The 56,128-nt window shown below is 69.4% G+C and carries 51 protein-coding genes and 1 tRNA gene (2 of these 52 cut by a window edge); 16 read left to right on the forward strand and 36 right to left on the reverse strand.

Annotated elements, in window-relative coordinates; all coding sequences use genetic code 11:
- From ACFPMG_RS20880 to ACFPMG_RS20900, 5 genes are all read right to left on the reverse strand, one after another.
- A protein-coding gene (locus tag ACFPMG_RS20880) for a hypothetical protein (protein WP_376997125.1) crosses the window boundary here: on the reverse strand, positions 1-381 show its 5' portion. Its footprint begins 207 nt before the window's first position; the window shows 381 of its 588 coding nt (coding positions 1-381); the start codon lies at positions 379-381; its stop codon lies off the left edge, out of view.
- Between the two features lie 79 nt (positions 382-460).
- On the reverse strand, positions 461-1,435 hold the full coding sequence (locus ACFPMG_RS20885; RefSeq protein WP_376997126.1) for an Hsp33 family molecular chaperone: 975 nt from the start codon (positions 1,433-1,435) through the stop codon (positions 461-463).
- 86 nt (positions 1,436-1,521) lie between these two features.
- A complete protein-coding gene (argF, locus tag ACFPMG_RS20890) occupies positions 1,522-2,436 on the reverse strand; it encodes an ornithine carbamoyltransferase (protein ID WP_376997127.1) in 915 nt (304 codons plus the stop codon).
- A complete protein-coding gene (locus ACFPMG_RS20895) occupies positions 2,436-3,590 on the reverse strand; it encodes an aspartate aminotransferase family protein (protein ID WP_376997128.1) in 1,155 nt (384 codons plus the stop codon). Before ACFPMG_RS20895 ends, argF begins: the two co-directional genes overlap by 1 nt.
- 140 nt (positions 3,591-3,730) lie before the next feature.
- Positions 3,731-4,534 (reverse strand): ABC transporter permease, encoded by an 804-nt coding sequence (locus ACFPMG_RS20900; RefSeq protein WP_035678066.1) that lies wholly within the window; start codon positions 4,532-4,534, stop codon positions 3,731-3,733.
- Positions 4,535-4,614: 80 nt separating this feature from the next.
- Here ACFPMG_RS20900 and ACFPMG_RS20905 point away from each other — a divergent pair, with 80 nt between their 5' ends.
- Together ACFPMG_RS20905 and ACFPMG_RS20910 are read left to right on the forward strand one after the other, a co-directional pair.
- Positions 4,615-5,175, forward strand: coding sequence for a regulatory protein RecX (locus ACFPMG_RS20905; RefSeq protein ID WP_103040682.1), 561 nt, complete (start codon positions 4,615-4,617; stop codon positions 5,173-5,175).
- A gap of 74 nt (positions 5,176-5,249) precedes the next feature.
- On the forward strand, positions 5,250-6,023 hold the full coding sequence (locus ACFPMG_RS20910; RefSeq protein WP_376997129.1) for a hypothetical protein: 774 nt from the start codon (positions 5,250-5,252) through the stop codon (positions 6,021-6,023).
- Positions 6,024-6,219: 196 nt separating this feature from the next.
- Here the strand turns inward: ACFPMG_RS20910 and rpmB are convergent, their stop codons facing one another.
- From rpmB to ACFPMG_RS20935, 5 genes are all read right to left on the reverse strand, one after another.
- Entirely contained in the window at positions 6,220-6,522 is a 303-nt protein-coding gene (rpmB, locus tag ACFPMG_RS20915) for a 50S ribosomal protein L28 (protein WP_014198082.1), read from the reverse strand.
- A gap of 164 nt (positions 6,523-6,686) precedes the next feature.
- Complete coding sequence (locus ACFPMG_RS20920; RefSeq protein WP_376997130.1) at positions 6,687-7,550, reverse strand: phasin family protein; 864 nt, start codon at positions 7,548-7,550, stop codon at positions 6,687-6,689.
- A gap of 196 nt (positions 7,551-7,746) precedes the next feature.
- On the reverse strand, positions 7,747-8,745 hold the full coding sequence (meaB, locus tag ACFPMG_RS20925) for a methylmalonyl Co-A mutase-associated GTPase MeaB (RefSeq protein ID WP_376997131.1): 999 nt from the start codon (positions 8,743-8,745) through the stop codon (positions 7,747-7,749).
- Between the two features lie 81 nt (positions 8,746-8,826).
- Positions 8,827-9,414 (reverse strand): biliverdin-producing heme oxygenase, encoded by a 588-nt coding sequence (locus ACFPMG_RS20930; RefSeq protein WP_376997132.1) that lies wholly within the window; start codon positions 9,412-9,414, stop codon positions 8,827-8,829.
- A gap of 26 nt (positions 9,415-9,440) precedes the next feature.
- Positions 9,441-11,300, reverse strand: a complete 1,860-nt coding sequence (locus ACFPMG_RS20935) for an ABCB family ABC transporter ATP-binding protein/permease (protein ID WP_094306498.1) — start codon at positions 11,298-11,300, stop codon at positions 9,441-9,443.
- A 243-nt stretch (positions 11,301-11,543) separates the two neighbouring features.
- Between ACFPMG_RS20935 and ACFPMG_RS20940 the strand changes: the two genes are divergently transcribed.
- A complete protein-coding gene (locus tag ACFPMG_RS20940; RefSeq protein ID WP_376997133.1) occupies positions 11,544-13,619 on the forward strand; it encodes a methyl-accepting chemotaxis protein in 2,076 nt (691 codons plus the stop codon).
- 138 nt (positions 13,620-13,757) lie between these two features.
- Here ACFPMG_RS20940 and ACFPMG_RS20945 read toward each other — a convergent pair whose 3' ends face one another.
- The 3 genes from ACFPMG_RS20945 to ACFPMG_RS20955 form a co-directional block, all read right to left on the reverse strand.
- A complete protein-coding gene (locus tag ACFPMG_RS20945) occupies positions 13,758-14,219 on the reverse strand; it encodes an SH3 domain-containing protein (protein ID WP_376997134.1) in 462 nt (153 codons plus the stop codon).
- Positions 14,220-14,349: 130 nt separating this feature from the next.
- Entirely contained in the window at positions 14,350-14,688 is a 339-nt protein-coding gene (locus tag ACFPMG_RS20950) for an AzlD domain-containing protein (protein WP_376997135.1), read from the reverse strand.
- Positions 14,685-15,413 carry an AzlC family ABC transporter permease gene (locus ACFPMG_RS20955; protein ID WP_376997136.1) on the reverse strand — a complete coding sequence of 243 codons (729 nt, stop codon included), beginning with the start codon at positions 15,411-15,413 and terminating at the stop codon, positions 14,685-14,687. The genes ACFPMG_RS20950 and ACFPMG_RS20955 overlap by 4 nt, the downstream gene beginning before the upstream one ends.
- A gap of 225 nt (positions 15,414-15,638) precedes the next feature.
- Here ACFPMG_RS20955 and ACFPMG_RS20960 point away from each other — a divergent pair, with 225 nt between their 5' ends.
- Together ACFPMG_RS20960 and trhA are read left to right on the forward strand one after the other, a co-directional pair.
- Entirely contained in the window at positions 15,639-16,526 is an 888-nt protein-coding gene (locus tag ACFPMG_RS20960; protein ID WP_376997137.1) for a phytanoyl-CoA dioxygenase family protein, read from the forward strand.
- A 70-nt stretch (positions 16,527-16,596) separates the two neighbouring features.
- A complete protein-coding gene (trhA, locus tag ACFPMG_RS20965; protein ID WP_376997138.1) occupies positions 16,597-17,256 on the forward strand; it encodes a PAQR family membrane homeostasis protein TrhA in 660 nt (219 codons plus the stop codon).
- A gap of 53 nt (positions 17,257-17,309) precedes the next feature.
- On the opposite strand, the gene clpB is transcribed toward trhA, so the two are convergent.
- The gene (gene clpB, locus ACFPMG_RS20970; protein WP_376997139.1) at positions 17,310-19,940 is read right to left on the reverse strand and encodes an ATP-dependent chaperone ClpB; all 2,631 of its coding nucleotides are present in this window, start codon (positions 19,938-19,940) and stop codon (positions 17,310-17,312) included.
- Between the two features lie 238 nt (positions 19,941-20,178).
- Between clpB and ACFPMG_RS20975 the strand changes: the two genes are divergently transcribed.
- A complete protein-coding gene (locus ACFPMG_RS20975; RefSeq protein WP_376997140.1) occupies positions 20,179-20,721 on the forward strand; it encodes an NUDIX domain-containing protein in 543 nt (180 codons plus the stop codon).
- A 57-nt stretch (positions 20,722-20,778) separates the two neighbouring features.
- Complete coding sequence (locus ACFPMG_RS20980; protein ID WP_376997141.1) at positions 20,779-21,573, forward strand: MOSC domain-containing protein; 795 nt, start codon at positions 20,779-20,781, stop codon at positions 21,571-21,573.
- A gap of 96 nt (positions 21,574-21,669) precedes the next feature.
- On the opposite strand, the gene ACFPMG_RS20985 is transcribed toward ACFPMG_RS20980, so the two are convergent.
- Positions 21,670-22,110 (reverse strand): DUF4167 domain-containing protein, encoded by a 441-nt coding sequence (locus ACFPMG_RS20985; protein ID WP_376997142.1) that lies wholly within the window; start codon positions 22,108-22,110, stop codon positions 21,670-21,672.
- Between the two features lie 287 nt (positions 22,111-22,397).
- Entirely contained in the window at positions 22,398-23,252 is an 855-nt protein-coding gene (gene prmC / locus ACFPMG_RS20990) for a peptide chain release factor N(5)-glutamine methyltransferase (RefSeq protein WP_376997143.1), read from the reverse strand.
- 146 nt (positions 23,253-23,398) lie between these two features.
- Between prmC and ACFPMG_RS20995 the strand changes: the two genes are divergently transcribed.
- Positions 23,399-23,776, forward strand: coding sequence for an endonuclease domain-containing protein (locus ACFPMG_RS20995; protein WP_376997144.1), 378 nt, complete (start codon positions 23,399-23,401; stop codon positions 23,774-23,776).
- A gap of 10 nt (positions 23,777-23,786) precedes the next feature.
- Here the strand turns inward: ACFPMG_RS20995 and prfA are convergent, their stop codons facing one another.
- The 7 genes from prfA to ACFPMG_RS21030 all read right to left on the reverse strand — a co-directional run bounded on the left by prfA (position 23,787) and on the right by ACFPMG_RS21030 (position 33,717).
- On the reverse strand, positions 23,787-24,860 hold the full coding sequence (gene prfA / locus ACFPMG_RS21000; RefSeq protein WP_200480031.1) for a peptide chain release factor 1: 1,074 nt from the start codon (positions 24,858-24,860) through the stop codon (positions 23,787-23,789).
- Positions 24,835-26,160 carry a glutamyl-tRNA reductase gene (gene hemA / locus ACFPMG_RS21005; protein ID WP_376997145.1) on the reverse strand — a complete coding sequence of 442 codons (1,326 nt, stop codon included), beginning with the start codon at positions 26,158-26,160 and terminating at the stop codon, positions 24,835-24,837. Before hemA ends, prfA begins: the two co-directional genes overlap by 26 nt.
- Before the next feature lie 115 nt (positions 26,161-26,275).
- Positions 26,276-27,412 carry a flavodoxin-dependent (E)-4-hydroxy-3-methylbut-2-enyl-diphosphate synthase gene (gene ispG, locus ACFPMG_RS21010; RefSeq protein WP_137141598.1) on the reverse strand — a complete coding sequence of 379 codons (1,137 nt, stop codon included), beginning with the start codon at positions 27,410-27,412 and terminating at the stop codon, positions 26,276-26,278.
- Between the two features lie 117 nt (positions 27,413-27,529).
- On the reverse strand, positions 27,530-28,846 hold the full coding sequence (locus ACFPMG_RS21015; RefSeq protein WP_376997146.1) for a helix-turn-helix domain-containing protein: 1,317 nt from the start codon (positions 28,844-28,846) through the stop codon (positions 27,530-27,532).
- Positions 28,847-29,050: 204 nt separating this feature from the next.
- Entirely contained in the window at positions 29,051-31,351 is a 2,301-nt protein-coding gene (gene ptsP / locus ACFPMG_RS21020; protein WP_376997147.1) for a phosphoenolpyruvate--protein phosphotransferase, read from the reverse strand.
- Position 31,352: 1 nt separating this feature from the next.
- Positions 31,353-32,456 carry an NAD(P)H-dependent flavin oxidoreductase gene (locus tag ACFPMG_RS21025; protein WP_376997148.1) on the reverse strand — a complete coding sequence of 368 codons (1,104 nt, stop codon included), beginning with the start codon at positions 32,454-32,456 and terminating at the stop codon, positions 31,353-31,355.
- A gap of 25 nt (positions 32,457-32,481) precedes the next feature.
- Entirely contained in the window at positions 32,482-33,717 is a 1,236-nt protein-coding gene (locus ACFPMG_RS21030) for an aspartate kinase (RefSeq protein ID WP_040133868.1), read from the reverse strand.
- A gap of 156 nt (positions 33,718-33,873) precedes the next feature.
- On the opposite strand from ACFPMG_RS21030, the gene ubiG reads away from it, so the two are divergent.
- A complete protein-coding gene (gene ubiG, locus ACFPMG_RS21035; RefSeq protein WP_376997149.1) occupies positions 33,874-34,635 on the forward strand; it encodes a bifunctional 2-polyprenyl-6-hydroxyphenol methylase/3-demethylubiquinol 3-O-methyltransferase UbiG in 762 nt (253 codons plus the stop codon).
- Positions 34,636-34,689: 54 nt separating this feature from the next.
- Here ubiG and ACFPMG_RS21040 read toward each other — a convergent pair whose 3' ends face one another.
- The 10 genes from ACFPMG_RS21040 to ACFPMG_RS21085 all read right to left on the reverse strand — a co-directional run bounded on the left by ACFPMG_RS21040 (position 34,690) and on the right by ACFPMG_RS21085 (position 42,773).
- Positions 34,690-35,253, reverse strand: a complete 564-nt coding sequence (locus tag ACFPMG_RS21040; RefSeq protein ID WP_376997150.1) for a Uma2 family endonuclease — start codon at positions 35,251-35,253, stop codon at positions 34,690-34,692.
- A gap of 107 nt (positions 35,254-35,360) precedes the next feature.
- The gene (gene ptsN, locus ACFPMG_RS21045) at positions 35,361-35,819 is read right to left on the reverse strand and encodes a PTS IIA-like nitrogen regulatory protein PtsN (RefSeq protein WP_376997151.1); all 459 of its coding nucleotides are present in this window, start codon (positions 35,817-35,819) and stop codon (positions 35,361-35,363) included.
- Between the two features lie 34 nt (positions 35,820-35,853).
- Positions 35,854-36,450, reverse strand: coding sequence for a ribosome hibernation-promoting factor, HPF/YfiA family (gene hpf, locus ACFPMG_RS21050; RefSeq protein ID WP_376997152.1), 597 nt, complete (start codon positions 36,448-36,450; stop codon positions 35,854-35,856).
- 123 nt (positions 36,451-36,573) lie between these two features.
- A complete protein-coding gene (gene rpoN / locus ACFPMG_RS21055) occupies positions 36,574-38,148 on the reverse strand; it encodes an RNA polymerase factor sigma-54 (RefSeq protein WP_376997153.1) in 1,575 nt (524 codons plus the stop codon).
- 16 nt (positions 38,149-38,164) lie between these two features.
- Positions 38,165-38,989: an LPS export ABC transporter ATP-binding protein gene (gene lptB, locus ACFPMG_RS21060; protein WP_376997154.1), complete on the reverse strand. Its 825-nt coding sequence runs from the start codon at positions 38,987-38,989 to the stop codon at positions 38,165-38,167.
- An 18-nt stretch (positions 38,990-39,007) separates the two neighbouring features.
- Complete coding sequence (locus ACFPMG_RS21065) at positions 39,008-39,946, reverse strand: LptA/OstA family protein (RefSeq protein WP_376997155.1); 939 nt, start codon at positions 39,944-39,946, stop codon at positions 39,008-39,010.
- The gene (gene lptC / locus ACFPMG_RS21070; RefSeq protein WP_376997156.1) at positions 39,943-40,680 is read right to left on the reverse strand and encodes an LPS export ABC transporter periplasmic protein LptC; all 738 of its coding nucleotides are present in this window, start codon (positions 40,678-40,680) and stop codon (positions 39,943-39,945) included. The genes ACFPMG_RS21065 and lptC overlap by 4 nt, the downstream gene beginning before the upstream one ends.
- A 26-nt stretch (positions 40,681-40,706) precedes the next feature.
- Positions 40,707-41,723: a KpsF/GutQ family sugar-phosphate isomerase gene (locus tag ACFPMG_RS21075; RefSeq protein WP_376997157.1), complete on the reverse strand. Its 1,017-nt coding sequence runs from the start codon at positions 41,721-41,723 to the stop codon at positions 40,707-40,709.
- A 213-nt stretch (positions 41,724-41,936) separates the two neighbouring features.
- The gene (locus tag ACFPMG_RS21080; RefSeq protein ID WP_376997158.1) at positions 41,937-42,563 is read right to left on the reverse strand and encodes a ribonuclease D; all 627 of its coding nucleotides are present in this window, start codon (positions 42,561-42,563) and stop codon (positions 41,937-41,939) included.
- Between the two features lie 123 nt (positions 42,564-42,686).
- Positions 42,687-42,773, reverse strand: a tRNA-Leu gene (locus tag ACFPMG_RS21085).
- 227 nt (positions 42,774-43,000) lie between these two features.
- Here ACFPMG_RS21085 and ACFPMG_RS21090 point away from each other — a divergent pair.
- Together ACFPMG_RS21090 and ACFPMG_RS21095 are read left to right on the forward strand one after the other, a co-directional pair.
- The gene (locus tag ACFPMG_RS21090) at positions 43,001-43,990 is read left to right on the forward strand and encodes a complex I NDUFA9 subunit family protein (protein WP_376997159.1); all 990 of its coding nucleotides are present in this window, start codon (positions 43,001-43,003) and stop codon (positions 43,988-43,990) included.
- Between the two features lie 173 nt (positions 43,991-44,163).
- Complete coding sequence (locus ACFPMG_RS21095; protein WP_376997160.1) at positions 44,164-45,339, forward strand: MFS transporter; 1,176 nt, start codon at positions 44,164-44,166, stop codon at positions 45,337-45,339.
- 21 nt (positions 45,340-45,360) lie between these two features.
- Here the strand turns inward: ACFPMG_RS21095 and ACFPMG_RS21100 are convergent, their stop codons facing one another.
- Positions 45,361-46,161 (reverse strand): undecaprenyl-diphosphate phosphatase, encoded by an 801-nt coding sequence (locus ACFPMG_RS21100; protein WP_040133877.1) that lies wholly within the window; start codon positions 46,159-46,161, stop codon positions 45,361-45,363.
- A 392-nt stretch (positions 46,162-46,553) separates the two neighbouring features.
- Between ACFPMG_RS21100 and ACFPMG_RS21105 the strand changes: the two genes are divergently transcribed.
- The 5 genes from ACFPMG_RS21105 to ACFPMG_RS21125 all read left to right on the forward strand — a co-directional run bounded on the left by ACFPMG_RS21105 (position 46,554) and on the right by ACFPMG_RS21125 (position 54,404).
- Complete coding sequence (locus ACFPMG_RS21105) at positions 46,554-48,002, forward strand: NAD(P)-dependent oxidoreductase (RefSeq protein ID WP_376997161.1); 1,449 nt, start codon at positions 46,554-46,556, stop codon at positions 48,000-48,002.
- A gap of 107 nt (positions 48,003-48,109) precedes the next feature.
- Positions 48,110-52,657, forward strand: coding sequence for a glutamate synthase large subunit (gltB, locus tag ACFPMG_RS21110; RefSeq protein WP_376997162.1), 4,548 nt, complete (start codon positions 48,110-48,112; stop codon positions 52,655-52,657).
- A gap of 203 nt (positions 52,658-52,860) precedes the next feature.
- A complete protein-coding gene (locus ACFPMG_RS21115; RefSeq protein ID WP_376997163.1) occupies positions 52,861-53,316 on the forward strand; it encodes a GNAT family N-acetyltransferase in 456 nt (151 codons plus the stop codon).
- Between the two features lie 101 nt (positions 53,317-53,417).
- A complete protein-coding gene (locus tag ACFPMG_RS21120) occupies positions 53,418-54,086 on the forward strand; it encodes a glutathione S-transferase family protein (RefSeq protein WP_376997164.1) in 669 nt (222 codons plus the stop codon).
- 147 nt (positions 54,087-54,233) lie between these two features.
- Complete coding sequence (locus tag ACFPMG_RS21125; protein WP_167525482.1) at positions 54,234-54,404, forward strand: hypothetical protein; 171 nt, start codon at positions 54,234-54,236, stop codon at positions 54,402-54,404.
- A gap of 57 nt (positions 54,405-54,461) precedes the next feature.
- Here the strand turns inward: ACFPMG_RS21125 and chrA are convergent, their stop codons facing one another.
- Together chrA and ACFPMG_RS21135 are read right to left on the reverse strand one after the other, a co-directional pair.
- On the reverse strand, positions 54,462-55,853 hold the full coding sequence (gene chrA, locus ACFPMG_RS21130; RefSeq protein ID WP_376997165.1) for a chromate efflux transporter: 1,392 nt from the start codon (positions 55,851-55,853) through the stop codon (positions 54,462-54,464).
- A gap of 92 nt (positions 55,854-55,945) precedes the next feature.
- A protein-coding gene (locus ACFPMG_RS21135; RefSeq protein WP_376997166.1) for a sensor histidine kinase crosses the window boundary here: on the reverse strand, positions 55,946-56,128 show its end. The gene runs 1,179 nt beyond the window's last position; the window shows 183 of its 1,362 coding nt (coding positions 1,180-1,362); its start codon lies off the right edge, out of view; it ends in the stop codon at positions 55,946-55,948.

The following is a 56,128-nucleotide window of genomic DNA, read 5'->3' on the forward strand; positions in this document are numbered from 1 at the left end:
GACTTCTATCCGCCCGTCGTAGCGCTGGGCCTGATCGTTGGTGAAGTAGCCCTTCACCCCGCCGGTCTTGGGAAGCTGGACCTCGACGATGCTGGCGTCGCGGATGGTGACGCGGACGCGGCCCGGCCCGCCCGCGGCCTGGAGCCGCTCGTTGGCCCAGCGGCGCACCGCCTCGGCGGGCGGCAGGGGGATGCGCTGGTCGACGGCGGTGCCGGCCGGCCGGTGGGCGTCCACCACGTCGACGCCGCCCGCGTTCAGGACGATCGGGCCGAAGTTGGAATAGTCGATGGGCCGGACCGCCGGACGCGGCGGCGTGCTCTGGCAGGCCGTCAGGGCCACGGTGGCGAGAGCGGCGGCGAGAACGAAACGGCGGGTGGGCATGATCGCTCCGGTGAGACGGAAAAACGGCGCGGCACTATAGCCGCGCCGCCTCATGAGCGCATCCGGAACCTGGAGCCCCCTACTCCGCCGTCCCGTAGACCCGGTCGAGGTCCGCGTCGTCGAAGTGGTAGGCGGTGGAGCAGAACTGGCAGACCACCTCGACCCGCCCGTCGTCGATCTTCAGGCTCTGCACCTCGTCGCGCGGCAGGCGGGACAGCATGTCCGACACCCGCTCGCGCGAGCAGCGGCAGCCGAAGCGCAGGGCCTTGGGCTGCCACACCCGCACGCCGTCCTCGTGGAACAGGCGGAACAGCAGGTCGCGGAGCGGCAGATCCGGGTCGAGAAGCTCGTCGCCGGTGGTGCTGGACAGCAGGACCATGGCGCGGCGCCACGCGTCCTCGTCGCCGGAGCCGAGCACCTTCTCGGTGGCGTCCTGCGGCAGGCGCTGGATCATGATGCCGCCGGCCCGCCAAGCGCCCTTGCTGCCGTCCGGCAGGGTTTCCTGGTCCACCGACACGGTCAGGCCGGTGTCGATCTGCTCCGACTGGCGGAAATAGTGCTGCACGCAGTCGGCCAGCGTCTTGCCGTACAGCTCGACGATGCCCTGGTAGCGCTCGGTGTTCGGCCCCTGGTCCACGGTGAAGGCGATGTGGCCCTTGCCGAGCAGGGCCGGCGCCGGGGCGATCGCCACGTCGTCGGCGGCCTTGGCCAGCGCTTCCTCGTCGAACTGGGCGTAGGCGCGGATGTCGCCGACCGAGGTGATGTCCGCCACCATCAGCCGGACCGGACCGTCGCCCTTGGTCTGGAGCGTGAAGATGCCGTCGTACTTCAGCATGCTGGACAGCAGCATGGCGAGCGTCATCGTCTCGGCCAGGAAGCGGGCGACCGGCTCCGGGTAGGCGTGGCGGGTCAGGATTTCGTCCAGCGCGGGGCCCAGCTTCACCATGCGGCCGCGCAGGCGCGACGCCTCGATCTGGAAAGGCAGAACGAGATCGTCGGTGATCGGTTGGACGGAAGGATCGTCCATGATGTCCTCGAAGTTACGATAGGCCATGGCCCGGCGCCGCCATCCCGCTCATCGCGGGGGGCGGCGCCGGGCCATGACTCCAATTCCAAGGGCTCTCAGCCCCACAAGTGCTCTTAGATAGTGGCGCCAAGGCACCATGCCAGTATGGCCTTCTGGGCGTGCAGACGATTTTCCGCCTCGTCCCAGACGACCGAATGCCGGCCGTCGATCACCCCGTCGGTCACTTCCTCCCCGCGGTGGGCGGGCAGGCAGTGCATGAACAGGGCGTCGGGGGCGGCGAGCGCCATCAGCGCCTCGTTGACCTGATAGGGACCCAGGACCGCCGCCCGCTCGTCCACGTCGGTGTTGTGCATGGAGGCCCAGGCGTCGGTGACCACGCAGTCGGCGCCGCGCACGGCCTCCTCCGGCGAGGTGGTGACGGTGATCCGCCCACCCTCGCGCTTGACCCAGTCGAGCAGCTCCGGCGCCGGGCCGTAGACCTCCGGGCAGCCGAGGCGGATCTCCACGCCGAGGCGCACCGCCACATGGACCCAGCTCACCGCCACGTTGTTCACGTCGCCGATCCAGGCCACCGTGCGCCCTTCGATGGGGCCGCGGTGCTCCTCGAAGGTCATCACGTCGGCCATGATCTGGCAGGGGTGCGACTGGTCGGTCAGGCCGTTGATGATCGGCACCGAGGCGAACTCGGCCAGCTCCTGCACGCGCTCCTCGCCCATGGTGCGGACCATCACCGCGTCCACGTAGCGGGACAGCACGCGGGCGGTGTCGCCGATGGTCTCGCCGCGGCCGAGCTGCATGTCGTCGGGCTTCAGCACCACCACGTCGCCGCCGAGCTGGCGCATGCCCACCTCGAAGGAGACGCGGGTGCGGGTGGACGGCTTCTCGAAGATCATCGCCAGCGTGCGGCCCGCGAACAGCGCGCGGTAGGCCGGGATGTCCTTCTTGATGGTCGCGGCCATGGCGAGGATCTGGCGCAGGGTCGCCTTGTCCAGCCGGTCGATGTCGAGGAAATGACGGACGGCGGACATCACACCAGCTCCTTGGCGGTCTTGGCGAGGATGGCCACGGCCTCCTCGACCTCGGCCTCGCCGATGTTCAGCGGCGGCAGCAGCCGGACTACGTTGTCACCCGCCGGAACGGACAGCAGGCCGTTGGCGCGCAGTTTCGCCACCACGTCGCCGACCGCCGGGCCGCAGGCGAGGCCGAGCATCAGCCCCTTGCCGCGCACGCCCGTGAAGACCGACGGGTTCTCGGCCACCAGCCCGGCCAGCCGGTCCTGGAGCAGGCCGCCGATGCGCTGCACATGGTCGAGGAAGCCGGGCTCCAGCACCTTGTCCAGCACGGCGTTGCCGACCGCGGTGGCCAGCGGGTTGCCGCCGTAGGTCGAGCCGTGGGTGCCGGCCGTCATGCCCGACGCGGCTTTCTCGGTGGCGAGGCAGGCGCCCAGCGGGAAGCCGCCGCCGATGCCCTTGGCCACCGCCATGACGTCCGGCGTGATGCCGGCCCATTCATGGGCGAACAGCTTGCCGGTGCGGCCCATGCCGCACTGGATCTCGTCCAGGAACAGCAGCAGCCCGTGCTGGTCGCACAGGTCGCGCAGGCCGCGCAGGAACTCGACCGAGCCGGCGCGGATGCCGCCCTCGCCCTGGATCGGCTCCAGGCAGATGGCCGCGGTGCGGTCGGTGATCGCGGCGCGCACCGCCTCCAGATCGCCGAAGGGCACGAGGTCGAAGCCGTCGAGCAGCGGGCCGAAGCCCTTGATCAGCTTCTCCTGCTGCGCCGCCGACACCGCCGCCAGCGTGCGGCCGTGGAAGGCCTGCTCGAAGGTGATGATGCGGGTGCGGGCCTTGTCGCCCTTCTCATAATGGTATTTGCGGATCAGCTTGGCGCCGCACTCCCACGCCTCGGCGCCCGAGTTCGTGAAGAACACGGTGTCGGCGAAGGTGGCGTCGGTCAGCCGCTTGGCGAGGCTCTCCTGCCCGGCGACCCGGAACAGGTTGGAGGTGTGCCACAGCTTGTGCGCCTGGGCGGTCAGCGCCTCGACCAGATAGGGATTCGCGTGGCCGAGGACGTTCACCGCCACACCGGCGGCGAAGTCGAGGAATCGTCGCCCGTCGGTCGCGTACAGATACGGACCTTCGCCGCGCTCGAACACGATGTCGGCGCGGGCATATGTGGGCATGACGACCGGAATCACAGCGAAAACCTCCAAATGAGGAAAGCCCGGCGGACACCCTCGCCCGCCGGGAACCGTCGAATATCAAGATGTCACTTCAGCCTGTCAACGGATTGGCTACGCCGACCGGCCGAATTCCGGCGGATTTACGCCTTCAGCTTGTAACCCGTTTTCAGCATGCGCCAAGCCAGCCACCACAGGCCGCCGTTGACGGCCAGCATGACGAGAATCCCGATCCCCAGCGTGCCGTCCGACCGCCCGATGAAGCCGTAGCGGAAGCCGTCGATCATGTAGAAGAACGGGTCGAAATGGGCGATCCACCAGAACACCGGCGGCAGCGTCTCCACCGAATAGAAGGTGCCGGACAGGAAGGACAGCGGCGTCACCACGAAGTTGGTCACCGCCGCGATGTTGTCGAACTTCTCCGACCAGATGCCGCCGACCAGCCCGAGCAGCGACAGCAGCATGGAGGCCATCAGGGCGTGGAAGATCACGAACTCCGGATGGGCGATGCGCACCGGGACGAAGGCCCAGATGGCCAGCCCGGTGACCAGCCCGACCAGCAGGCCGCGCGTCACCCCGCCCATGACGAAGCCGAAGGCCAGCTCCAGCGGGGCCATCGGCGGCATCAGGATGTCGACGATGTTGCCCTGGACCTTCGCGATCACCACGGAGGAGGAGGTGTTGGCAAAGGCGTTCTGGGCCATCGCCATCATGATCAGGCCCGGCGCCAGGAACTCCAGATAGGGCACCGTTCCGATCATCCGCACCGCACCGCCCAGCGCCAGCGCGAAGACGGCGTAGAACAGCAGGGTGGTGACCACGGGCGCCCAGACGGTCTGCTGGTGCACCTTCAGGAACCGGCGCACCTCGCGCGCGTAGAGGGTCCACAGGCCGACCCAGTTGACGGCGCCGACCTGGCGGGGCATGGGAGGGAGAGGATGAGTCATCGCACCACGATCAACAGGAATGGACCGGACTTTAGGGCGCGCCGCCCGTTCCGGCAACCGCCCCCGGACGGGAGACAGCCATGACCCGCGACCAGCCGCCGGCCCGCAAGCCGCCGCGCCGCGTCACCGCCCAGTATCTGGAGAACGCGGCCCTGCACTATCTCCAGCGCTTCGCCAGCTCCTCGGCCAGCCTGCGCCGCGTGCTGATGCGCAAGGTCGACCGCTCCGCCCAGGCCCACGGCACCGACCCGGCGGAGGGCGCGCGCTGGGTCGAGGACCTGATCGCCCGCTACCTGCGCAGCGGCCTGCTCAACGACACGGCCTACGCGGAGATGCGGGCGGCCAGTCTGCACCGCCGCGGCACCTCGACCCGCGCCATCCGCGAGAAGCTGTCCGCCAAGGGCATCGGCCGCGACGAGGCCGACCGTGCGCTGGAGTCGCTGGACGAGGAGGTGGAGGGCGACCTGAACCTGACCGCCGCCCTGGCGCTGGCCCGCCGCCGCCGGCTCGGCCCCTACCGCCTGCCGGAGAAGCGCGCGGAGTTCCGCGATAAGGATCTGGCGGCGCTGGGCCGCGCCGGCTTCGCCTACGACATCGCCCGGCGGGTGGTGGACGCCGAAGACCCCGACTCGGTGGAGTAATCCCCTCCCCTCCGCAGCCCGTTCGCCCCGTCCGGCTGTTGTTCGGCAAACGCCACCGGTTCGGGACAGCAGACATGCGCCACGCCGCCCTCGCGGGCCTCACCCTCGCCGCCGGGCTGCTCACAGCCGCCGGGGCCGCCCGCGCGCAGGACGACGAGCGCATGGCGCTGTCGTCGGAGCTGCCGATCACCGTCGAGGACGCCGCCGCCATCGAGAAGGGCAGCGTCGACGTGAAGGTCCGCGCCTTCTTCGACCGGCTGAAGGGGGACGGCGGGCGCAACCGCCTGTCCTTCGACCCGGAACTCCAGGTCGGCGTGGCCAACGGCTTGGCGCTGAAGGTCAATCCCGGCTACCGCGTGGGCAACGCCGACGACGCGCAGCAGGGCGACGTCAAGCTGTCCGCCGAATACAACATCCGTGAACCGTCGCAGGGACGGCTGGGCCTGTCGGTGGAGCCACTGGTCAGCATCCCCTACGGGTCGGGGAGCAAGACGACGGAGGCCGGGCTCACCGGGCGCCTGACCCAGCCGCTCGGCACCGCCGCCGGCGCGCCGCGCCTGCACGCCAACCTGTCCTGGCGGCATCTGTTCGATCCGGAACCGGGCGAGCGCGACAACCGCTTCATCATGGCCGCCGGAATGAACGCGCCGGTCGGCCCCGCCACCGCGGTGGCCTTCGACGTGGTGCGCGAGCAGTCGCAGGAGCGCGGCAAGGCCGACAATTTCGTGGAGGCCGGCGTCCGGCATCTCGTCGGCGAAGACCTCGCCGTGGGTGCCGGTGTCGGCGTCGGGTTCGGCCCCGATTCGCCGCGCTACCGCCTGCTGCTGGGCGTGCATCGATCGTTCTGAAGCCGCCCCCCGGAAACGACAAAACGCGCGCAAAGCCTTTCGGCGATGCGCGCGGCACTCTCAACCGGGGTTCGGTGCAACCGAGAGTCGGAGTCGTCCTGGTGTGGGGCTCAGCACCCGGCCGCGGAGTTTGCTGCCCCGCGGTGACATCACCAGAATCGCCTGGATGCGCTCCGGCGCCTCCAGGCGGTCAGCCTCAGGCCGCGACGGCCTGCTGCTTGTCCTGGGCCTTGGCGATGCGGCGCTTCAGGCGGCGCGCTTCCAGGCTGAGGACATCGTCCTTCGCGTCGAGCAGGAAGGCGTCGAGGCCGCCCTTGTGCTCGATCGAACGGATCGCGTTGGTGGAGATACGCAGGCGCACCATCTGACCCAGAGCGTCGCTCAGCAGCGCGGTTTCCTGCAGGTTCGGCTGGAAACGGCGGCGGGTCTTGTTGTTGGCGTGGCTGACGTTGTTGCCAAACTGCGTGCCCTTGCCGGTCACGGAGCACCGACGTGCCATCGGAGTGATCCTTTATTTTAGCAAATGAAACCCGGTCCCGGGCAGCATACCGCCCGAAGGAGGCGGCGTTATAGTCGAACAAGCGCGCGCCCGTCAAGGAAGGAAGAGACGGGCGCGCGCCGATCGACGGTCCCCGGGCCGGCGGGGACCGCGATCCGGTGGAATCACTGGGCGGCGGGAGCGGCGGCCTTCTTCTCCTCGGCCTTCGGAGCGGCCTTGGGCGCTTCCGGCTTCGGCGCGTCCGGCTTGGCAGCCTCGGCCTTGGGGGCTTCGACCTTCGGGGTCTCCGCCTTCTTCTCCTCGACCTTCGGGGCGGCCTTCACATCGGCCTTCACCTCGGCCTTCGGGGCCTCCGCCTCGGCCTTCGGGGCCTCCGCCTTGGGCGCCGGGGCGGGAGCCGCCTCGACCTTCGGCGTTTCAGCCTTCGCCGGCTCCGCCTTCGGAGCGGGCGCCTCGGCCTTCGGGGCAGCCTTGGGAGCGGCGGCCTTGGCCGGAGCAGCCTTGCGGGCCGCCGGAGCCTTCTTCGGCGCCGGGGCGGGAGCCGGCTCGGCCTTCGCTTCCGCCTTCACCTCGGCCTTCTTCTCTTCGACCTTGGGCGCCTCGACCTTCGGAGCGTCCGCCTTCGGAGCCGGCGCGGCGACCGGAGCAACCTTGGACGCCGGTGCGGCCGGCGACAGGGCCACCGGGCTGACGCCCAGCTCGGCGGCGATCTTCGAGGAGACGTCGAGGACGGTCTGCACCTGGTTGACGACGCGGGCCTGGGCAACGGTCGCCCATTCGCGCTGCACGGCGACGAGGTCCGCCGGGCTGCGCACCTTGGCGAATTCGCTGGCGAACTGGGTCGTCTCGCCGATGCCGGCGGTGACGCCGTCGAGCAGGCGGCGGCAGCCGTCCTGCATCACGCCGGCGACGCGCGTGCCGCGGGCGGCGTAGGTCTCGGCGTTCGCCTTGCCCAGCGGCGACAGGGCGAGAGGCCCATTGGTCAGGGGATTGAAGCGCTCGAAAAGATCCAGAAAGTTGGCGGCCATGTCCTAAGGTCTCCCGTTGACGACTCGACGCGGAGGCGGTGTCGGACAAGTCAACTCCGGCTCATACCCCAGGAGACTGCGGGCAAACCTCTCGCCCAAGCGCCGCGAAGACGCTCCTTTCCCGCCCAGGCCACCATAGGCACGGGAGAATCGCGGCGCAACAAGAAATGTTGCGGTGCAGCATACCCGAAAGGACCTACTCCACCGGGCGCCCGAGGAACTTTTCAAGCAAAACGCGTGCAGCGGCGGTGGGGGTGATGGCGCCGCCGGTCACGCGGGACTCCAGCGCGGACAGATCGGCGCGCACCGCGGGATGCCCCTTGAAGGCGTCCACCAGCGTCTCGCGGATCTCGCTCCACAGCCAGGCGCGGGCCTGCTCGGCGCGGCGCGTGGCGCGGACTCCGGACGCCTCGGTGATCGCCTTGTGCTCCCCGATGGTGTCCCACACCGAATCGATGCCGGCCCTGGTGATGGCCGAGCAGCTCAGCACCGGCACGCGCCAGTCGCCGTGGCGCAGCAGGGTCAGGGCGTGGCGGTAGTCCGCGACGGTATGCCGCGCCGTGTTGGCGAGGTCGCCGTCCGCCTTGTTGACGACCACAAGGTCGGCCAGCTCGACGATGCCCTTCTTGATGCCCTGAAGCTCGTCGCCCCCGGCGGGCAGCAGCAGCAGCATGAACAGGTCGACCATGTCGGCCACCGCCGTCTCCGACTGGCCGACGCCCACCGTCTCCACGACGATCACGTCGAAGCCCGCCGCCTCGCAGATCAGCATGGCCTCGCGCGTGCGGCGGGCCACGCCGCCCAGCGTGGCGCCGGCGGGCGACGGGCGGATGAAGGCGTTCGGTTCGCGCGACAGGTCCACCATGCGGGTCTTGTCGCCCAGGATGGAGCCGCCGGTGCGCTGCGACGACGGGTCGATGGCCAGAACCGCCACCTTGTGCCCCCGCGCGATGACGTGCTGCCCGAACGCCTCGATGAAGGTCGACTTGCCCACCCCCGGCACGCCGGAAATGCCCACCCGCACCGAATTGCCGGTGTGGGGCAGCAGAGTCTCCAGCAGGGCGTCGGCCTGGGCGCGGTGGTCGCGCCGGGTCGATTCGATCAGCGTGATGGCGCGGGCGAGCGCGCGGCGGTCACCCCGCAGGACCGCGTCGGCGAGCGCGGCGGGGGTGTTGAGGGCGGGAGCGGTGGTCATGCAGGGAACCTAGCGGGAGCGGCGGGCGCGGTGAAGCCCCCGCGTCGATCCGCTGCGTCGATCCGCCGGCCCCTATAAGCGTCACGCCGCCTTCGCGGCCAGCCCGTCCAGCCAGACCTCCAGCGCGGCGAACAGGGCGACCGCGGTGGCGCAGGCCGTCCGCACCGACTCGGGCGTGTCCAGATCGCTTTCCAGCCGGGCGAGCAGCGCCTTCCAGCGGCCGGCCATGTCGATCCCGGCCGAGGCCAGGAAGCGCGCCCCGCGCGTGGCGTCGAAGCCCAGCGCGCGGGTGACGTTGGGCAGCATCGCCCGCCCGCCATGGGCGGACCCGTCGAGCACGTAGCGCGCCGCCAGCCGCGCCGGCAGGCTGTCCAACGCCGGCAGCGACCCGGCCACTGGCAGGGAATCCACGTCCACCCCCAGATCGGCGAGATCGGCGCGCAGCAGGTCCAGCCGCTCGGCCCCCTCGCCCAGCGCCCCCTCGCCCAGCGCCCGCTCGCCCAGCGCCCGCTCGATGGGGGCGTTGAAGCCGTGCAGGGCGATCAGGGCGTCGCGGTACTCGTCCGCCGTGATCGACGGGCTGGTCAGCGGGCGCAGCACCGCCGCGCGGTCCAGCCGTTCATGAATGTCGCGGGTCGCCTCGCGCAGCGCCTGCCTTACCGGTCCCAAAGGGATGCTCCGTCGTGATGATGAGGTTAAGTGGGGGCGAGGACTTCCGGAACCGGTTCCGGCCCCTGGGAGGATTCCTGCTGCCGCGCCCACAATGCGGCATAGGCGCCGCCGCGCGACAGCAGTTCCATGTGGCGTCCCCGTTCGATCACACGCCCGGCCTCCATCACCAGGATCTCGTCGGCGTCGATCACGGTGGACAGGCGGTGGGCGATGACCAGCGTGGTGCGGCCCCGGCTGACCTCGCGCAGATTGGCCTGGATCTCCCGCTCGGTGTGGGTGTCGAGCGCCGAGGTCGCCTCGTCGAACAGCAGGATCGCCGGGTTCTTCAGGATGGTGCGGGCGATGGCGACGCGCTGCTTCTCGCCGCCGGACAGCTTCAGCCCGCGCTCCCCCACCGTGGTCTCGTAACCGTCGGGCAGCGCCATGATGAAGTTGTGGATGTGGGCCAGCCGTGCCGCCTGCTCGACCTCCGCCGGGCTGGCCCCGGGGCGGCCGTAGGCGATGTTGTAGTAGACCGTGTCGTTGAACAGCACCGTGTCCTGCGGGACGATGCCGATGGCGCCGCGCAGCGATTGCTGGGTCACCTCCCGGATGTCCTGCCCGTCGATCAGGATGCCGCCGCCCGACACGTCGTAGAAACGGAACAGCAGCCGGCCGATGGTCGATTTGCCCGCCCCGGACGGGCCGACGATGGCCACCGTCCGCCCGGCAGGCACGGTGAAGCTCACCCCCTTGAGGATCGGACGCCGCGGGTCGTAGCCGAACTCCACCCCGTCGAAGCGCAGCTCGCCCCCGGTGATGGCCAACGGGGGAGCGCCCGGCCGGTCGGCCACCTCGCGGTCCACCGACAGCAGCGTCACCATCGACTCCACGTCGATCAGCGCCTGCTTGATCTCGCGGTACACCACCCCGAAGAAGTTCAGCGGCTGGTAGAGCTGGAGCAGGTAGGTGTTCACCAGCACGAAATCGCCCAGCGTCATCGTGCCGTTGACGATGCCGCGCGCCGCCATGCCCATGACCACCGCCAGCCCCAGCGAGATGATCGCCGACTGGCCGATGTTCAGCAGCGACAGGCTGCGCTGGCTCTTGACCGCCGCCTGCTCGTAGGAGGCCAACGCCTGGTCGTAGCGCCGGGCCTCGTGCCCCTCGTTGCCGAAATACTTGACGGTCTCGTAGTTCAGCAGGCTGTCCACCGCCTTGGTGTTGGCCTTGTTGTCGGTCTCGTTCATGGCGCGGCGGAACTGGATGCGCCATTCCGACACGAAGAAGGTGTAGGCGATGTAGCTTCCCACCGTGGCGAAGGTCGCCAGCGCGAACCAGCCGTCGAACATCCGCCACAGGATCACGCAGACCAGTGTGATCTCGACCAGCGTCGGCACGATGGAGAACAGGGCGTAGCGCAGCAGCGTCTCGATGGCGCGGGTGCCGCGCTCCAGCGAGCGGGTAAGCCCGCCGGTCTGGCGCTCCAGATGAAAGCGCAGCGACAGGGCGTGCAGATGCTGGAAGACCGACAGGGCGACCTTGCGGATCGTGCGCTGGGCGACGTTGGCGAACACCGCGTCGCGCAACTCGGCAAAGACCAGCGACATCACGCGCGCCAGCCCGTAGGCGACGATCAGCCCCAGCGGGATGGTCACCAGCGCCCCGGCGTCCCCCGGCGACAGGGCGTCGACCGCCCGCTTGTAGAAAATCGGCACCCAGACGTTCGCCACCTTGGCGCCGACCAGCAGGACCAGCGCCACCACCACGCGCAGCTTCGTCTCGAAGGAATCCCGCGGCCACAGATAGGGGACGAGCGAGCGCAGCGCCGCCATGTCGCCGGTGCTGGACGCGGCCTCCGCATAGGACGGGGCCGGGCTGGGGTTGCTGGTGCGGCGGCGCATGGAAGGTCCGGGGCAGGGGTCGGTTGCCAAAAGCGGCTGCCCTAACCTAGGGCCGCATGCGCCGCCAACCAAGGAAGACGGGCCGTGCGCCGGCTGCATGGCGGTCCGTCGGAGCTTTTCCACACGGCTTACGGGAATCGATCACCGAAAAATTGCACGCGGACGAATGGATAAAACCGTATTAGACTTATTGTCTATCTCCGACGGCGAGGGCTGCGGAGCGATTGCCGCATAGGGCCGAACGTGCTGAAAAATCTCTCCCTGACCGCCAAACTGTCCCTGCTGAACGTGCTGGGGCTGTTCATCCTGGCCATCGTGCTGACTCTGGCCTCCAGCCAGGTGCTGAGCGACCGCAGCGCCGCCTCCGCGCAGGAGCAGCGGGAACGCAGCATGGCGCTGGCCCACATGCTGCTGAAGCAGAACGGCGCCGACTACAGCCTGCGCGACGGCGCGCTTTACGTCGGATCGGTGCGGATCGACGGCGACACCCGCATGGTCGATCAGATCCGCGAGCTGACCGGCGGTGCGGCCACGGTGTTCCGCGGCGACACCCGCGTCGCCACCACCGTGCAGAACCCCGACGGCAGCCGGGCCAACGGCACCAAGCTGGGCGCCGGGCCGGTCTATGACGCTGTCATCATGCAGCGCAAGCCCTACCGCGGCGAGGCCGACATCCTGGGCGAGCGCTACTTCACCTCCTACGACCCGCTGCTCGACGCCTCCGGCTCGGTGGTCGGCGTGCTGTTCGTCGGGCTGAAGCGGGCCGACGTGATGAGGGTGGTGGACGAGGTGGAGCGCGCCATCCTGGTGGTGGCGCCGCTGGTCACGCTGGCCTTCGGTCTGGTCAGCTTCTTCCTGGTCCGCCGCCAGATGGGCGCCGTGCGGGCGATGAGCGCGACCATGCACGACCTTGCCGCCGACAAGCTGGACGTCGCCGTTCCCGGCCTCGACCGTGGCGACGAGATCGGGCAGATGGCCCAGGCGGTGCAGGTGTTCAAGGACAACGCCATCCAGAAGAAGGCGATGGACGAGGCCGAGCGCGCCCGCCTGGAGGCCGAACGCCGCGCCGACGAGGCGCAGCGCGCCCGCGAGGCGGCAATCGGCGAGGAGATCGCCGCGCTGATCGACGGCGTGTCGAAGGGCGACCTGTCGCGCCGCCTCGACCTGACCGGCAAGGACGGCTTCTACAAGAGCATGTCGGCGGGCATCAACCGCCTGACCGACACGGTGGAGGCGGTCATCGCCGACCTCGGCGCGGTGCTCAGCGCGCTCGCCCAGGGCGACCTCAACAAGCGGGTGCAGCGCGACTACGAAGGGGCCTTCCAGACCCTGAAGACCGACGTCAACGCCACCTCCGCCAAGCTGTCGGAGATCGTCGGCCAGATCACCCAGGCGGCGGACACCATCGCCTCGGCGGCGGGCGAGGTCTCCATCGGTTCCTCCGACCTCGCGGAGCGGACGGAGCAGCAGGCCTCCTCGCTGGAGGAGACGGCGGCGAGCATGGAGGAGCTGGGCGCCACGGTGCGCTCCAACGCCGACAACGCCCAGCGCGCCAACGGCATGGCCGCCGACGCCCGCACCGCCGCGGAGTCCGGCGGGACGGTGGCGGATTCGGCGATCGACGCGATGAAGCGCATCGAGGCGTCGAGCCGCAAGATCACCGACATCATCGGGGTGATCGACGAGATTGCATTCCAGACCAACCTGCTGGCGCTGAACGCGGCGGTGGAGGCGGCGCGGGCCGGCGACGCCGGGCGCGGCTTCGCCGTGGTGGCCCAGGAGGTGCGCAACCTTGCCCAGCGCTCCGCCCAGGCGTCCAAGGAGATCAAGGGCCTGATCCTGGACAGCGACGCCCAGGTGAAGGACGGCGTGGAGCTGGTCAAGAAGGCCGGCGACGCGCTGGAGGGCATCGTGTCGGGCGTCCAGCAGGTCGCCGGGCTGATCGCCGAGATGGCCTCGGCGTCGAGCGAGCAGGCGGCGGCGCTCGACGAGATCAATGCCACCGTCTCGCAGATGGACGAGATGACCCAGAAGAACGCCGCACTCGTCGAGGAAACCACCGCCGCGGCGCAGGCCATGGCCGGTCAGGCCAACGACCTGAAGGGGCTGATCGGCTTCTTCAAACTGGACCCGCGGGCCGTTCCGGTCGCGGTTGCGACCACCGCTGCGGCTCCGCGGCACGTCGCACCAGTGGCCCGTCCGACCGCTCCGGCGTCCCGTTCCCGAGCCGCGGCGAAGCCGGCGGCTCGGGCGGAGTCCCATTCGGGCACCGCGCTCAAGCGCAACGTCAGCGAGGACGACGACTGGAAGGAGTTCTGAGGGCCAAAGTCATCATTGCCCCCACCCCGGCCCTCCCCCGCTGTCGCAGGGGAGGGAGATTTCTGCGAAGCGGCGGCAGTCCCCTCTCCTGCGTCAGCGGGGGAGGGTTAGGGTGGGGGCAAGCCGCCCCCCCCGCGCTTAATTCGCGATCGGCGTCGCCTCGATCTTGCGGCGCGGGGCGGCCTTGATCGAGGGGCCGGCGTTGTCCTCCGGCTTGGCGACCGTCGTCGTCGTGCCACGGGCGGTCTGGATGGGCCCGCTGCCGCGCAGGCGCAGCAGATGCATCCGCACATAGGCGGTCGAGCCAACCGCCTGCACCGCCACCCAGTCGGTGCCGCGGGCACGGCCCAGCACCTTCAATGGCTGGCCGGGCGGGAAGGTGGCGATGATGGGCGCGCCGTTGCTCGGCTGCGAGCGCAGCGCGGTGGTCTTGTCGGTTTCCCACTCGCCGGAGACGGTGTCGAACCCGGCCGGGGAGGCGCTGGCGGTCCCCTGCACCACGGGCGCGCGGTTGGTCCGCTCGCCCGTCTGGCAGGCGGTCAGCATCACCGCGCAGACCACGGCGAGGGAGACGGGAACGAGGCGCAGGCGTCTGGTCATCACGGACTCTGTTGGGTAGCCCTTTCGATCGGACGACCATACAGGATGCGCCCCCACCTGCGCCACCGCGCCGCGGCAAAACCGCTATGCACTGTTTGTGGCAGGAAAGTGGCGCCGCCAGATCGCGCCGTCAGGCGAGGACGCCCAGCTGCCAGGCGAAGAAGACCCCCAGCCCCACGGCGATGGTGAGGAGCTGCTTGCCCGTCACCACGCAGGCGAGCACGGCGGCCAGCGCGCCGACCAGCTGCGGGTTCGTCCAGCTCAGTTCCAGCCCCTCTCCGTTCGGGGACAGGATCATCGGCACGATGATGGCGGTCAGCACCGTCACCGGGACGAAGCCCAGCGCCTGTTTCAGCAGCGGCGGGAAGACCACCCGGTCGCCCAGCACGAACAGCGCCGCCTTTACGAAGACGGTGACCGCCGCCATGCCGAGGATCATGACGGTGTTGGTCAGGACGGTCCCGGTCATGCCGCTTCCTCCTCCCGCCGTCCGGCCTCCAGCCCGCCGGAGCGCCAGCGTTGCAGGGCCATCCCCACGGAGACGCCGGCCACCACGGCGGCCATCAGCCCCAGCTTGTAGGGCACATCCTGCCCCAGAAAGGCCACCGCGCCCGCCGCCACCGCCGCCGCGAAGTTGGGCAGGCTGGCAAGCTGCGGGACGACGATGGCGATGAAGGTCGCGACCATCGCGAAGTCGAGCCCCAGCGACTGGAGCTGCGGGAAGGCCGCGCCGAACAGCAGGCCGACCAGGGTCCAGAACTGCCAGTTCGCGTACATCGACAGGCAGGAGCCCAGGAAGTACCAGTGCCCGAGCGGCGCCCGCGGATGCCGCGCGTAGTAGCCGGCCATCACCGCGAAAGTCTCGTCCGTCAGGAAGAAGCCCAGCGTCCAACGCCAGCGCGCCGGCAGATGGGCGACGTGCGGCAGCAGCGTGGCGGCGTAGAGGGCATGGCGCAGGTTCACGATCAGGGTGGTCAGCCAGATCACCGCCAGCCCGGCGTGCCCGGCCACCAGACCCAGCGCGATGAACTGGCTAGACCCCGCATAGACCGACAGGGACATCAGCTGTCCCTGCCACGCCGCCAGCGGCCCGGCGGCCACCAGCGTGCCGAAGATCACCCCGAAGGGCGCCGCGCCGATGACCATCGGCAGGGTGTCGCGGGCGCCGGCGGCGAAGCTGGATCGTCTGGTCATGATCGTTCTGATGCGTCTTCTTGAACCGTTCCTTGGAACAGCGTCGGGTTGCGGACCATAGCGCTGCGACGAGCGCGCCGCCCGCCTTTTATTGTCCGGGAGACAAGTCCATCCACCCCACCCCGCGCAAAATGCCGCATGCGACCGAGCGATGAAAATTTCCCGTATTTAGAGTATTTTTTCGGAATTCTCGCACCCACCGCACCTGCCGGGGAGCCCATTCGCGTGAAGGTACCGTTCAACAACAAGGCCCGTTGGATCGACGACGTCGTCTGGCATCAGATCCCGCGCCTGAAGATCGAGCCGCGGCGCAAGCTCGCCGCGTCGCTGGTCGCGCCCTTCCGGCCCCGCACCCCCGGCTTCAGGCCGTCCGAACGGGCGTTGAGCCTCAAAACCCAATTGGAGACGCGCGGTTACACCGACGCCTTCCGCCTGATGACCGACGAGCAGGTCGCGGCGATGCGGCGCTATTTCGAGGAACAGCCCTGCTTCGACGGCGGCCACCGGCAACATGGCTCCTTCACCATCGACAAGGTGCCGTCACCGGACATCCAGATGGCCCGCTATGTGGAGGAGCAGTTCCTGGCCGCGCCCCACCTGCTGGACACCATCAACCACCCGCTCGTCCTGCAGGTCGCAGAAGCGTTCCATGGCTGCAAGCCGACAATCGACGGCATGTCGGTCTGGTGGTCGCTGGCCCGGCCCAACCCGCGGATCAGCACCCAGAACTACCACCGGGACTACAACCAGGTCCGCCATTTCAAGATGTTCCTGTACCTGACGGACACCGACATGGGCGGCGGGCCGCATGTCTACGTCCCTGCCTCCCAGCACGGACAGGAACTGCTGGAGCGGCGCAATCATTCGGACGCCGAGGTCGAGGCGGTCTACGGCGCGTCGGCGCCCGTCGCGCTGACCGGGCGGGCGGGCGACTGCTTCCTGGCCGACAACATCGGGATGCACAAGGCACTCCAGCCGACGCACAGCGACCGGCTGATCGTCGTCACCGAATACACGCTGCTGCGCAACCGCTTCGGCCCGCTCCAGCCGGTGCTGCCGAATCCGGACCGCTGTTACGATCCCTACATCAACCGGGTCTATCTGCGGAGTTAACGATTCCGATGGGGCTGGTGTGCCGGGGGGAGGGCTTTCCATCCGTCCGGCTTTCCGGCAGGCTGGTCCCATGAAACCCGATTCCTGCTTCGAGTTTCCCGTCCACACGGCGGGGGAACGTGCGGCGGACGTGGTCATCCACGCCATCGGCGTGATCGCCGGCCTGATCGGCGCGTCCTGGCTGCTGGCCGTGACGGCGGGCCATGTTTCCGCGACTGAGATGGTGTCGCTGGTCGCCTACGGCGCCGGGCTGGTCGGCATGCTGAGCGCGTCGGCCGCCTACAACCTGGCCCCGCCGGGGCGGCGCAAGGCGGTGCTGCGGCGGGTCGACCACGCGATGATCTATGTGATGATCGCCGGCAGCTACACCCCCTTCACCCTGAACCGGCTGGACGGCGGCGCCGGGCTCGCGCTGGGGATCGGGGTGTGGGTGGTGGCGCTGGGCGGGGTCGCGCTGAAACTGTTGGCCCCCTGGCGGTACGAACGGCTGGGCTTCGTGCTCTATCTCGGGCTCGGCTGGGCCATCCTGTCGGTGGCCGAACCGCTGTGGCGGTCGCTGTCGCCGACGACGCTGCTTCTGCTGGCGGTCGGCGGGGTGGTCTACACGGTGGGGGCCTTCATCCACACGCTGGACCGCCTGCCCTACAACATCCCGGTCTGGCACGCACTGGTCGTCGTCGCGGCCTCCTGCCACTTCGCCGCGGTGGCGCGGGAGTTCGTGGTGACATGACAAACGAGGGGCCTCGCGAAAGGCCCCCCGCCTGCATCATCAATGCACGGCCGTCAATGGACGGTGGTCACCGGCTGCGTCGCCGCGCTGCGCACCTGGGCGGAGACGGGCAGGCCGTTGATGGTCAACTCGCCGCCTTCCGCCCCCACCTTGACCGTCTGGCCGTCGGCGACGCGGCCCTCCAGGATCATGGTGGCCAGCGGGTTCTGAAGCTCCCGCTGGATCACCCGCTTCAGCGGACGCGCGCCGTAGACCGGGTCGTAGCCGGCCTCGGCCAGCCACTGCGTCGCCGCCTCGTCCACCTCCAGCGTGATGTCGCGGTCGGCGAGCATGCGGACCAGCCGGCCGAGCTGGATCGTCACGATCCCGCCCATGTGGCTGCGGTCCAGGCGGTGGAACAGCAGGATCTCGTCCAGCCGGTTCAGGAACTCCGGCCGGAAGTGGGCGCGCACCACCTCCATCACCTCGTCGCGCACGGCGCCGCTGTCCTGGCCTTCCGGCTGGGCCGCCAGCACCTCGGAGCCGAGGTTCGAGGTCATGATGATGACCACGTTGCGGAAATCCACCGTCCGCCCCTGCCCGTCGGTCAGCCGCCCGTCGTCGAGCACCTGGAGCAGCACGTTGAAGACGTCGGGATGGGCCTTCTCGACCTCGTCGAACAGCACGACCTGATAGGGCCGGCGGCGCACCGCCTCGGTCAGCGCCCCGCCCTCCTCATAGCCGACATAGCCCGGAGGCGCGCCGATCATGCGGGCGACGGAGTGCTTCTCCATATATTCCGACATGTCGAGCCGGACCATCGCCGTCTCGTCGTCGAACAGGAACTCGGCAAGCGCCTTGGTCAGCTCGGTCTTGCCGACGCCGGTCGGGCCAAGGAACAGGAAGGAGCCAATCGGCCGGTTGGGGTCCTGCAGGCCGGCGCGGGCGCGGCGCACCGCGTTGGACACGGCCACGATGGCCTCGTCCTGGCCGATCACGCGGGTCTTCAGGCGGGTTTCCATCGCCAGCAGCTTTTCCCGCTCGCCGGCCAGCATCTTGTCCACGGGCACGCCGGTCCAGCGGCTGACCACGGCGGCGATGTCGCTGTCGCGCACCTCCTCGTTCAGCATGCGGTTGGCGGCGTGGGCCTCCGCCTCCTTCAGGCGCTTCTCCAGGTCGGGGATGACGCCGTAGGCCAGCTCGCCGGCGCGGCCCCAATTGCCGTCGCGCTGGGCCTGCTCCAGCTCGGTGCGGGCCTTCTCCAGGTCCTCCTTGATCTTCTGGGCGCCCTGGAGCTGGTCCTTCTCGGCCTGCCACTTGGCGGTCAGCTCGGCGGATTCCTGCTCCAGGTCGGCCAGCTCGCCTTCCAGGTTGGCGAGCCGTGCGCGCGAGGCCTCGTCGGATTCGCGCTTCAGCGCCTCCCGCTCGATCTTGAGCTGGATGATCCGGCGGTCCAGCTCGTCGATGGTCTCCGGCTTGCTGTCCACGGCCATGCGCAGGCGGCTCGCCGCCTCGTCGATCAGGTCGATGGCCTTGTCGGGCAGGAAGCGGTCGGTGATGTAGCGGTTCGACAGGGTCGCCGCCGACACGATGGCGCCGTCGGTGATGCGCACGCCGTGGTGCACCTCGTAGCGCTCCTTCAGGCCGCGCAGGATGGAGATGGTGTCCTCCACCGTCGGCTCGGGCACGAAGACGGGCTGGAAGCGCCGGGCGAGTGCCGCGTCCTTCTCGATGTGCTTGCGGTACTCGTCCAGCGTGGTCGCGCCGACGCAGTGCAGCTCGCCGCGCGCCAGCGCCGGCTTCAGCATGTTGGAGGCGTCCATCGCGCCGTCCGCCTTGCCGGCGCCGACCAGCGTGTGCAGCTCGTCGATGAAGACGATGATCTCGCCCGCCGCCGCCTGGATCTCCTGGAGAACGGCCTTCAGCCGCTCCTCGAACTCGCCTCGGTACTTGGCGCCGGCCACCATCCCGGCGAGATCAAGCGACAGCAGCTTCTTGTTCTTCAGCCCCTCCGGCACGTCGCCCTTGACGATGCGCTGGGCGAGGCCCTCGACGATGGCGGTCTTGCCGACGCCCGGCTCGCCGATCAGGACGGGGTTGTTCTTGGTGCGCCGCGCCAGCACCTGGATGGTGCGGCGGATCTCCTCGTCGCGCCCGATGACGGGGTCGAGCTTGCCCTCGCGCGCCGACTCGGTCAGGTCGCGGGTGTATTTCTTCAGCGCGTCGTAGCCCTGCTCGGCACTGGCGGTGTCGGCGGTGCGGCCCTTGCGGACCTCGTTGATCGCGGTGTTCAGCGCCTGCGGGGTGACCCCCGCGCGCTTCAGCACGGCGGCGGACGGCGTGCCGTCGGCCATGGCGAGCGCCAGCAGGATGCGCTCCGCCGTGACGTAGCTGTCGCCGGCCTTCTTGGACACCGTCTCGGCCTGCTCGAACACGCGGGACAGCTCCGGCGTCAGGTACACCTGACCGGCGCCGGCGCCCTCCACCTTGGGCTGCTTGTCCAGCTCGGCGTCCACACCCGACAGCGCCAGGGCGGGGTCGCCGCCGGCCGCCCGGATCAGGTTGGCGGCCAAGCCTTCCTTGTCGTCCAGAAGGGTCTTCAGCAGATGTTCCGGCGTCAGCCGCTGGTGGCCGCGCCGCAGGGCCAGGGTCTGCGCCGCCTGCACGAAGCCACGGCTGCGCTCGGTGTATTTCTCGAAGTCCATAATGTGCTCCCTTCATCGCCGACCGTCCGCGAGGCAGCCCGGTCAGTCCGATCCACGTTCCCAGTGCGATCCGCAAGGATGCATGCGTCGCCGTAGATGTGGGAGAGCCCCATCCGTATGCAAGACCCCCCAGGGTGCGTGGTTATTGCTTTTATCGGACCCGCGCCGAAAGGGTGGCTTTCCGCGGCCCGCCGGAAGGGGCTAGGGTTTTCACTCAAAGCCACGGAATGCTTTTTTCATGACGGCGACGCCCACCAGCACCCCGCGCAACCCCTCGCCCACGGCCCTGCGGCCCGCCCTGACCACCCCCCTGATGCGGCTGGCCTGGCACGGCCGCAACATGTGGCATTGGGTGGCGCGACCGCTGACCATGGGGGTGCGGGGGATCATCCTGGACGACTCGGGCGCCGGAAGCGGTGCGGCCTCGGTCCTGCTGATCCGCCACAGCTACGTCGGCGGCTGGCATTTTCCAGGCGGCGGAGTCGGAAAAGGCGAGACGCTGGTGGAGGCCATGCGCCGCGAGGTGCGGGAGGAGGTCGGGTTGACCGTGGAAAGCGGCCCCCAGCCGTTCGGCGTCTACGCCCGCTTCCGGCACGGCGCGAGCGATCATGTGGCGGTCTTCGTCGCGCGGGGATGGTCGGGAACGCCTCGGGCCGACGGGGTGGAGATCCTGGAGGCGCGCTTCTTCCCGCTGGACCGGCTGCCGGACGACACCTCCCCCGCGACGCGGCGGCGAATCGCCGAGTTCCAGGGTCGGGAGCCTTTGGCCGAGCGCTGGTGACGGTTTTCGATTGCGACGGTTGACAGAAGCGAACCGGTCCCACCATTGTGCGATGCAATGCCCGCGATCGTCGCCGCCATACGCCGCTACCCCGTGAAGGGGCTGAGCGGCCAGGATCTTCCCGCCGTTGACCTCGTCACCGGCCAACCCATCCCCTTTGACCGGCGCTTCGGCCTGCTGCACGGCCCGGCGGCCCTGACCCCCGATGTCGAGGGCTGGCGCCCGAACGAGGATTTCTTCACGCTCGACCGGAACGAGAAGCTGGCGCTGCTCGACTCCGAGTTCGACGAGGCCACCCAGTCGCTGATCATCCGGCGCGGCGGCAAGCAGGTGTCGCGCGGGCGTCTGGACCAGCCGATGGGCCGGATGCTGGTGGAGCAGTTCTTCGCCGCCTATCTGGCCGGCGCGGCTCCCGGCCTGCCCAAGCTGGCCGAGGCCAGAAACCCGACGCAGGGCGGCGGTTTCTCCTTCACCGACCGGGAAGAGGCGGCGGTCTCCATCCTCAACCTCGCCAGCGTGCGCGATCTGGAGGAGCGGGTGGCCAAGCAGCCGGTCGATCCGCGGCGCTTCCGCGCCAACCTGATGATCGACGGGCTGGAGCCCTGGGTGGAGCGCCAGTGGATCGGTGCGCTGCTGACCGTCGGCGAGGTCACCCTGCGCATCTGCGACCACAAGGACTGCCGGCCCTCCAGCGAGGTCAACCCGGCGACCGGCGCGCGTGACCTCAACACGCTCCCCATTCTGGAGCGTGGCTACGACCACACGCAGTGCGGCGTCTATGCCCGGGTGGTGCATGGGGGCCGGATCGCGGTGGGCGACCCGGTGGCGCTGGCCGACGACCTGCCGGCCTGAAAAAAACGCGCGATTCTGAAACCCGTCAGGCCTGAAACCCATCGGTCCTGAAGCCGGAACTCCCCGGCCTCAGGACCGACGGTCATCAAACGGACGTCAGGCGCTCATCGGGGTGCGTTCGTCGGCGGCCGCCTCGGACTCGTCGCCCATTTCGCCGCCGTCCTCGTCCTCCGCAGAACCGCCCATGCTGGGTTGCGGACCAAGGCCCGCGGCGCCGACGTTGCCACGCTGGCGGTTCTCGGATTCCTGGATCTGGTTGATGATGCGGAAATAGTGCTCCGCATGCTGCATGTAGTTTTCCGCCTGGACGCGGTCGCCGGACGAGGAGGCGTCGCGGGCCAGCGCCAGATACTTTTCATGGACCTGCCACGCGTTGCCGCGGATGCGCACGTCCGGACCATTGCTGTCGAAGGTCTGGTGACGCAGCGGAACGTTCTGCCGGCGGTTGCCACCGCCACCTCCGCCGCCGCCACCTCCGCCACCACCGCCGCCGTTGCCACGACCGCGCGAGCGCCTGGAGTTCGGTCCTTGTCTCATTTGGCTCTTATGGCCCCATGTAAGAGAAGTGCAATCCCGCGAACGCCCTGGCTGACCATCCGGTCGCCGGGCCCGCCGCGGAACCAACCGCGGATGGGTCGCAGGGATCAAATCGACGCGCCCAACCGATCAACCGGTCTGCCTTCTCGGACGTCCGCCCAACCGCGCGGGGTTTCCGGAGGCCATGGGTACGCCCTGGGATGATCGTCCCCGGGCCATCGTCGTCCTTGCACCCTACTGGGGACCGCGCGTCAATCCAACCTTTTTTTTGGGGGGATGGGGCGAAATCACGACCGCTTCCACCCCAGGACGCAGCGTTCCACGCCACCCAGATCCCGGAAGACGCCCGCCGGCTCGAGTTCCGCAGTGACCAGCAGCCCCGCCACGTCCGCCGCCTGCCCCTGCCCGACCTCCAGCCCGGCCAGACCGCCCGGCTGGAGCAGGTCCGGAAGCTGGGAGGCGATGATCCGGTAGGCGTCCAGCCCATCGGCGCCGCCGTCCAGCGCCCGCAGCGGGTCGTGCTCCCGCACCTCCGGATCGAGCGCGGCGATGTCGGCGCTGGGGATGTAGGGCGGGTTGGAGACGACGACGGCGAAGCGCTCCTCCAGCCCGGCGCCCCAGTTGCCGGTCTGGAAGCGCGCCCGCTCCGCCAGCCCGTTGCGCGCCGCGTTCTCGGTGGCAGCGGCCACAGCACCAGGGCTGAGGTCGACGCCGAGGCCGCTGGCGTTGGGCAGTTCCGCCAGCAGGGCCAGCAGGATGCATCCGGTCCCGGTGCCGAGGTCGAGCAGCCGCAGCGGGGCGCTCCGGTCCGGCAGCGCCTTCAGCACCGCCTCGACCAGCGTCTCGGTGTCGGGCCGGGGTTCCAGCGTGTCGGGGTTGAGGGCAAGGTCGATCGTCCAGAACTCGCGATGGCCGAGGATGCGCCCCACCGGCTCCCGCGCCGCCCGCCGCTCGACCAGGGCGAGGAGGCGCGCGGCGTCGGGCTCGGGGACGGGATCGTTGGCCCGGGTGAACAGGTCGTGGCGGGTAACGCCCAGCGCGTGCTCGACGAGCAGGCGCGCGTCGAGGTCGGGGGTGTCCACCCCGGCCTCGCGCAGGCGGGCCTCGGCGGTGCGGCGGAGTTGGTGAAGCGTGATGGTCATGAATTGCCCCCACCCTCCCCATGCGCTGCATGGGTCCCCTCCCTCCCCCGCTGCGCAGGGGAGGGCGATCGATGCGACATCCTGTTCCCTCCCCTGCGCAGCGGGGGAGGGTTAGGGTGGGGGCCCGTGTTGCCACGCAACCGCCTATGCGAAACTCCAAGCTGAAATACCGCGCTCGTGACCTGCGCACTCAGCCCACCGACGCCGAACGAGCACTTTGGCGCCAATTGCGCAGTGAACAGCTCAGCGGATGGAAATTTCGCCGTCAGCACCCCATTCTCCCCTACATCGCCGACTTCGCCTGCATCCAGGCCAAGCTGGTTGTCGAAGTCGACGGCGGCCAGCACGCCGACTCCGCCTACGACTCCACCCGGGACGAGCATCTGCGGCACCATGGCTGGCGGGTCCTACACTTCTGGAACAACGACGTGCTGAACAACCCGGAGGGGGTGGCGCGCATGATCGGCGACGCGCTCGGCCCCGTCCCCGACCCTCCCCCGCCGTTGGCGGTGGAGGGGGATTGAGCAACCCGCCCTATTGCAACTCCGACAGCCGCGCCGCCTCGTCCTCGGCCGTCAGCGCGTCGATCAGCTCGTCCAAGGCCTCGCCGGCCATCACCTTCTCGATCTTGTAGAGCGTCAGGTTGATGCGGTGGTCGGTCACCCGCCCTTGCGGGAAGTTGTAGGTGCGGATGCGCTCCGAGCGGTCGCCGGAGCCCACCTGGCTCTTGCGGTCGGCGGCGCGGGCCTTGTCCTTCTCGGCGCGCTCCCGCTCATAGAGGCGGGCGCGCAGCACCTTCAGGGCCTTGGCCTTGTTCTTGTGCTGGCTCTTCTCGTCCTGCTGGCTGACCACGAGGCCGGTCGGCAGGTGGGTGATGCGCACCGCGCTGTCCGTCGTGTTCACCGACTGGCCGCCGGGACCGCTGGAGCGGAACACGTCGATGCGCAGGTCCTTCTCGTCGATGTGGATGTCCACCTCCTCCGCCTCGGGCAGCACCGCGACGGTGGCGGCGGAGGTGTGGATGCGCCCCTGCGTCTCGGTCGCCGGAACGCGCTGCACGCGGTGGACCCCCGATTCGAACTTCAGTCGGGCGAAGACGTTACGGCCGGTGATGTTGGCGATGGCCTCCTTGTAGCCGCCGATGCCGGTCTCGCTGACCTCCATCGTCTCGAACCGCCAGCCCTGGAGCCCGGCGTAGCGGCGGTACATCTCGAACAGCTCCGCCGCGAACAGGGCCGCCTCGTCGCCGCCGGTGCCGGCGCGCACCTCCAGGATGGCGTTCTTCTCGTCCGCCTCGTCCTTGGGCAGCAGGGAAATCTGCACCCGGCGCTCCAGGGCGGGGATGCCGCGGGTAAGCTCGGCGAACTCCTCCTCTGCCAGCGCCTTCATCTCGGCGTCGCCCGCCGGGTCGGCGATCATGCCGGCGAGGTCGGCGGCCTCCGCCTTCGCCTTCTTCAACTCGGCGATGGCCTCGGCCACCGGGGTCAGGTCGGCGTATTCCTTCGACAGCCGGGCGAAGTCCGCCGGGTCCACCGTCCCCGCCGCCATCGCGTCCCGCAGCTCGTCATGGCGGGCCACGACCCTATTGAACTTCTCGTCCAGGCTCACGTCGCTCGTCCTTATCCAAATCGCTTCCGGCGCCGTTGCCGGCGGGCTCGTCCAGCCGGAACAGCCGGAACAGCAGCCGTTCCGCCGCCGCCCGCTCCGCCAGCCCGGCCCCGTCCGGGTCCGCCGCCATGGCGCGCAGCGCCTCCGACGGGCCGTGCAGCAGCCGGTTGACCAGCAGCCGCGTCGCCGACGCCGCGTCCAGCCCCCGCTGCTCGTCCAGCAGGCGCCGCCGCTCCGTCTCGAAATGCGTCCGCAGCGCCGCCACGGCGGGCACCGCGGCGCGCTCGGCCCGGTGGCGGGCGAAGGCCGCCAGGGCCTCGTCCACGATGGCCCAGGCCGCCTGGGTCGCCGCCTCGCGCCCCACCCGCCCCTGCAGCGCCACGCGCTCCAGGTCGGCGAGGTCGTAGACAAAGGCCTCGTCCAGCCCGGCGACGTCCGGATCGACGTCGGCGGGGATCGCCGCGTCCACCACGAACACCGGGCGCCGGCGGCGGCGCTTCAACGCCGCCCCCAACTGCGGTGCGGAGAGGATATAGCGCCCCAGGCCCGCCGCGGTCACCACGATATCCGCGCTGGTCAGCGCCGAATCGAGATCGGCCCAGGGCGCGAAGTGGCTGTCCATCCGCCGCGCCGCCGCTTCGGCCCGGCGGTCCACCGGGGCGGCGACGATCAGCCGGCCGAGTCCCGCCTCGCGCAGCCCCTCCAGCACCAGGGCACCCATGTCGCCCAGCCCCATCAGCAGGCCGGTGCAGCGCCTCAGGTCGCCGTGCAGGTCGCGCGCCACCTGGACCGCCGCGGCGACCAGCGAGGTGGCGCCTTCGGCGATCGGCGTCTCGCGCCGCACCCGCTTGGCGGCGCCGTAGGCGGCCTGGAGAAGCCCTTCCAGCTCCGGCCCGGACAGGCCGGCGGCGGCGGCGTGGCGGTGGGCGGCCTTGACCTGGCCCAGGATGTGCGGCTCGCCGACGATCTGGCTGTCGAGCGAGCAGGCGACGGCGAAGACGTGGCGCACCGCCGCCGCGCCGGTCAGGGTGTAGAGCTGCCCGGCGAGGTCGGGCTCGCCCAGCCCCACCCGCTCCGCCATGATCCCGGCGATGGTCAGCGCGGCCTCGTTCGGGCGCTCGTGCACCGCCTGGACCTCGACCCGGTCGCAGGTGCTGAGCCACATCGCCTGGGCGATGCCGGCGGCGCTCAGCCGCTCCAGCATCGCCGGCACCTCCGCCTCCTCCGTCGTCAGACGGTCGCGGATCGCGCCGGAGCAGGTCCGATGGCTGGCGCCGATGACGAAGTAGGAAGCGGTCACTCTGACTCTGGCCCAGGCCGCGGCACGGCCGACAAGGATGGTACGGTTGCCGCGGATTTAAGCACGGATGGCACGGAGCGTCCCTAGTTCAAATTGTCCGCCCGCGCGGGTTCCGTCACTCGGCGGCCTTCTCCGCCGCTTTCTCGGCGGCCTTTGCGGCCTCGATCTCAGCGGCCTTCTTCTCGACCAACCCGACGAGGTGGTCGACGATGTTCTGGTCCTTCAGCCGGTGATCGGTGACGCCGGACAGATAGACCTGATGGGTGTTGTTGCCGCCGCCGGTCAGCCCGATGTCGGTCTCGCGCGCCTCGCCGGGGCCGTTGACCACGCAGCCGATGACCGACAGGGTCAGCGGCGTGGTGATGTGGGCCAGCCGCGCCTCCAGCGTCTCCACCGTCTTGATGACGTTGAAGTTCTGCCGCGCGCAGCTCGGGCAGGAGATGACCGTGACGCCACGCCGCCGCAGGCCCAGCGACTTCAGCATCTCATAGCCGACCTGGACCTCCTCCGCCGGTTCGGCCGACAGCGACACGCGGATGGTGTCGCCGATGCCCGACCACAGCAGCATGCCCAGCCCGATGGACGACTTCACCGTCCCGGCGCGCAGGCCGCCGGCCTCGGTGATGCCGATGTGCAGCGGGTAGTCGCAGGCCTCGGCCAGCCCCTGGTAGGCGGCGACGGCGAGGAACACGTCGGACGCCTTCACCGAGATCTTGAACTCGGTGAAGTCATGGTCCTCCAGGATCTTGGCGTGGTTGAGCGCGCTCTCGACCAGCGCCTCCGGGCAGGGCTCGCCGTACTTCTCCAGCAGATCCTGCTCCAGCGAGCCGGCGTTGACGCCGATGCGCATGGAGCAGCCGTAGTCCTTGGCCGCCTTCACCACCTCGCGCACCCGCTCCGCCGAGCCGATGTTGCCGGGGTTGATGCGCAGGCAGGCCGCCCCGCTCTGCGCCGCCTCGATGGCGCGCTTGTAGTGGAAATGGATATCCGCGACGATCGGCACCGAGACCTGCGGCACGATCTGCTTCAGAGCCAGCGCCGATTCCTGGTCGGGGCAGGAGACGCGCACGATGTCGGCGCCCACCCGCTCCGCCGCCTGGATCTGCGCCACCGTCGCCGCCACGTCCGCGGTCGGCGTGTTGGTCATCGTCTGCACCGAGATCGGCGCATCGCCGCCGACGAGCACGTTGCCCACCCGGATCTGGCGGGACTTGCGGCGAAGGATCTGGCGGTAGGCGCGCACGCTGCTCATGGGCTGAGGCCTCGGGGCATGAATCGGGTCCGGCGCGTCTTATAGCGCAGCCGGCGTCACGCCTGAAGTGCGGTCCGCCGCGCCGGATTCAAGGGAAAAAGCCGTCGATGGCCCGTCCTAGTGGGCAGGAGCGGCGCCGCGCAGCGTCGGGGCGTGCTGGTCCAGCGACACGTCGCGCAGCACCTGCCCGACCGCTCCCATCGGCGCTCCGTCCACCCCGTCGGTGACGACGACCAGCCCGCCGGCGTTGCCGGTGCGCACGCGGATGCCCGAGCGGTCGGGCACGCGGTAGACGTCGCCCGGCTTCAGCACGCGGGTGAAGATGATCTCACCGCTGTTGTCGCGCACCTGGATCCAGCTGTCCTGCGTGGCGCGGAGCTGGATGCGCGAGGCCGCGTTCTGCGTGCCGTAGACCTTCGACGGCAGCGCCCCGTCCGCGGCGGGCGGAGGCGCCGCCGGAGCCGCGGGCGGCAGGCTGGCGATGACCGGGGCGGCGGGGGTGAGCGGGGTCGGCTCCTGCGCGGCGCCTTCGGACTCGTCGTCCTCGGCCGGGGGCGGCGGGACGTTCACCATGGCCGACGGGGCGGCGGCCGGAGCGGGAGCCGCCGTGGGAGCGCTCGGCTTGGCGGGAGCGGCCGGAGCCGGCTGGGCGACCACCGCCGCAGGGGCCGGGGCGGGCTTCGCCGGAGCCGAAGAGGCGGGAGGCTGGGCGGTCGGGGCCGGAGCGGCGGGAGCCGATGTTATCGGAGCAGACGTTGACGGGGCGGGCACCGCCGTGGACGCTCCACCAGCCGCAGGTGCGGTGGCCACCGATGGAGCCGCCGGTGCGGGTGGAGCCTCCGCCATCACGGTCGGGACGGACGCCGGGGCGGCGGGCGTTTCGGAGGGAACCGGCACCGGCGCGGTTTGCCCGCCACCATTCTGGCTGGCGTTGAAGGGCAGCGTGTCGAGCAGCGAGACCAGCCGGTCGGGCAGGGTCGGGACCAGATCGACCATCGAGCGGTCGGTCGCCGACAGATAGTACCAGCCGCCATAGACGATGCCCGCCAGCACCATCGTGCCGAGCAGGACGGTGCCGCCGGGGATGCGGCCTTCCGGCACCGGGGTCGGGAAATAGAGCTGCTGGCTGCGCGTGCGGCCCGCCGCCTCGTCCTTGTAGCGGGTGAGGATGGTGTCCGGGTCGAGCCCCAGGCATTCCGCGTAGGAGCGCAGGAAGCCGGCGGCGTAGGTGGTGCCGGGCAAATCCTCGAACCGGCCCGCCTCGATGGCCTGCAGATAGGGGTAGCGGATGCGCAGCATCGTCGCGACCTCGCGCAGGTCGTAGCCGAGGCTCTCGCGCGTCTCGCGCAGGGTGTCGGACACGCTGGGGCCGGTCTGCGCCGGTCCGTCCTGCGCGGGGTCGTAAGAGCCGAAAACCTTGCGCTTGCCCATCATCTCAACCGTACCGTCGCCTCGGATGACTTATGGTCGCACCCCCGGCATGGGTACGCCAGCCGCGGGATCGGCGCAACCGGGAACGACCGTGATCCTGCCATCTTGTATACGCCCTTCGTCCAAACCGCTGTAACAAAACGCCGCCGCGGCACAGCACGGCGCCGGATATGGCTCTGGGGTGGAGGACGCGGCCTCCGGCGGGGCTCAGATCAGGACGCCGTGGTCCTTGGCGAAGCTGCGCAGCTTGTCGCGCAGGCTGTGGTCGCCGCGCAGGTAGAGCCCGTTCATGTACTGGCGCAGCGCCGCCACGTCGAGCGAGCGCAGCATCGTCTTCACCGGCCCGACCGAGGGCGGCGACATCGACAGGGTGCGGAAGCCGATGCCGATCAGCGCCATGGCGTCCAGCGGCCGGCCGGCCATCTCGCCGCAGATGCTGACCGGGACGTTGGCGTCGCCGCAGGCCTCGACCAGCCGCCGCAGCAGGCTGAGCATGGCCGGCGACAGCGGGTCGTAGCGGCCGGAGGTGCGCGGGTTGCCGCGGTCGCTGGCGAAGATGTACTGGGTCAGGTCGTTGGAGCCGACCGACAGGAAATCCACCCGCGGCAGCAGGGCCGGCAACTGCCAGAGCAGCGCCGGCACCTCGATCATCGTGCCGACGCGCACACGGCTGGGCGGCTCGCCGCCCTGGCCTTCCAGCCGGGCGATTTCCAGGTCGAGCAGGCGGCGGGCGGCGTCGAACTCCGCCACCTCGGCGATCATCGGGAACATCACCGACAGCGGACGCCCAGCCGACGCCCGCAGCAGGGCGCGCAGCTGCTGGCGCAGCAGCGACGGGTGGTCCAGCCCGATGCGGATGGCCCGCCAGCCGAGCGCCGGGTTCTCCTCCCCCTCGCTGGCCGCGATGTAGGGCAGCATCTTGTCGCCGCCGACGTCGAGCGTGCGGAAGACCACCGGCTTGTCGTCGGTCTGGTCGAGGATGCGCGCATAGAGGTCGGTCTGCGCGTGGACGTCCGGGTAGGTGGAGCGCACCATGAAGGGGATTTCGGTGCGGTAGAGGCCGATCCCCTCCGCCCCGCTGGCCTTCAGGTGCGGCAGGTCGATCAGCAGGCCGCAATTGAGCTGGATGGAAATCGGCACGCCGTCCCGCGTCACCGAGGGCAGCGCGCGGATCGCCTCGTACATCTGCTCCTTGCGGGCGCGCAGGGCGACGGCCTCCGCGAAGGCCATCTGGATGTCCTCCGCCGGGCGGACGAAGGCCTGCCCGTGGTCGCCGTCGACGATCACCGGGTCCAGCGGCTCGATCCGGTTCAGCGCGTCGGGCGCCTGCACCACCGGGATGTTCAGCGCGCGGGCCACGATGCAGACGTGGCTGGACGGCGAGCCTTCCTCCAGGATCACGCCGCGCAGGCGGCGCTGGTCGTAGTCGAGAAGCTCCGCCGGCCCCATGGAGCGCGCGACCAGGACGATGTCCTCCGGCAGCGTGCCGCCGTCGGCCTCCGACTTGCGCCCGGCGAGGTGCTGGAGCAGCCGGTTGGTCAGGTCCTCCAGGTCGAGCAGACGTTCGCGGATGTAGGGGTCTGTCAGGTGGCTCATGCGGGCGCGGGTGTCGTTCTGCACCTGCTGCACGGCCCCTTCCGCCGTCAGACCCATGCGGATCGCCTCGCGGATGCGCGACAGCCACCCGCGGTCCTCCGCGAACATGCGGTAGGTTTCCAGGATGTCCTTGGGCTCGCTCAAGCCCGCCAGCGCCGCCGCGTTCAGCAGGTCGTCGATGGCGCTGTGCATGGTGGCGATGGCGGCGTTCAGCCGCGCCAGCTCGCTCTCCGCGTCCTCGGACACCATCTGGCGGATGGTCAGCTGCGGGCGGTGGATCACCGCCAGCCCCATCGCCAGGCCGCTGGCCAGCGAGGTGCCCGACAGGCGGGCCGGCAGCAGCGCCGGATCGCCGGTGGAGGCGACCTCCTGCGGGTTGACCAGCTCGCCCTGGGCGACCAGCTCGGCCACCACCATGGCGATGGTCTGGAGCGTCTCGACCTCGACCTCGGTGTAGCGGCGGCGGTCCTTGTGTTGGATGACCAGGACGCCGCGAACCTTGCCGCCGCGCAGGATCGGCACGCCGGCCAGCGACAGGAACGGGTCCTCCCCCGTTTCCGGGCGGTAGGCGAAGCTGGGGTGCGACGGCGCGTTGTCCAGCGCGATGGGCCGCGCGTGGCCGGCGATGTCGCCGACGATGCCCTCGCCCACGCGCAGGCGGGTGTTGTGCACGGCGTCCTGGTTCAGGCCGAGCGTGGAGAACAGCTCCAGCACCTCGCCCGCCCGCATGACGTAGCAGGAGCAGACGTCCGCCCCCATCTCCATCCCGATCAGGGTGACGATCTTGTCCAGCCGCTCCTGGCCGGAGCCGGAGCCCGCCATGACGTCGCGCAGCCGCGCCAGCAGGCGGCGCGAGGCGGCGCCGTCGAAGCCCGGCGAAGCGGCGGGGATGTCGCCCACGACGCCGTTCATCTCACGCCGCCCCCAGGATAGCCGATTGACCGATGGCCGGTAAGTCGCCGGCTTCCGTCTGCGGGCAGCGGGCGGCCAGCGCCGATTCGGCCTGGGCGATCAGGTCGCCGATGATCTCGGCCACCGGCTGCTCGCGCGTGACCAGCCCGACGCTCTGCCCGGCCATCAGCGAGCCGCTTTCCACGTCGCCGTCGATCACCGCGCGGCGCAGCGCGCCGGCCCAGAAATGCTCGATCTCCAGGATGCCCGCGTCGCGCGTCGTCTCGCCGCGGTCCACCCGGGCGATGACCTCGCGCTGAAGCTCCATGAAGCGCTTCGACCCGGCGTTGGCGAGCGCCCGCACCGGGATCACCGGGAAACGCGGATCGATCTGCACCGACGCCTGGGCGTCGCGCGCCGAGGCCTTGATGAAGACCTGCTTGAAGCGCGGGTGTGCGATGGACTCGGTGGCGCAGACGAAGCGGGTGCCGATCTGCACGCCGGCCGCCCCCTGCTCCAGATAGGACAGGATGGCCTCGCCGCGCCCGATGCCGCCGGCCACGAAGACCGGGACCTCGCGCAGGTCGGGCAGGATCTCCTGCGCCAGGACGGTGGTGGAGACGGGACCGATGTGGCCGCCAGCCTCCGTGCCCTCGATCACCAGGGCGTCGATGCCGAGCTTGACCATCCGCCGGCCGCTGACCAGCGTCGGGGCGAAGGCCATGGCGCTGGCGCCGCCGTCCTTGATCCGCTTGATGGTGGCGCCGCTGGGGAAGCCCCCGGCGATCACCACATGGCTCACCGCCAGCTCCCGGCAGACGTCGATCAGACGGTCGAGGTCCGGGTGCATGTTGATGAGGTTGACGCCGAAGGGCTTCGCGGTCAGCCCCCGCGTGGCGGCGATCTCCGCCGCCAGCAGGTCCGGCGGCATCGAGCCGCAGGCCAGCACGCCGAAGCCGCCGGCGTTGGAGATGGCGGAGACGAGGTGGCGCTCCGACACCCAGCTCATCGCACCGCCCATGATGGCGGTGCGCGTGCCGAGGAAGGCGCAGCCACGCTCCCACAGCCGGTCGAGTCGGGCGCCTGCGACCACGTCGGACCTGGAGTCGGACCTGGCGTCGGTCATCGCCGCCCCTCCCCCTTCACCCGGCTCAGGCCGCGTCCAGCCCGTAGGCGGTGTGCAGCGCGCGCAGCGCCAGCTCCGCATACTCCTCGGCGATCAGGACGGAGATCTTGATCTCGGAGGTGGAGATGACCTGGATGTTGATGCCCTTGTCGGCCAGCGCCTTGAACATGCGCTGCGCGACGCCGGCGTGGCTGCGCATGCCGACGCCGATCACCGACACCTTCACCACGTTGGCGTCGGAGACGATGCGCTTGTAGTTCAGTTCGGCCTGGGCGTCCTCCAGCACCTTGACGGCGCGGGCAATGTCGGCCTTGCCGACCGTGAAGGTCATGTCGGTGGACTTGCCGTCTTCCGACACGTTCTGGACGATCATGTCGACATTGACGGCGGCGTCGGTCAGCGGACCGAAGATGCTGGCCGCCACGCCCGGACGGTCGGCGACGCCGATGAGGGTGATCTTCGCCTCGTCGCGGCTGTAGGCGATGCCGCTCACAACTTCCTTTTCCACGATCTCGTCCTCGTCAACAACAAGGGTACCGGGAAGCGCGCTGCCGGCGGCCTCCTCGAAGCTCGACAGAACCTGCACGCGCACGCGGTGGTTCATCGCCATCTCGACCGAGCGGGTCTGCAGGACCTTCGCCCCCTGCGACGCCAGCTCCAGCATCTCCTCGTAGGTGATCTTGGAGAGCTTGCGGGCCTTGGTAACGATGCGCGGGTCGGTGGTGTAGACGCCGTCCACGTCGGTGTAGATGTCGCAGCGGTCGGCCTTCAGCGCCGCCGCCAGGGCGACCGCCGAGGTGTCGGAGCCGCCGCGGCCCAACGTGGTGATGCGGCCGCTTTCGGTCACGCCCTGGAAGCCGGCGACCACGGCGACCTCGCCGGTGTTCATCCGCTTGTCCAGCTCCGCCGTGTCGATGGACACGATGCGCGCCTTGCCGTGCGTCTCGTCGCTGTAGATCGGAATCTGCCAGCCGAGCCAGGACCGCGCCTGGATGCCGAGGGACTGCAGCGCGATGGCGAGGAGACCGGAGGTCACCTGCTCGCCCGAAGCGACGATGGCGTCGTACTCGCGCGCGTCGTGCAGCTTGTCGATGTCGTTGCAGTATTTCACGAGCTGGTTGGTCACGCCGGACATCGCCGACACGACGACGGCGACCTGATGCCCCGCCTTGACTTCCTGCTCGACCTTTCGGGCCACGTTCTTGATGCGGTCGATGTCGCCGACCGACGTGCCGCCGAACTTGAGGACGATCCGCGCCATACCTCACACCATGTCTGGGCCGGCAAAAAAGCCGGCAGTCCGCGCCCCCGCTCTACCGTTGCCGGCGCGGGGCGGCGTATCCATACTCTGTCGCTCACAGCGAGGCAAGTTCGCCCCGCAATTGTTCTCGCAATCCAAGCATACGGGATTTCTTTCATGACCGCGACCGCCGGAACCGCAGGCACCGCAGGCACTGTCGACCCCCAGGACATCGCCCGCTTTTCGGCCATCGCCGCGGAATGGTGGGACCCCACCGGCAAGTTCCGGCCCCTGCACCGGCTGAACCCGCTGCGGCTCGCCTACATCCGCGACACGCTGTGCCGCCGCCTCGGCCGCGACCCGCTGGCGGCGGAGCCGCTGAAGGGCCTGCGCATCGTCGACATCGGCTGCGGCGGCGGTCTGCTGTCCGAACCCGTCGCCCGCATGGGCGCCACCGTGGTGGGCGTGGACGCGGCGGAGCGCAACATCCGCACCGCCGCCGCCCATGCCGCGGAGACCGGCACCCCCGTCGACTACCGCGCCACCACCGCCGAGGCGCTGGCCGCCAGTGGCGAGCGCTTCGACGCCGTGCTGGCGATGGAGGTGATCGAGCATGTCGCCGACGTGCCGCTGTTCGTGAAGTCCTGCGCGGAGCTGATGGCGCCGGGCGGCGCGCTGTTCCTGGCGACGCTGAACCGCACGCCGAAGTCCTTCGCGCTGGCCATCGTCGGGGCGGAGTACATCCTGCGCTGGCTGCCCCGCGGCACCCACGACTGGCGCCAGTTCCTGCGCCCCGGCGAGCTGGCCGCCGCGGTGCGCGCGGAGGGGCTGGCGATCCGCGACCTGACCGGCATCACCTACAACCCGCTGTCCGACGAGTTCCGGCTGAACCCGCGCGATCTCGACGTGAACTACATGGGCTGGGCCGAGCGGGCCTGAACGTACGTTGAGAAGCGGAGGGCAGGTCGCGCGTACGTACGAACGTACGCGCGGTCAGCCGGCGTACAGGTCGTCGAGGCTGATCAGGGAGTCCAGACTTTCCAGCAGGAGGTCTCCACCGGTCACCGTTTCGGCGGCCCAGCCGTCCGGCTGACGCCGGTAGATCTCCACCCGCCGCTCCGCCTGGGCGACCAGCACGATTTCCCGCAGGGATGGAATCTTCTGGTAGTTGACCCGCTTTTCCCGCCGGTCCACGGCTTCGGTGCTCTCCGACAGGACCTCGACGATCAGCACCGGGCTGTGCACCACATAGGGATCGTCGTCGCCTGGCGCACAGGTCGCCACGACGTCCGGGTAATAAAAGGCGTTGGCCGGCTCCACCCGCACCTTAACGTCGTTCAGATAGGCGTCGCAGCCGCGGCGGCGCGCCGCCGCGCGGATCGCCAAGCCGATGTTGGCGACGATGTCGGCGTGCCGTCGGCTGGCGCCGACCATGGCGAACACCTCGCCGTCCACATACTCGTGGCGCACCTCGGACAGCCGCTCGGCGGCGAGGTAATCCTGTGGCGAAATCCACAGCTTGCGGAGCGCGTTCGGCATCCGTGCAGTGTAGCGCACCCCGGGACGGTCCGCCATCGGCCCGAAAGACGGAACATGGGATGGAAGGACGTGAAAGCAGGAGAGCCGCCGGCCCTCCCGTTCTTCATGTCCGCAGGAAACGCGTCTTACGCCGCGTGGCTGGCTTCGTGCTGGGTCAGCAGCGCGTAGATCGCGTCCGCCGAGTCCGAACCGCGCAGCTTCTCGCACATCGATTGGTCACGCAGCAGGCGCGACACACGGGCCAGCGCCTTCAAATGGTCGGCGCCGGCATGATCCGGAGCCAACAGCAGGAAAATCAGATCGACCGGCTGCTCATCGATCGCATCGAAGTCGATGGGCCGCTCCAGCCGGGCAAAGACGCCGTGGACACGGTCGAGGTTGGGCAGCTTGCCGTGGGGGATGGCGATGCCATGCCCCACGCCGGTGGTGCCCAACCGCTCGCGCTCCAGAAGGACGTCGAAGATCGCCCGTTCGTGCTGGCCGGTCAGCTCGGACGCCTTGCGCGCCATGTCCTGCAGGGCCTGCTTTTTGCTGCCGGCCTTTAGGTTCGGGAGAATGGCGTGCGGCGTGATGAGATCGAGCATGACGCTATGGGTGTGGTTGGAACAGAGACCGGACTCAGGCGCCGGCCTTCTCCGCCGGGTCCACCCAACCGATGTTGCCATCGGCGCGGCGGTAGACCAGGTTCAGGCGGCCATGGGCGCCGTTGCGGAACATGAGGGCCGGAGCGTCGGCGAGTTCCATGCGCATCACCGCCTCGCTGACCGCCAGGGTCGCGATGGTGGTTTCCATTTCGGCGATCACCATGGGCTGCGCCTCTTCGGCGGCGGCCTCGTCGCTCTCCACATGGGCCTCGTCCTTCTCCGCTTCCAGGATCTGGTAGCGGGCCGGGAAGGCTTCCTGCGCGGGGGCTTCGACGCTGTGATGGTCGCGCAGGCGGCGCTTGTAGCGGCGCAGGCGCTTGGCCAGCTTCTCGCACGCGGTGTCGAAGGCGGGGTACGGCTCGGTGGCGTCTGACGCGCTCTGAAGGACGATCCCACGACCGACATGAACCTGGATGTCGGCCTTGAACAGATGCGCTTCGCGCGTCAGGACGACGTTGGCCTCGATCGGCTTGTTGAAATACTTGCCGACGATGCTGTTCAGGCTGTCCGCGACATGGCTGCGCAGAGCGTCGCCAACGTCAAGCTGCTTGCCTTTGACGGTCAGTTGCATTTTGGGATGTTTCCAATCTGGTCCGCGATAGACATAGGACGACGGAAGGCCGCCACGTGCGGACGGGGACCATAGTGACGGCGGTACGGGCTGTCAATCAAGGACGACCCCCTCCCGGCCCGGTTACATGCGTGACATCTTGGCACGGCGTCGCTGCACCGATGACGGAATGCGCATCGCTTCACGATACTTCGCGACCGTCCGGCGCGCAATGTCGATCCCTTCACCACGAAGGATTTCGACGATTTTATCGTCCGACAGCACGTCGTCGGGCTTCTCGGCGTCGATCATCGCCTTGATGCGGTAGCGCACGGCTTCCGCCGAGTGGGCCGCCTGGCCATCCGCTCCCTGGATGGCGGAGGTGAAGAAATACTTCAACTCGAACACGCCGCGCGGCGTCGCCATAAACTTATTGGTTGTGACCCGGCTGACCGTGCTCTCGTGCATCCCGATCGCCTCGGCGATATCGCGCAGGATCAGCGGCTTCAAATGCGAGACGCCGTGGATGAAAAAGGCGTCCTGCTGCCGAATGATCTCGCTGGCCACCTTCAGGATCGTGGTGGCGCGCTGGTGCAGCGACTTGACCAGCCAGTTGGCCGATTGGAAGCGCTCGGTGATGTATTCCTTGTCCGCCTTGTTGCGGGCGGTGCCGGAGATGCGCGCAAAGTAGCGGTGATTGACCAGGACCCGCGGCAATGTGTCCGGGTTCAGGTCGATCAGCCAGCCGCCGGGATTGGCGCGCATCAGGATGTCCGGGGTGACGAGCTGGGCGGGCGTGTGGTCGAAGCTGAGCGCCGGCTTGGGGTTCAGCTTGCGGATCTCCGCCACCATGTCGGCGATGTCCTCGGCGTCCACGCCGCAGACCTTCATCAGCGCCGGCAGGTTGCGCGCCGCCAGCAGCTCCAGATGGTCGAGCAGGGCCGCTATCGCCGGGTCGAAGCGGTTCTTCTCGCGCAGCTGGATCGCCAGGCATTCCTTCAGCGACCGCGCGAAGATGCCCGGCGGGTCGAAGCGCTGGCAGGCGGCGAGCACCCGCTCCACCCGCTCCGGCGCGCAGCCGAGCTGCCCCGCGAGGCTCTCGACCTCCAGCCCGGTGATCCAGCCGGCCTCGTCCAGCATGTCGATCAGCGCCAGTCCGATGAGCTGGTCGCCGAGGTCCGGCAGGTCGATCTTCAACTGTTCGGTCAGATGGTCGCGCAGGCTCTTCTGGCCGGTCAGCGTGGCTTCCAGGTTGGACTCGTCGTCCTCGAAGCCGCCGCGCCCGCCGCGTTCCTGCCAGGAGCCGTAGACGTCGCTGGCCCCATCCGTTCCGTCGGAGAAACGGTCGTCGGAATAGACATTCTCGAAGTCGGTGTCGAGCGGCGCGTCGGACGCCGACCCCATGGTTTCCGACGCCGTCATCTCCACCGTGTCGCGGGTGCGCCCGTCGGTCATCGGCGGCTGGCGCTCCTCCGGAGCGGCGAGGTCCACCGCGCCGGGCTCGCCCCCGCCGTCACCGGCCCCGTCGCCCCCGGCCTCGCCGCCGCCCTCGCCGGGACCGCCGTCGCGCTCCAGCAGGGGGTTCTGCTCGATCTCGCGATCCACGAAGTCCGACAGTTCGATGTTCGACAGCTGCAGCAGCTTGATGGCCTGCTGCAACTGCGGAGTCATCACCAGGGACTGGGTCTGACGAAGATCGAGGCGTTGGCTGAGCGCCATGGGCAGGGAAACCGCACTAGAGGCTGAACCGGTCGCCGAGGTAGACCCGGCGCACATCCTCGTGCGCCACGATCTCGGCCGGCTCTCCCTCCATTAGTACCACACCATCGTGCAAGATGTATGCCCGATCGACGAGGTCGAGCGTTTCACGCACGTTGTGGTCGGTGATGAGCACGCCGATGCCGCGGTCGCGCAGGTGGCTGACCAACTCGCGGATGTCGTTCACCGCGATCGGGTCGATGCCGGCCAGCGGCTCGTCGAGCAGGATGAAGTGCGGCTGGGAGGCCAGGGCGCGGGCGATCTCCACGCGCCGCCGCTCGCCGCCCGACAACGCCAGCGCCGGGGCGCGGCGCAGGTGGGTGATCGAGAACTCCGCCAGCAGCTCGTCCAGCATCTGCTCGCGCGTGTCGCGGTTGGGCTCCACCACCTCCAGCACGGAGCGGATGTTGTTCTCAACGGACATGCCGCGGAAGATCGACGCCTCCTGTGGCAGATAGCCGATGCCCAGCCGCGCCCGACGGTACATGGGCAACGCCGTGATGTCCTGCCCGTCGAGCAGGATGGTGCCGGAGTCGGCGGCGATCAGCCCGGTGATCATGTAGAAGCAGGTCGTCTTGCCCGCCCCGTTGGGGCCGAGCAGGCCGACCGCCTCGCCGCGCTGGACCGTCACGGTCACGTCGCGGACGACCGGGCGCTTCTTGTAGGCCTTGCCGAGATGCATGGCCACCAGCCCTTCGGTCGGGCGCGCGTCGGCCGCGGGTTGGCCCGCCGGGTGACCCGACGCGTTCGGGGCGGAAAGGGTCGGGCCGCCGAGGCCCCGGTCTTCGATATCCATGGCCATTGATTCGCTGCCGGGTCGTCAGGGCTTCGCGGCGGACGTACCGCCCGATTTCACCGCGGGCGTGCCGCCCGATTGGGCGGTGGGCTTGGCGCCCGTCTGCGCGGTGGGCCGGCCGGTGGGAGCGGCGCCACCCGGCGCGCTTGGCTCCTGGCCGGGGATCAGAAGGCCCATCACCCGCCCGCCGGTGGCGGGACCGGCAATCACCCGGTTGACCTTGGTCTTCATGTTCATCTCGGCGGCTTCGCCGTTGAGCTGGTTGTCGTTGCGGGTGATCTTGACGTTGCCCAGCAGCACCGCGGTCTCGTCGGTCACCGAATAGACCAGCTTGTCCGACAGAGCGACGTCGGTCGCGGTGGTCACCACCACGCTGCCGGCGCCGTCGATGCGCTCCATCTGGGTCGAGCCGTCCGGCATCTTCTTGAGCTGGCCGATCAGGATGTCGGCGCGCAGCCGGTCGCCGTTGGCGATGCGCACGGCCACGGCGTCGCCGCGGGCCACCGTCAGGTTCTTCGCCTCGTAATATTCCAGCGTGTCGCGCGCCGTCACGATGTCGGTGCGGGTGACCAGCTTGAGATTGCGCCCGGTGACCACCGCCACCTGCTTGTCCACGTCGTAGACGCCGCGCTCGCCGAAGACCTCCTGCGTCGGGCTGACGATGCGCACGTTGCCTTCGGCGAGAAGCTGGAACACCTCGTTCCCCTTGCCGGGCACCTCGCGGTAGTAGGCGGTCAGCACGTCGGCGTAGACGGTGCTGTCGGTGCGCTTGGCCGAGGCGTTGCCGCGCGCCACATAGGCGCGCACGTCCTGGTGCCATTCGATGGCCTGATCGGCGTTGACCTCGACCGGGTTGGGGCCGCCGCCGAGGCCGGGCAGCCCCTGGGCCGCCGCCGGGACGGCGGTCCCCGACAGCAGAAGGAACGCGGCCATCAGCGGGGCCGCAAGGGTGGCTGAACTCAACGCGTCTTTCCTCCCGGGCTTTCGGCGGCCTGGACGTCGGCCTTGGACTGGTTCAGGAACACCATCGTCTTGCCACGGTCGGACAGGCGGAAGCCTTCGGCGTTGATGACGCCCTGCGGCCCCTGGCCCACGACATGGACATCGCCCCAGGCGGTGCCTTTGCGGATATCGGATTCCGCTTCCTCGGTGGTGAATTCGTTGCCGTCGTCGCGCATGACGCGGACATGGCCCCGCATCTTCAGGATGCCGGTGACCTGATTGTACCAGCCCTTGTCGGAGCGGATGGTCACCCAGGTGCCGTCGGTCTGGGTCATCTCGGCCTCCGGCTGGTCGAGCAGGACGATGTCGGGCTGATCGGCGATCCGGTCGGCCTTGGCCGCCACCAGAGAGAAGGGCTGGTTGGCCTCGTCCACCGCGATGTAGCGCGGCTTGATCATCTCAAGCTGCCCCTTGTCGGCGGAGATGCGCAGGGTCGGCAGTTCGGTCAGCGAAGGCCAGACGGCGATCAGCGCCATCCCCGCCAGCGCCAGCGCCGGAAGCGCGAACTTCATTCCTGTAACGAATCGGCTGTAGACCCGGCTGACCGGCCGAGTCTTCCGGCGCTGGTGGACGCGCTTGCCCGCCTCGCCGTCGGACGTCGCCTCCGGCATCGCCACGAGCCGCGCGGCGAGGGAAGGCGCATCGGCGCGCCGCTCCTCTGTCTTCACCGTCCGATCCTTCAGGTCGCTGTCCATGTCGCCAACCGTCCTCCGGTTGCCTGTCACGCCGCCCCGGCGCGCAGGCAATCGTGAATGTGCACAACACCGAGCGGCCGGTCCGCCTCCACCACGAACAGGCTGGTGATCTGTTTCGCGTTCATTTCCCGCAGCGCCTCCTCGACCAGCGCCTTGGGCCGGATCGTCTTGGGCCGCGGCGACATGATGCTGTCGGCGCGCTCCGCCCACAACTCCGGCGTCAGGTGGCGGCGGAGGTCGCCGTCCGTGATGACCCCGGCCAGCGCGCCCGTGGCGTCGACCACGCCGACGCAGCCCAGACGCTTGGCGGTCATCTCGAATATGACGGTGGAAAGCGGCGTATCCAAGGCGCACAGGGGCATATCCTCGCCCTTGTGCATCACGTCGGTCACCTTCAACAGGGCCCGGCCGAGCTGTCCACCAGGATGGAACTGCTTGAAATCCGCCGCCGTGAAGCCGCGCCGTTCCAGCAGCGCCACCGCCAGCGCATCGCCCAGCGCCAGCATCATCGTGCTCGACGTGGTCGGGGCCAGCCCCAGCGGACAGGCCTCCGGCGCCGGCGGCAGCACCAGCGCGACGTCGGCCTGCTCGGCCAGGGAGGAGCCGGCGCGCCGGGTGATGCCGATCAGCGGGATGTCGAAGCGGCGGGTGTAGGCGACGATGTCCGACAGTTCGTGCGTCTCGCCGGAATTGGACAGGGCGATGACCGCGTCCTGCCGGGCGATCATGCCGAGGTCGCCGTGGCTCGCCTCGCCGGGATGGACGAAGAAGGCCGGCGTGCCGGTGGAAGCAAGGGTCGCGGCGATCTTGCGCGCCACATGGCCGGACTTGCCCATGCCGGAGACGACGACACGCCCCGCGATTCCGGCCAGCCGGTCCAGAGCGCGCACGAAGGCGCCGTCCAGCCCGTCCGCCAGCGCGGTCAGGGCGTCGGCCTCCATCCGCAGGACGCGCCGGGCGCTCGCGATGTCGCGATCGGCCGCAGCGTCGGCCGGGCGATCGATCAGGCTGGATGCCAGGCTGGATGCTGTCAGGCTCGTCAAGGCGGTGCTTGCCTCTTCTGGTTGGCCCACGGGGCCGAAAATGGGTACTCCGACTGGCGACGCGCGTATCCGCGACAACGGGCCAGCCGTCGCGCGGGCAGTATGCCCACCCGCGCGCGTCCGGTCAAATCAACGTCCGGACGGCCCGGCCTATTCCACCGGGCCGTTCCTCACGGCGTCGGTCGCCGGCGCGACAGCCTTAATGTGACAGCCTTAATGCGACAGAATGTCCGGCTGCTCCCAGCCGCCGAGATCCAGCTCGCCGCGGGCCGGCAGGAAGTCGAAGCAGGCCTTGGCGAGATGGGTCCGCCCCTCGCGCGCCAGCATCACGTCCAGCTTTTCCTTGAGATCGTGCAGGTGCAGCACGTCGGAGGCGGCGTATTTCATCTGCTCCGGGGTCAGTTCCGCCGCACCCCAGTCGGAGGACTGCTGCTGCTTGGACAGTTCCACCCCCAGCAGGTCCTTCACCAGATCCTTCAGCCCGTGCTTGTCGGTGAAGGTGCGGACCAGCTTGGACGCGACCTTGGTGCAATAGACCGGCTGACAGGCGACGCCGAGATAGGCCCGCATCACCGCCACGTCGAAGCGGGCGAAATGGAACAGCTTGGTGACGTCGGGGTCGGCGAGCAGGCGCTTCAGGTTCGGCGCCTCGTACTGGCCCTTGCGGAACTGGACCAGATGCACCGTGCCGTCGCCGGGGGAAAGCTGGACCAGGCACAGCCGGTCGCGGTGGGGGTTCAGCCCCATGGTCTCGGTGTCGATGGCGACCGCGCCGCCGCGGGCGAAGGACTTCAGGTCGAGACCGTCCGGCAGGTCGCCGTCATGGAGGTCGATGGGCATTGGGTGGCTTCCCGCTCAATAGGATGGCCCCCGGCCACGGACCCCAGAAACGACGAACGCCGCTCTGCTACCTGTCCATCCCGCTGGGGGAGGTCCGTAGCATGCGGCGCAGCCGGGTAGATATGGTGCCCAGGAGAAGACTCGAACTTCCACGACATTTCTGCCACAGGTACCTGAAACCTGCGCGTCTACCAATTCCGCCACCTGGGCTCGGTGTGGGCCGCTTATGTAGCCGTCCGGCGGAGACCCGTCAACAGCTTTTTTCACTTTCGCGCCGAAAGCCCTGCCGGGCGCGAAATGGGCGGCGGGCGGCGCGTCAGGCCCTAGCCTCCCCAGGGAGGTTTCTATATAAGCAACCCCCGATCCGGTCGCTTCGCCCCGTCGGCGGGCGGCCCGGAGGGAAGAATTTGCGGGCCCAACGGCACGGGAGAAGGTCGATGTCCTATCGCTCTGAAGTGGTCACGGTGTTCGGCGGTTCGGGATTCGTCGGCCGCCATCTCATTCGCCGCCTCGCCAAGACCGGCGCCATCGTGCGCGTGGTGTCGCGCCATCCGAACAAGGCCAATTTCCTGAAGACCGCCGGCTCGGTCGGACAGATCGTGCCGATGGCCGCCGACGTGAAGGACGACCAGTCCGTCGCGCGGGCCATCCAGGGCGCGGACACCGTCATCAACCTGATCGGCACGCTGTACGAGCGCGGGGCCTGGACCTTCCAGACCGTGCATGTCGACGCCCCGGCGCGCATCGCCCGAATCGCCAAGGCCAGCGGCGTGCGCCGCCTCGTCCATGTCTCGGCCATCGGCGCCGACGCCAGGTCCGCCTCGGCCTACGCGAAGTCCAAGGCGGCGGGCGAACAGGCGGTGGCGCAGGCCTTCCCCGGCGCCACCATCATCCGCCCGAGCATCGTCTTCGGGCCGGAGGACGGCTTCTTCAACAAGTTCGCCGCCATGGCGCAGGTCTCCCCGGCGCTGCCGCTGATCGGCGGGGCGACGAAGTTCCAGCCGGTCTATGTCGGCGATCTGGCCGATGCCATCGCCGCCGCGGCGACGCTGGACTCGGCGACCGGCCGGACCTTCGAGCTGGGTGGTCCGCGCGTCTACAGCGTCAAGGAGCTGATGCAGCTCATGCTGCGGGAGATCCGCCGCAAGCGCTTCCTCGTCCCGGTTCCTTGGAACGTGGCGGAGACGCTGGGCGGCCTGCTGGAGAAGGTGCCGCCGATCGTCGCCCCGCCGCTGACCCGCGATCAGGTGGAGATGCTGAGGACCGACAACGTCGCCGCTCCCGGCGCGCCGGGCTTCAAGGAGCTGGGCATCACCAATCTGTCGAGCTGCGAGGTGGTCCTGCCGACCTACCTGTCGCGCTTCATCGTCGGCGGCCGCTCCAACACGATGCCGCGCGACGCCGGCAACCATTCCGGCGCACACTGAGTCCTCGGTTCCGCACCATCGAAACGAAAGCCCCGGCCCGCCGCCGGGGCTTTCGCCGTTTTCGGTTCTTGCGACCCCGCGCAAGGGTGCCCTGCGGCGCGCGGCCTTGATTCCCGCGTCGTCCTGCCGCATCTGGCCCCTTCATCGGGGCGACGGAGGGAGCGTGGGGAGTCATGCAGGCCGCAACGCAGGATTTCACCATACGGGAATTCGCCGACCGCGCGCCGGGCGCCCGGCTGGCCTCCCTGGCGGCCTTCTTCGTCAACGGGTCGGTCTTCGGCGTCTGGGCGACCCAGATCCCGGCGATCAAGGATCACCTGGACCTCAGCCCCGGCGTGCTCGGCGTTGCCCTGCTCTGCCTCGCCGCCGGGGCGCTGACGGCCATGGTCGGCACGGGCCCGCTGCTCGGCCGCGTCGGCAGCGCGCCGGTGATCCGGCTCACCGCCGTGGCCTTCGCCCTGATCCTGCCGCTGCCGGCGCTGATGCCGGACCTGCTGTCGCTGTGCGCCGTGCTGTTCCTGTTCGGGGCGGCGGGCGGCACCATGGACGTGGCGATGAACGCCCACGGCGCCCTGGTGGAGCGCCATCTCGGGCGGCCGATCATGTCGTCGCTGCACGGCATGTGGAGCCTGGGCGGCCTGTTCGGCGCCGGGGTGGGCGGTTTGCTGCTGCAAGTCCTGCCGCCGCCGGTCCAGGCGTCCCTGCTCGCCGCGGCCCTGCTGCTTTTGTTCTTCGCGCTGCACCGCCGCTTCCTGCCCGGCAGCGCCGATCAGCAGGCGGAGCCGTCGGGCCTCGCCCTGCCCGACCGCGGCACGCTGCTGCTGGGCGCGCTGACCTTCCTGGCCTTCATGAGCGAGGGCGCGATCCTGGATTGGAGCGCCGTCTATCTGCGCGAGGATCTGGGGGGTGCGGCGTCGATCGCGGCGCTGGGCTTCGCCGTCTTTTCCGGCGCCATGGCGGTGGGCCGCTTCTGCGGCGACCGGCTGCGCCAGCGGTTCGGCGGGCCGCTGCTGGTCCGCGCCGGGGCGGTGCTGGCCTTCGCCGGGCTGGCCGTCGCGCTGACCGGCGGCGGACCGGTGGTCGCGGTCGCCGGCTTCGGGCTGACCGGGCTCGGCCTGTCGAACGTGGTGCCGGTGCTGTTCAGCGCCGCCGGGGCCAAGGCGGAGGGGGAGGCCGGTCAGGCCATCGCCGCGGTGGCGACCCTCGGCTACGCCGGGGTGCTGACCGGCCCGGCCCTGCTCGGCTTCGTGGCGGAGGCCAGCACGGTGGGCTTTTCCTTCGCCCTGGTCGCCGCGCTGGCTTTGGTCATCGCCGCGGCCTCCTCGCGCGCCGTCGCCCGGCAGGGCTGAGGCGCGCGGGAGGGGTTTCGTTCAAAGATAGAGGAACGCCAGCATCCCCGTGCCGATGGCGATGCGGTACCAGGCGAAGGGCGCGAAGCCGTAGCGCCCGACGAAATCCACCAGCACCTTGACCACCAGCGCCGCCGCGACGAAGGCGGTGACGAAGCCGACCCCGATCAGCAGCGCGGAGTCGACGTTCATCAGGCTCCAGTTCTTGTAGAGGTCATAGACCGTGGCGCCGGCCATGGTCGGGATCGCCAGGAAGAAGGAGAACTCCGCGGCGGTTCGCCGGTCCACCCCCATCAGCAGCGAGCCGATGATCGTGGCGCCCGAGCGCGACACGCCCGGCACCAGCGCCAGACACTGGCACAGGCCGATCTTCAGGGCGAGCGGTGCCGGGAAGCGCTCGATCTGGTGGTAGCGCGCGACCGGCACCAGCCGTTCCGCCATCAGGATGCCGACGCCGCCCAGGATCAGCGCGACGCTGACCACCGTCGGGTTGAACAGCACCGCCTTGATGACGCCGTGCAGCGCCGCCCCCAGCACCATCGCCGGCAGGAAGGCCAGGATCACCGCCATGGCGAAGTGGCGGGCGCCCGGATCGTCCTTCAGCCCGGTGACCACGTTCCACAGGCGAGCGAAATAGACCGTGCAGATCGCCAGGATCGCACCGAGCTGGATCACCACCTCGAACACCTTGCCCGGCGGCCCTTCAAAGCCCAGCAGGGTGTCGAAGATGATCAGGTGGCCGGTGGACGAGACCGGCAGGAATTCGGTCAACCCTTCGATCAGGCCGAGCAGAGCGGCGTCCAGATATTGATCGATCAGCATGCGGCGCGTGGCCTCTGACAGGATGGCGGATGGCAATGTCCGGCTTATAGCAGCGCAACATGGCGAAGGCGACGACCCATGGGGCGATACCCCTAATTGGGCGATAGTCCCAGATCGGTCCTAATTTTCTTGCTTGTTTTTCGGGCACTCCGGCCGTCTGCGGAGGCTCCCGCGACATCGAGTCACGGTTTGGTCAGCCATACTGTCCTAACGGTGAAAATATGCTCGCACGGTGTCTTCTCTTGCGGTATATGACGTTCAGACCGCGTGACCGCGGGCTTTCGTTTTCACTGCGGCCACGCCCCTCGCCATGCCCCACAGGCGCGAACAAGGGTCGCCCGGCCGCCGGCGCCGTCCCCATGCACGGGACACGGGAAGAAGGAGCAGGCGTTATGGCGAACCAGAGGATGTTGGGCTTCGTGCACACCGCGCAGCGGATGCCCGACAAACGCCCGGCCACGGAGCGCCGCCAGGATTTCGCCGAGATCTACGCCCGCTTCAGCGACGAGCGCGCCAACGAGCAGGCCAACCGCTGCTCGCAGTGCGGCGTTCCCTTCTGCCAGGTGCACTGCCCGGTCTCCAACAACATCCCCGACTGGCTGAAGCTGACCTCCGAAGGCCGGCTGGAGGAGGCCTACGAGGTCTCCCAGGCCACCAACAACTTCCCGGAAATCTGCGGCCGCATCTGCCCGCAGGACCGCCTGTGCGAGGGCAACTGCGTCATCGAGCAGTCCACCCACGGCGCCGTCACCATCGGGTCGGTCGAGAAGTACATCAACGACACCGCCTGGGATCAGGGCTGGGTGAAGCCGCGCACGCCGTCGCGTGAGCTGGGCGTCTCGGTCGGCGTCATCGGCGCCGGTCCGGCCGGCCTCGCCGCCGCCGAGGAGCTGCGCGCCAAGGGCTACGAGGTGCATGTCTACGACCGCTACGACCGCATGGGCGGCCTGCTGGTCTACGGCATCCCCGGCTTCAAGCTGGAGAAGTCGGTGGTCGAGCGCCGCGTGAAGCTGCTGGCCGACGCCGGGGTGGTCTACCACCCGAACTTCGAGGTCGGCCGCGACGCCTCCCTGCCGGAACTGCGCCGCAAGCACGTCGCCGTGCTGGTCGCCACCGGCGTCTACAAGGCGCGCGACATCAAGGCGCCGGGCTCGGGCCTGGGCAACATCGTGGCGGCGCTGGACTATCTGACCACCTCCAACAAGGTCAGCCTGGGCGACACGGTGGAGGCGTACGAGAACGGTTCCCTGAACGCCGCGGGCAAGCATGTGGTGGTTCTGGGCGGCGGCGACACCGCCATGGACTGCGTGCGCACGGCCATCCGCCAGGGCGCTGTGTCGGTCAAATGTCTGTACCGCCGCGACCGCAAGAACATGCCGGGCTCGCAGCGCGAGGTCGCCCACGCCGAGGAGGAGGGCGTGGAGTTCATCTGGCAGGCCGCTCCCGAAGGCTTCACCGGTGACAGCGTGGTGACCGGCGTGCGCGCCGTGCGCATCCATCTGGGTGTCGCCGACGCCACCGGCCGCCAGACCCCGCAGGTGATCGAGGGGTCGGAATTCACCGTCCAGGCCGATCTGGTCATCAAGGCACTCGGCTTCGAGCCCGAGGACCTGCCGAACGCCTTCGACGAGCCGGAACTGAAGGTCACCCGCTGGGGCACGCTGCTGGTCGATCATCGCACCAAGATGACCAACATGGACGGCGTGTTCGCCGCCGGCGACATCGTGCGCGGCGCCTCGCTGGTGGTGTGGGCCATCCGCGATGGCCGCGACGCGGCGGAGGGCATCCACGCCTACGCCAGGGCGAAGGCCGAGACGCCGGTCGCTGTCGCGGCTGAATAAGCTAAGCAATCCATAATTCCGCGGGTTCCAGGGGTCCATTTCGGCTCCTGGCGGGGGTGAAGGGGCGAAGTCCCCCTTCCGAACAGACTGATTGAAAGGGTCCACCGATGACCACCGAGTTGAACCAGGGTGAGCAGTTCGTCGCCGACTTCCGCGCCAACGCCGCGGCGCTGACCACTGCCAACGCCTACAACCCGGAGGATGAGCACGACGCCTGCGGCGTCGGCTTCATCGCCGCGATCGACGGCAAGCCCCGCCGCTCGGTGGTCGAGAAAGGCATCGAGGCGCTGAAGGCCGTCTGGCACCGCGGCGCCGTGGACGCCGACGGCAAGACGGGCGACGGTGCCGGCATCCACGTCGCCGTGCCGCAGAAGTTCTTCAAGGACCATGTGAAGGTTATCGGCCACCGCGCGCCGGACAACAAGCTGGCCGTCGGCCAGGTCTTCCTGCCGCGCATCAGCCTGGACGCGCAGGAAGCCTGCCGCTGCATCGTCGAGACCGAGATCCTGGCCTTCGGCTACTACATCTACGGCTGGCGCCAAGTGCCGATCAACGTCGACATCATCGGCGAGAAGGCCAACGCGACCCGTCCGGAGATCGAGCAGATCATCGTCGGCAACAACAAGGGCGTGTCCGACGAGCAGTTCGAGCTGGACCTCTACATCATCCGCCGCCGCATCGAGAAGGCGGTGAAGGGTGAGCAGATCAACGACTTCTACATCTGCTCGCTGTCGGCACGCTCGATCATCTACAAGGGCATGTTCCTGGCGGAGCAGCTGACCACCTTCTACCCGGACCTGCTGGACGAGCGCTTCGAGTCCGACTTCGCCATCTACCACCAGCGCTACTCGACCAACACCTTCCCAACCTGGCCGCTGGCCCAGCCCTTCCGCATGCTCGCCCACAACGGCGAGATCAACACGGTCAAGGGCAACGTCAACTGGATGAAGGCGCACGAGACCCGGATGGAGCATCCGGCCTTCGGCACCCACATGCAGGACCTGAAGCCGGTGATCGGCGTCGGCCTGTCGGACTCCGGTTCGCTCGACACCGTGTTCGAGGTGATGGTCCGCGCCGGCCGCACCGCCCCGATGGTCAAGATGATGCTGGTGCCGCAGGCGCTGACCAGCTCGCAGACCACGCCGGACAACCACAAGGCGCTGATCCAGTACTGCAACTCCGTCATGGAGCCGTGGGACGGCCCGGCGGCGCTGGCCATGACCGACGGCCGCTGGGTCGTCGGCGGCATGGACCGCAACGGCCTGCGCCCGATGCGCTACACGATCACCACCGACGGCCTGATCATCGGCGGGTCCGAGACGGGCATGGTGAAGATCGACGAGACCCAGGTCATCGAGAAGGGCCGCCTCGGCCCGGGCGAGATGATCGCCGTCGACCTCCAGTCCGGCAAGCTCTACCGCGACCGCGAGCTGAAGGACCATCTCGCCACGCTGAAGCCGTGGGACAAGTGGGTGCAGAACACCACCCACCTGGACGAGCTGGTCAAGACCGCCTCGCTGAAGGGCGAGCCGTCGGACATGGACAAGGCCGAGCTGCGCCGCCGCCAGCAGGCCTTCGGCCTGACCATGGAAGACATGGAGCTGATCCTGCACCCGATGGTGGAGGACGGGAAGGAGGCCATCGGCTCGATGGGCGACGACAGCCCCATCGCCGTGCTGTCCGACAAGTACCGCGGCCTGCACCACTTCTTCCGCCAGAACTTCTCCCAGGTCACCAACCCGCCCATCGACTCGCTGCGTGAGCGCCGGGTGATGAGCCTGAAGACGCGGCTCGGCAACCTCGGCAACATCCTGGACGAGGACGAGACGCAGACCCGCCTGCTGCAGCTCGAATCGCCGGTCCTGACGACCGCCGAGTTCCGCGCCATGCGCGACTACATGGGCGACACGGCGGCCGAGATCGACGCGACCTTCCCGGTCGACGGCGGTCCGGAGGCCCTGCGCGACGCGCTGCGCCGCATCCGCCAGGAGACGGAGGACGCGGTGCGCGGCGGCGCCACCCACGTCATCCTGACCGACGAGGCGATGGGCCCGGCGCGCGCCGCCATCCCGGCGATCCTCGCCACCGGTGCGGTGCACACGCACCTGATCCGCTCCAACCTGCGCACCTTCACCTCGCTGAACGTGCGCACGGCGGAGGGGCTGGACACCCACTACTTCGCCGTGCTGATCGGCGTCGGCGCCACCACGGTCAACGCCTACCTCGCGCAGGAGGCCATCGCCGAGCGTCACCGCCGCGGCCTGTTCGGCGCCATGCCGCTGGAAAAGGGCATGGCCAACTACAAAAAGGCCATCGACGACGGCCTGTTGAAGATCATGTCCAAGATGGGCATCTCGGTCATCAGCAGCTACCGCGGCGGCGGCAACTTCGAGGCCATCGGCCTGTCGCGCGCGCTCGTCGCCGAGCATTTCCCGGCGATGGTCAGCCGCATCTCCGGCATCGGCCTGAACGGCATCCAGAAGAAGGTGCTGGAGCAGCACGCCACCGCCTACAACGAGGAGGTCGTGGCCCTGCCGGTCGGCGGCTTCTACCGCTTCCGCAAGTCGGGCGACCGCCACGGCTGGGAAGGCGGCGTGATCCACACGCTGCAGCAGGCGGTGACCAACGACAGCTACACCACCTTCAAGAAGTACAGCGAGCAGGTGAACAAGCGCCCGCCGATGCAGCTCCGCGACCTGCTGGAGCTGCGCTCCACCAAGGCCCCGGTGCCGGTCGACGAGGTGGAGAGCATCACCGCGATCCGCAAGCGCTTCATCACACCGGGCATGTCCATGGGCGCCCTGTCGCCCGAGGCCCACGGCACGCTGAACGTCGCCATGAACCGCATCGGCGCCAAGTCCGACAGCGGCGAGGGCGGCGAGGACCCGGCGCGCTTCCGTCCGGACAAGAACGGCGACAACTGGAACAGCGCCATCAAGCAGGTGGCCTCGGGCCGCTTCGGCGTCACCGCCGAGTACCTGAACCAGTGCCGCGAGCTGGAGATCAAGGTGGCCCAGGGCGCCAAGCCCGGCGAGGGCGGCCAGCTCCCCGGCTTCAAGGTGACCGAGATGATCGCGCGGCTGCGTCACTCGACGCCGGGCGTGATGCTCATCAGCCCGCCGCCGCACCACGACATCTATTCGATCGAGGATCTGGCCCAGCTCATCTATGACCTGAAGCAGATCAATCCGGATGCGAAAGTGACGGTGAAGCTGGTCAGCCGTTCCGGTATCGGAACGATTGCCGCGGGCGTCGCCAAGGCCAACGCCGACATCATCCTGATCTCCGGCAACAGCGGCGGCACGGGCGCTTCCCCGCAGACCTCGATCAAGTTCGCCGGCCTGCCCTGGGAGATGGGCCTGTCGGAGGTGCATCAGGTCCTGACGCTGAACCGCCTGCGCCACCGCGTGCGGCTGCGCACCGACGGCGGCCTGAAGACCGGCCGCGACATCGTGATCGCCGCGATGCTGGGCGCGGAGGAGTTCGGCATCGGCACGGCCAGCCTGATCGCCATGGGCTGCATCATGGTCCGCCAGTGCCACAGCAACACCTGCCCGGTCGGCGTCTGCGTGCAGGACGACAAGCTGCGCCAGAAGTTCGTCGGCACGCCGGAGAAGGTCGTCAATCTCTTCACCTTCCTCGCCGAGGAGGTCCGCGAGATCCTGGCCGGCCTGGGCTTCCGCTCGCTGAACGAGGTGATCGGCCGCACCGACCTGCTCCATCAGGTCAGCCGCGGCGCCGAGCATCTCGACGACCTCGACCTGAACCCGCTGCTGGCCCAGGTCGATCCCGGCGAGAACGCCCGCTACTGCACGCTGCAGGGCCGCAACGAGGTGCCGGACACGCTGGACGCCCGCATCGTCGCCGACGCCCGCCCGCTGTTCGAGGAGGGCGAGAAGATGCAGCTCGCCTACAACGCCCGCAACACGCAGCGCGCCATCGGCACGCGGCTGTCCTCGATGGTGACTCGCAAGTTCGGCATGTTCGGGCTGCAGCCCGGCCACATCACCATCCGCCTGCGCGGCACCGCCGGCCAGTCGCTGGGCGCCTTCGCGGTGCAGGGCATCAAGCTGGAGGTGATGGGCGACGCCAACGACTATGTCGGCAAGGGCCTGTCGGGCGGCACCATCGTCGTCCGTCCGACGACCTCCAGCCCGCTGGAGACCAACAGGAACACGATCATCGGCAACACGGTCCTCTACGGTGCGACGGCGGGCAAGCTGTTCGCCGCGGGCCAGGCCGGCGAGCGGTTCGCCGTCCGCAACTCCGGCGCCACCGTGGTGGTCGAGGGCTGCGGCTCCAACGGCTGCGAATACATGACGGGCGGCACGGCGGTCATCCTCGGCCGCGTCGGCGACAACTTCGCCGCCGGCATGACGGGCGGCATGGCCTACGTCTACGACCTGGACGACAGCCTGCCGCTGTACATCAACGACGAGAGCGTGATCTTCCAGCGCATCGAGGTCGGCCACTACGAAAGCCAGCTCAAGCACCTGATCGAGGAGCATGTGGCGGAGACGCAGAGCCGCTTCGCCGCCGAGATCCTCAACGACTGGACGCGTGAGGTGACCAAGTTCTGGCAGGTGGTTCCGAAGGAAATGCTCAACCGCCTGGAAGTGCCGGTCCATCTGCCGAAGGCCATCTCGGCGGAGTAAAACCCGCGGCGTAAATCTCAGGTCGATTGCGCATATGCGAAACGGCGGTCCGGGGCAACCGGGCCGCCGTTTTTCACGCCGGCGGTGGCATGGCCGTCCTTTTCAGGGCGCCGTTTCCTGGAATAATCTGGTTGGGAATAATCTGGTGCGGCACGGGTTGTTAGGACCGCCTGGGGGCATCCGCAACCACACGGGAGGGCGTCATGCCGGCAGAGGACGGCTTGCGCATCAACATTCGCTTCGCCACGGCGGCCGACGGGCCGCGCTGCGCCGACATCTTCCTGCACGGGCGCCGCGCCGCCTTTTCCTGGCAGCCCGAGGACCGCTTCGGCCTGGACGACTATTACGACTGCGTGGACGGAGAAGAGGTGCTGGTGGCGGAAGCCGGCGGCTGCGTGGTCGGCTTCATCTCCGTCGATGCCGGGGAGCGCTTCATCCACAACCTGTTCATCGACCCGCTGTGGCGCGGGCGGGGCATCGGCAGCGCGTTGCTGCGCGAGGCGCTGACCCTGCTGCGCGGCTCCGCCGAACTGGCCTGCGCCTCGCGCAACGCGGCGGCCCGCGCCTTCTACGAGCACAACGGCTGGACCCCGGTCCCCGCCACCGAAAGCGGAGGGGATGCGGAACCCCTGGTGGTCTACCGCAAATCCGCCCTTTGACACCCCCTCGGCACGGTTAATCCATAAGCCGAAGGAGCGGCGTCACAAGCCAAAGCGCAGACTGTTTTCCACGCTCCCCATACGCTACAGTCCGGCCCGGCATGCGGACACTCCATCACCACCCCCTCCATCCCTTGTCCCGCGTCGCGCGGGTGATGCTGGCCGAGAAGGGTCTTCCCTTCGATGCGGTCATCGAGAAGCCGTGGGAACGGCGCGAGGATTTCCTGATGCTGAACCCCGCCGGCGAGCCGCCGGTGCTGGTGGAGGAGGACGGAACCGTCGTGGCCGGCGGGCTGCCCGTGCTGGAGTATCTGGAGGAGGCCTACCCCGACGTGCCCCTGATGCCGCGGGAGGTGGCGGCCCGCGCCGAGGTGCGCCGGATCGTCGACTGGTTCACCCGGACCTTCGACCGCGAGGTGACCGAGAATCTGGTCGGCGAGAAGCTGATCAAGAGGCTGTCCGGCCAGGGCCATCCCTACGCCCCGGCGATCCGCGCCGGGCTGGCGAACATCCAGTACCACATGGAATACATCGCCTTCCTGTCGGAGCGGCGCCCCTGGTTGGCCGGTTCCAGCTTCACGGTGGCCGACATCGCGGCGGCGGCGGCGCTGTCCTGCGTCGATTACGTGGACAACGTGCCGTGGGACAAGGTGCCGGAGGCCAAGGACTGGTACGCCCGCATCAAGTCGCGCCCCAGCTTCCGCGGCCTGCTGACCGACAGCATCCCCGGCTGCCCGCCGCCCCGCCATTACGCCGACCTGGACTTCTGAATTCCCCCACGATCTTTGCGGGAAAATTTCAGGCAAGGCTCTCGCCGCCCGATCTGTCCGACCGGGATAGGCCCCGCCAAAGGAGGGAACCCCATCCGTACCGGTCTGTTTCGCTTTGGTTGCAGAACGGCTGAGGAGGATGGGGGCATGGCCCAACACGACTACGTGCGTCACACGCTCGATTGCCTGGAGGAGGCGCAAGCGGCCCTGCGGCTTGCGCAACGCAAGGGCCAGATCGCGCCGGAGGACGAGGACCAGCTGTCCCGCCGCCTCGACCGCATCACCGAACGCATCGCCCAGGTTCAGGAGATGCATTGAACCGGGCCCAGGCCGCGCCATCACCGGCGCGGCCTGCGGCGACTGTCACCCGGCGCCCTACGCCACCCCGGCCATGCGCAGCGCCACCCCGGCCAGCGCGCAGGCGCCCAGGGTGGGCAGCATCCCCGCCTTGAAGCGGAACACCGCCAGCACCGCCGCAACGGTCAGCGCCAGGGCGGGCAGGTTGACGCTGGCGAGAACGGGCAGGTCCAGCCTCATCCCGGCGAAGGACACCGGTTCCAGGCGGGCGAACAGCGTGTGCAGGGCAAACCACACCGCCAGATTCAGGATCACACCGACCACCGCCGCTGTGATCGCCGACAGGGCGGCGCCGAGCATCCGGTTGCCGCGCAGCGCCTCCACATAGGGCGCGCCGAGGAAGATCCACAGGAAACAGGGCACGAAGGTCACCCAGGTGGTCAGCAGCCCGCCCAGCACCCCGGCCAGCAGCGGCGGCAGCGCCCCCGGATCGCGCAGCGCGCCGAGAAAGCCGACGAACTGCACCACCATGATCAGCGGCCCCGGCGTCGTCTCCGCCATGCCCAGCCCGTCCAGCATCTCGCCGGGATGGAGCCAGCCGTAGGTCTCCACCGCCTGCTGCGCCACATAGGCCAGCACGGCGTAGGCGCCGCCAAACGTCACCACCGCCATCTTGGAGAAGAAGACGGCGATGCCGGTGAACGTGTTGTCCGGCCCCAGCGTCAGCAGCAGCGCCAGCACCGGCCCCAGCCACAGGGCGAGGCAGACCGCCCCGACCCGCAGCGACCAGGCGGTGGAGGGGCGCGCATGGTCCGGCGTCCCCTCGCCCAGCAGGCTGCTCCCGTGCGTGGACGTATGCGGCCCGTGCGGCAGCGGCCGGAAGGCGGAAACGCCCAGCCGCGCCCCACCCAGCCCGATCAGGGCGGCGGTCAGGATGATCAGGGGGAACGGGACATTGAAGGCGAAGATCGCCAGGAAGGCCGCCGCCGACAGGGCGACCATCGCCCCGTTCTTCAGCGTGCGCCGCCCGACGCGGACCACCGCCTCCAGCACGACGGCGAGCACCGCCGCCTTCAGCCCGAAGAACAGCCCCTGCACCGCCCCGGTGTGCCCCAACGTCGCGTAGATCAGGCTGAGCGCCATGATGGCCAGCGCGCCGGGCAGGACGAACAGGACGCCGGCAATCAGCCCGCCCAAGGTCCGGTGCATCAGCCAGCCGATGTAGACGGCCAGTTGCTGCGCCTCCGGCCCCGGCAGCAGCATGCAGTAGTTCAAGGCGTGGAGGAACCGCTCCTCCCCGATCCATTTCTTCTCGTCCACCACGATGCGGTGCATCATGGCGATCTGGCCGGCCGGCCCGCCGAAGCTCAGCGCCGCGATCCGCGCCCACACCCGCGTGGCCTGGCCGAGGCTCACCCCGTGGCCGGCGGTGTCCACACCGGGTGCGTTGGCGCTGTCCGCCTGGGTCATGCGTCGTCTCCGGAGCACGCGAAGGGGCCCCATTCAGACCACAAGGGACGGTCCGCCGCCAGCGCGGAGATGTGACGGAATTCTTGCGCCGGTCAGGAGAGCGCCGCCGCCGGCAGCACCAGTTCCACCCGCAACCCGCCGAGCGGCGAATCGCCCAGCCGCAGGTCGCCGCCGTAAAGCCGCGCCACGTCGCGCACGACGGCGAGGCCGAGGCCGCTGCCCGGCGTGCTTTCGTCCAGCCGCACGCCGGGAGCGAGCACGGCGTCGCGCCGGTC

It is taken from the genome of Azospirillum himalayense, from assembly GCF_042657465.1.
Lineage (GTDB): Bacteria > Pseudomonadota > Alphaproteobacteria > Azospirillales > Azospirillaceae > Azospirillum > Azospirillum himalayense.

Excerpts from the sequence above, each read along its gene's own strand:
- ACFPMG_RS20885 (WP_376997126.1), bottom strand. The coding sequence starts at position 1,435 with ATGGCCTATCGTAACTTCGAGGACATCATGGACGATCCTTCCGTCCAA.
- argF (WP_376997127.1), bottom strand. The coding sequence starts at position 2,436 with ATGTCCGCCGTCCGTCATTTCCTCGACATCGACCGGCTGGACAAGGCG.
- ACFPMG_RS20895 (WP_376997128.1), bottom strand. The coding sequence starts at position 3,590 with ATGCCCACATATGCCCGCGCCGACATCGTGTTCGAGCGCGGCGAAGGT.
- ACFPMG_RS20900 (WP_035678066.1), bottom strand. The coding sequence starts at position 4,534 with ATGACTCATCCTCTCCCTCCCATGCCCCGCCAGGTCGGCGCCGTCAAC.
- ACFPMG_RS20905 (WP_103040682.1), top strand. The coding sequence starts at position 4,615 with ATGACCCGCGACCAGCCGCCGGCCCGCAAGCCGCCGCGCCGCGTCACC.
- ACFPMG_RS20910 (WP_376997129.1), top strand. The coding sequence starts at position 5,250 with ATGCGCCACGCCGCCCTCGCGGGCCTCACCCTCGCCGCCGGGCTGCTC.
- rpmB (WP_014198082.1), bottom strand. The coding sequence starts at position 6,522 with ATGGCACGTCGGTGCTCCGTGACCGGCAAGGGCACGCAGTTTGGCAAC.
- ACFPMG_RS20920 (WP_376997130.1), bottom strand. The coding sequence starts at position 7,550 with ATGGCCGCCAACTTTCTGGATCTTTTCGAGCGCTTCAATCCCCTGACC.
- meaB (WP_376997131.1), bottom strand. The coding sequence starts at position 8,745 with ATGACCACCGCTCCCGCCCTCAACACCCCCGCCGCGCTCGCCGACGCG.
- ACFPMG_RS20935 (WP_094306498.1), bottom strand. The coding sequence starts at position 11,300 with ATGCGCCGCCGCACCAGCAACCCCAGCCCGGCCCCGTCCTATGCGGAG.
- ACFPMG_RS20945 (WP_376997134.1), bottom strand. The coding sequence starts at position 14,219 with ATGACCAGACGCCTGCGCCTCGTTCCCGTCTCCCTCGCCGTGGTCTGC.
- ACFPMG_RS20950 (WP_376997135.1), bottom strand. The coding sequence starts at position 14,688 with ATGACCGGGACCGTCCTGACCAACACCGTCATGATCCTCGGCATGGCG.
- ACFPMG_RS20955 (WP_376997136.1), bottom strand. The coding sequence starts at position 15,413 with ATGACCAGACGATCCAGCTTCGCCGCCGGCGCCCGCGACACCCTGCCG.
- trhA (WP_376997138.1), top strand. The coding sequence starts at position 16,597 with ATGAAACCCGATTCCTGCTTCGAGTTTCCCGTCCACACGGCGGGGGAA.
- clpB (WP_376997139.1), bottom strand. The coding sequence starts at position 19,940 with ATGGACTTCGAGAAATACACCGAGCGCAGCCGTGGCTTCGTGCAGGCG.
- ACFPMG_RS20975 (WP_376997140.1), top strand. The coding sequence starts at position 20,179 with ATGACGGCGACGCCCACCAGCACCCCGCGCAACCCCTCGCCCACGGCC.
- ACFPMG_RS20980 (WP_376997141.1), top strand. The coding sequence starts at position 20,779 with ATGCCCGCGATCGTCGCCGCCATACGCCGCTACCCCGTGAAGGGGCTG.
- ACFPMG_RS20985 (WP_376997142.1), bottom strand. The coding sequence starts at position 22,110 with ATGAGACAAGGACCGAACTCCAGGCGCTCGCGCGGTCGTGGCAACGGC.
- prmC (WP_376997143.1), bottom strand. The coding sequence starts at position 23,252 with ATGACCATCACGCTTCACCAACTCCGCCGCACCGCCGAGGCCCGCCTG.
- ACFPMG_RS20995 (WP_376997144.1), top strand. The coding sequence starts at position 23,399 with ATGCGAAACTCCAAGCTGAAATACCGCGCTCGTGACCTGCGCACTCAG.
- ispG (WP_137141598.1), bottom strand. The coding sequence starts at position 27,412 with ATGAGCAGCGTGCGCGCCTACCGCCAGATCCTTCGCCGCAAGTCCCGC.
- ACFPMG_RS21015 (WP_376997146.1), bottom strand. The coding sequence starts at position 28,846 with ATGATGGGCAAGCGCAAGGTTTTCGGCTCTTACGACCCCGCGCAGGAC.
- ptsP (WP_376997147.1), bottom strand. The coding sequence starts at position 31,351 with ATGAACGGCGTCGTGGGCGACATCCCCGCCGCTTCGCCGGGCTTCGAC.
- ACFPMG_RS21025 (WP_376997148.1), bottom strand. The coding sequence starts at position 32,456 with ATGACCGACGCCAGGTCCGACTCCAGGTCCGACGTGGTCGCAGGCGCC.
- ACFPMG_RS21030 (WP_040133868.1), bottom strand. The coding sequence starts at position 33,717 with ATGGCGCGGATCGTCCTCAAGTTCGGCGGCACGTCGGTCGGCGACATC.
- ubiG (WP_376997149.1), top strand. The coding sequence starts at position 33,874 with ATGACCGCGACCGCCGGAACCGCAGGCACCGCAGGCACTGTCGACCCC.
- ptsN (WP_376997151.1), bottom strand. The coding sequence starts at position 35,819 with ATGCTCGATCTCATCACGCCGCACGCCATTCTCCCGAACCTAAAGGCC.
- hpf (WP_376997152.1), bottom strand. The coding sequence starts at position 36,450 with ATGCAACTGACCGTCAAAGGCAAGCAGCTTGACGTTGGCGACGCTCTG.
- rpoN (WP_376997153.1), bottom strand. The coding sequence starts at position 38,148 with ATGGCGCTCAGCCAACGCCTCGATCTTCGTCAGACCCAGTCCCTGGTG.
- lptB (WP_376997154.1), bottom strand. The coding sequence starts at position 38,989 with ATGGCCATGGATATCGAAGACCGGGGCCTCGGCGGCCCGACCCTTTCC.
- lptC (WP_376997156.1), bottom strand. The coding sequence starts at position 40,680 with ATGGACAGCGACCTGAAGGATCGGACGGTGAAGACAGAGGAGCGGCGC.
- ACFPMG_RS21080 (WP_376997158.1), bottom strand. The coding sequence starts at position 42,563 with ATGCCCATCGACCTCCATGACGGCGACCTGCCGGACGGTCTCGACCTG.
- ACFPMG_RS21090 (WP_376997159.1), top strand. The coding sequence starts at position 43,001 with ATGTCCTATCGCTCTGAAGTGGTCACGGTGTTCGGCGGTTCGGGATTC.
- ACFPMG_RS21095 (WP_376997160.1), top strand. The coding sequence starts at position 44,164 with ATGCAGGCCGCAACGCAGGATTTCACCATACGGGAATTCGCCGACCGC.
- ACFPMG_RS21100 (WP_040133877.1), bottom strand. The coding sequence starts at position 46,161 with ATGCTGATCGATCAATATCTGGACGCCGCTCTGCTCGGCCTGATCGAA.
- ACFPMG_RS21105 (WP_376997161.1), top strand. The coding sequence starts at position 46,554 with ATGGCGAACCAGAGGATGTTGGGCTTCGTGCACACCGCGCAGCGGATG.
- gltB (WP_376997162.1), top strand. The coding sequence starts at position 48,110 with ATGACCACCGAGTTGAACCAGGGTGAGCAGTTCGTCGCCGACTTCCGC.
- ACFPMG_RS21115 (WP_376997163.1), top strand. The coding sequence starts at position 52,861 with ATGCCGGCAGAGGACGGCTTGCGCATCAACATTCGCTTCGCCACGGCG.
- ACFPMG_RS21120 (WP_376997164.1), top strand. The coding sequence starts at position 53,418 with ATGCGGACACTCCATCACCACCCCCTCCATCCCTTGTCCCGCGTCGCG.
- ACFPMG_RS21125 (WP_167525482.1), top strand. The coding sequence starts at position 54,234 with ATGGCCCAACACGACTACGTGCGTCACACGCTCGATTGCCTGGAGGAG.
- chrA (WP_376997165.1), bottom strand. The coding sequence starts at position 55,853 with ATGACCCAGGCGGACAGCGCCAACGCACCCGGTGTGGACACCGCCGGC.